This window comes from Thiofilum flexile DSM 14609 (assembly GCF_000380185.1).
Taxonomy (GTDB): domain Bacteria; phylum Pseudomonadota; class Gammaproteobacteria; order Thiotrichales; family Thiotrichaceae; genus Thiofilum; species Thiofilum flexile.
This window is the reverse complement of record NZ_KB904817.1, coordinates 1-57,671: the sequence shown is the minus strand read 5'-3', so window position 1 is coordinate 57,671 and position 57,671 is coordinate 1. Positions and strand designations below refer to the sequence as shown.

Genomic DNA, 57,671 nt, shown 5'->3' with positions numbered 1-57,671 from the left:
CGAGCCACCAAACCAAAAAATAAATAGGGGGAAAGGTATTAAAACTGCCAGAATATTACCGTAGTGAAATATTTTGGCACTACGCTTTGCTTGTTCAGCAGTGACTACATCCGCTTTAGAAGACATATTTTGTCCTTATACAAACACAAAAACCGGCTAGAAGCCGGTTTTTGAAAGTTGAAGACAAGCTTTAACTTATTCAGCTGCCGCTTTAGACTCAACTAATGATACATAAGCCATTGGTGCATTGTCACCAGGACGGAAACCGCATTTAATAATGCTTAAATAACCACCCGGACGAGTTTTAAAACGAGGCCCAATATCATTAAATAATTTTGCCACAATTTCCTCATCACGTAGACGTGCAAACGCGATACGACGATTGTGAACAGAATCTAGTTTAGCACGAGTGATTAAAGGCTCCGCTACTCGACGCAATTCTTTTGCTTTCGGTAGTGTCGTTTTAATCGCTTCGTGGCGCAGTAGGGCATTGGTCAAACTTTGCAATAAGGCCTTGCGGTGGCTGCTATTGCGGCTTAGTTGACGCCCAGTATTACGGTGACGCATTTATAACATCCTTCCAAACGAATGGGGGTTAGCCCATTTTGTTATCTCTATGATCTAGACCTGCGGGAGGCCAATTATCGAGCTTGGTTCCAAGAGTTAACCCATGAGAAGCAAGCACTTCCTTAATCTCAGTGAGTGATTTTTTACCTAGATTCGGAGTTTTTAATAACTCAGTCTCTGTACGTTGTACTAAATCACCAATGTAGAATAAATTCTCAGCTTTCAAACAGTTAGCCGAACGAACTGTTAACTCTAAATCATCCACTGGACGCAATAGAATCGGTTCGATTTCAGGTTGAGCTGCTTCTTTCTGAGTGGGTTCAACAATCCGTAGGTCAAAGAAAACGGATAATTGTTGTTGCAGAATTTGGGTTGCCATGCTCAAAGCATCTTCCGCACTGATTGAGCCATTGGTCTCAATCTCTAGAATCAACTTATCCATATCAGTGCGTTGCTCTACACGAGCACTATCAACATTGTAGGCAACGCGGATAATAGGACTATAACTGGCATCCAATACTAAAGTTCCCAGCGGTAACTCTGGTGAGTCTGGACCACGGCGAATAGAAGCTGGCTGATACCCGCGACCACTCGTGATCGTGAGACTCATCTCTAGCTCCACACCTTCTTTAGTAATATGTGCAATCACATGATTAGGATTAATAATTTCCACATCATGATCTAGCTCAATGTCTGAAGCGCGAACCGGACCGATTCCAGACTTTTTCAAAGTCAGAGTGGTTTCATCACGCTCATTCAAACGCACATATAATTTTTTCAGATTCAACAGGATTTCAACCACATCCTCTTGAATACCCTCGATGGTGCTATACTCATGTACAACACCAGCGATTTGGACTTCAGTCACTGCACTGCCGGGGATAGATGACAGCAGAATTCTACGCAGGGCATTACCCAACGTATGACCGAAACCCCGCTCCAATGGCTCAAGCGTAATCCGAGAGGTATTTAACCCTAACTCTTGCACTTGAACATTGCGCGGTTTCAGTAAATCAGTCGTTTTTGAGGTCATGCTCGTCTCGCGAATCAGGTTATTGACTACTTGGAGTACAATTCAACAATCAATGACTCATTGATTTCAGCAGGTAGATCCGAACGATCTGGAACTGATTTGAAGATACCCTCAAATTTTTCCTTATCCACATCAACCCATACTGCAAAACCTTGGGAAGCAGCTACAGCTAAAGCATCCTGAATACGAACTTGCTTTTTAGCACGATCACGTACAGAAATTTTGTCGCCGGGTTGTACTTGATAAGAAGGAATATTGATAATTTGTTCGTTTACGCGAATCGCTTTATGGCTCACTAACTGACGTGCTTCAGCACGAGTCGCCGCAAAGCCCATACGATAAACAACATTATCCAAACGCCCTTCTAATAGTTTTAGAAGGTTTTCACCGGTAGAACCTTTGCGACGTGCTGATTCTTTAAAGTAATTACGGAATTGACGCTCTAATACACCATAAATACGACGTACTTTTTGCTTTTCACGTAATTGTACACCATAGTCGGATAAACGATTTTTGTTCTCGCCATGCTGACCGGGTAACTTAGCTAATTTACACTTCTTCTCAAGTGAAGTACCACGGCTTTTGAGGTAGAGGTCAGTGCCTTCACGGCGACTTAACTTACAAGTAGGTCCAATATATCTTGCCATGACTTATCCCTCACACACGACGTTTCTTAGGAGGACGGCAGCCATTATGAGGAATGGGCGTTACATCCGTAATATTCGTAATCTTATAACCTGCGTTGTTTAAAGAGCGCACGGCTGATTCACGACCAGGACCTGGGCCTTTAACTTCAACATCTAGGTTTTTCAGGCCGTATTCTTTTGCTGCATTACCAGCACGTTCGGCTGCTACCTGAGCAGCAAAGGGCGTACTTTTACGCGAACCACGGAAACCTGAACCACCGGCTGTAGCCCAAGATAAAGTATTACCTTGACGATCTGTAATGGTCACAATGGTATTATTAAACGATGCAAAAATATGAGCTACACCGTCAGTAACCGTTTTTTTAACTTTTTTACGTGCGGTATTCGCACCTTTACGAGTTGGCTGTTTGGCCATAATTCATTACCCTATCACTGAATTACTTGCGAATCGGACGGCGTGGACCTTTACGGGTACGCGCATTAGTTTTAGTACGTTGACCGCGCACTGGCAGACCACGTCTATGACGAATACCACGATAGCAGCCCATATCCATTAAGCGTTTAATGCTCATGGAAAGCTCACGACGTAAGTCACCTTCTACGATATATTTGGCAACTTCAGCACGGACACGCTCGACTTCATCTTCAGTCAGATCGCGGATTTTAGTGCTAGGGGTAATATTGGCAGTTTTACAAATAGCAGCGGCACGAGTGGGGCCAATACCATAAATAGCCGTTAGGCCAATGATTACATGTTTTTGAACAGGAAGATTGATACCCGCTATACGAGCCATCCAAAATTCTCCAGATTTACGGAAAGCGTGCGATTGTGCCGCATTCTCGTTTATTTATCAACAAATGCCTGTGCAATAAAATGAACACAGGCATTCACGGTCTCTGCCCCTTAAGACAGAAACAATCTGTTTTGAAAGGCTATGAATTAACCTTGACGTTGCTTATGACGTGGATCAGAACAGATTACGCGCACAACGCGATTGCGACGAACAATACTGCAATTGCGGCATAGTTTTTTAACAGAAGCTCGAACTTTCATGAGCTTTAACCTCTTAAAATTTATTTCACCACACCCGGACGGGTGATGGATTTAAAATTAGCCTTTTTCATCAAGCCTTCGTATTGATGTGACATCATGTGGGACTGTAGCTGAGCTAAAAAGTCCATGACAACCACCACAATAATCAACAGCGATGTACCACCGAAATAGAAAGGCACATTCCAACCTAAAATCAAGAACCCCGGTAATAAACAGACTAAGGTAATATAGATAGCACCGACTGCGGTTAAGCGGGTCATTACACCATCAATATATTTAGTGGTCTGCTCACCCGGACGGATTCCCGGAATAAAAGCACCTGCTTTCTTGAGATTGTCGGCAGTCTCACGTGAATTAAACACTAAGGCTGTATAGAAAAAGCAGAAAAACACAATCGCTAGGGCATATAAAATGACATAAACCGGCTGACCAGGTTGTAGCATATTGAAGAAACTACGCAGCCATTCCATACCCTCAGAATTACCAAACCACTGCCCTATTGTGGCAGGGAATAAAATAATACTAGAGGCAAAAATAGGCGGAATAACCCCAGCCATATTTAACTTCAGCGGTAAATGGCTCGACTGTGCGCCCATCATGCGATGACCTTGTTGGCGATTGGCATAGTTCACCGTAATACGGCGCTGTCCACGTTCAACAAAGATCACAAAGGCAGTGACTAATAAAATAAGGGCTAATAATACAATAACAAGGAAAGGCGAAAGGGTTCCTTCATTCACAAGATTAAAGGTTTTACCCAAAGCTACTGGCAATCCTGCCACAATACCCGCGAAGATAATGAGCGATATACCATTACCAATACCACGTTCAGTGATCTGTTCACCTAGCCACATGAGGAACAGTGTTCCAGTAACTAGCGTTACTACGGTAGTAATAATAAAGCCTAAACCAGGTTGTAGGGCGATAGTTTGACCGGGTGACACTTCTTGTCCACCTAAAGCAACTGCCACCCCAACACTTTGGAATAGAGCCAATACCACTGTACCATAACGAGTATATTGGGTGATTTTGCGCCGCCCTGTCTCTCCCTCCTTCTTCATTTGCTCTAAAGAAGGTACTACCGTCGCCATTAGCTGCATAATAATCGATGCAGAAATATAAGGCATAATACCTAGAGCAAACACACTCAGACGTTCCAGTGCGCCACCTGAAAACATATTAAACACACCTAAAATCGTGCCACTGTTATCACTAAAAAACTGTGACATGGCCTGAGGGTTAACCCCAGGGATAGGTATATAAGTTCCAATGCGATAGACAATCAATGCTAAAAGTACAAACACCAAACGGTGTCTAATTTCAGCAATATTGCCTATTCCGCCCAATGCTGTCGAAGGAGTTGCAGCCATTTATTCTATTATTCCTCGATTTTGCCACCTGCCGCTAGAATTGCTTCACGAGCACCTTTAGTAACGCCTACACCTTGAATGGTATAAGCTTTATCTACAGTGCCTGACAAAATAATTTTAGCTTGCAGTGAGCGTGCATCAATAACATTAGCAGCAATCAATGCTTCTAATGTAACTATACTGTCTGATAGCTGCACTAATTCGTTTAGGCGTACTTCAGCAGTACGGAAACCGATGCGTGATTTAAAACCCACTTTAGGTAAGCGGCGTTGTAGGGGCATTTGACCGCCCTCGAACCCAACTTTATGAAAACCACCAGCACGCGAACGTTGACCTTTGTGTCCACGGCCTGCTGTTTTACCCAAGCCTGAACCAATACCACGTCCTACACGGGTACGTGCCTTACGGCTGCCCGCTGCTGGCTTTAATGTATTCAGTTTCATGTTTACACTTCCTCAACCTGTAATAGGTAAGAAATTTTGTTAATCATGCCACGATTTTCAGGAGTGTCTATGACAACCACAGGGTTATTAATACGACGAATACCTAAACCACGCGCACATTGAATGTGGCTTTTTAAGCGTCCATTCAAACTTTTTACTAAGACCAATTTGACTTGTTTAGTGGTGCTCATTGGTTACCCCTTGATCTGTTCAACAGTCTTACCACGTTTTGCAGCAATCATTTCTGGATGCTGCATATCGGTTAGACCTTTAATCGTTGCACGAATAACATTACCCGCATTACGAGAACCGATACATTTTGATAAAACGTTTTTCACCCCAGCAACCTCTAGTACCGCACGCATTGCACCACCGGCAATGACACCTGTACCATCAGAAGCAGGTTTCATAAATACAGTCGCTGCACCATGACTTGCTTTCACTGGATACTGCAAAGTGCCTTCATTTAGGTGAATGCTGACTAGGCTTTTACGCGCTTGTTCCATTGCTTTTTGAATTGCAGCAGGAACCTCGCGGGCTTTACCATAGCCAAAACCCACACGACCATTACCATCGCCTACGACTGTTAATGCAGTAAAACTAAAAATCCGTCCACCTTTTACCACCTTAGAAACGCGGTTAACGTGAACTAATTTTTCCTGCAAACCATCGGCTGAAGGGCTTGTATTTTCAACTTTTGCCATGACATTGAACCTTTAAAATTGCAAACCAGCTTCACGAGCAGCATCAGCTAGCGCCTGAACCCGACCATGGTATTTAAAACCAGAGCGGTCAAACGCAACAGACTCGATACCTTTTTCTTTCGCTCGTTGTGCCACTAATTTGCCCACAGCAGCAGCCGCTTCGACATTACCAGTATAAGACAGAGTTGTGCGCAACTCTTTATCAATCGTAGAAGCACTCGCTAATACCACATTGCCTTCTGGAGCAATAATTTGCGCATAGATATGGCGTGGTGTGCGATGTATACATAAGCGGGTAACACGTAATTCGCGCATTTTCGCACGAGCACGTTTGCTACGACGAATACGACTCAGTTTCTTATCCATCTAGATTACCTTACTTCTTCTTCGCTTCTTTACGGAGCACTTGTTCATCGGAGTACTTCACACCTTTGCCCTTGTAAGGCTCTGGTGGACGATACGCACGAACTTCAGCCGCTACTTGTCCGACTTTCTGTTTATCAACGCCACGGATGATAATTTCAGTTTGACTAGGCGTCTCAACGGTAATACCTGCTGGCATGTTATGCACAACCGGATGGGAGAAACCTAAACTTAAGGTCAGTTTGTCACCTTGCGCTTGAGCACGATAACCAACCCCACTCAGTAACAACTTTCTCTCAAAACCTTGAGACACGCCTTTGATCATATTATTGGCTAACGCACAAGCAGTACCTGCATGCGCCCAACCATTTTCGGCTTGCTCACTTTGTGGACGGAAAGACAGATGTGAACCGTCGATAACTACTTCTACAGAATCATGCACATCTAAGGTAAGAGCACCTTTAGCACCCTTCACCGTCATGACTCGCTTATCCATAGTGACCTGTATACCATTTGGTAAATCAAGGCCACGCTTTGCAATTCTTGACATACAGTTAGCCTATTACTCAACGATACAGATAACTTCGCCACCCTGACCTGCAGCACGTGCTGCACGATCACTCATCACACCCTGAGAGGTTGAAACGATAGCGATACCATAACCACCTAATACAGTTGGTAATTGAGTTTTACCACGGAAAATCCGTAAGCCCGGACGACTCACACGAGTCAAACGGCTAATAACCGGTTTACCTTGGAAATATTTCAATACCACAGTAGTAGTAGGTTTGCCGTCATTAGCTTCAGTACTGTGGCTAGCAACATAGCCCTCAGCTTCTAAAACATTTAAGACAGCCGTTTTCTGTTTCGATGCAGGAAACGATACTTTTAATTTACTCGCACGTTGACCGTTACGAATGCGCGTCAACATATCCGCGATAGGATCACTCATACTCATGATTTAGCCCTCTTACCAGCTAGCTTTCGTTAAGCCCGGAACATCACCACGCATAGCCGCTTCACGCAGTTTATTACGTGATAAGCCGAATTTGCGATAGACGCCATGTGGACGACCTGTCAAGTTGCAACGACGACGTTGACGTGCTGGACTAGAGTCACGAGGTAACTTTTGTAGAGCTGTTACAGCTTCTAACACTGCTTCATAACTAGAAGCAGGGCTAGCAATGATTTTCTTGAGAGCATCACGTTTTTCAGCATGCTTAGTAGCCGCTTCTTTACGTTTCACCTCACGAGCAATCATGGATTTCTTTGCCATGGTTTCGTGTCCTTATTGTCTGAATGGGAATTTGAAAGCAGCTAATAAAGCGCGGCCTTCTTCATCCGTTTTTGCAGTAGTAGTGATAGTGATATTCATACCACGCAATGCATCAATTTTATCGTAATCAATTTCGGGGAAAATGATTTGCTCTTTTACACCCATATTGAAATTACCACGACCATCGAATGCCCTTGGATTCAAACCACGGAAATCACGAATGCGAGGGATAGAAACATTCACCAAACGGTCAATGAATTCATACATGACGTCGCTACGCAGGGTCACCATACAACCTATAGGCCAGTTGTCACGAATTTTAAATCCCGCAATAGACTTGCGTGATAAAGTGACGACAGGCTTTTGACCGGATATTTTTGCCATATCCGCGACCGCGTGTTCAATTACTTTCTTGTCACCTACGGCTTCACCTAACCCCATATTCAGGGTTACTTTAGTGATCTTAGGGACTTCCATTACATTTTTATATCCGAACTTATTCGTTAACTCGCTAACGACAGTATTCCGATAATAGTCTTGCAACCTTGTCATGTTTTAAATTTCACCTAATATTAAGCGTCTACACGCTCACCGTTGGATTTGAATACACGGACTTTTTTGCCATCGTCCAGAATCTTAAATCCAACACGTTCACCCTTGTTAGTACTTGGGTTCAATACCATCAAATTAGAAATTTGAATGGGCATTTCTTTTTCAATCACCCCACCTTGAATCCCTAAGTTAGGATTAGGCTTTTGGTGTTTTTTTGCAATGTTCACGCCTTGCACTAAGGCTTTACCATTCGCGAACACTTGCAAAACGGTACTTTGACGACCTTTGTCTTTACCAGTAACAACGACTACTCGGTCATTTTTACGAATCTTGTTCATTGTCTTATCTCTCTTACAGTACTTCAGGAGCCAATGAAATAATTTTCATAAAACGCTCGCCACGTAACTCGCGTGTCACTGGTCCAAAGATACGAGTACCTAATGGCTCTAATTTGTTGTTTAAAATAACAGCTGCATTAGAGTCAAAGCGAATCACTGAACCATCAGGGCGACGTACACCTTTGGCGGTTCTCACAATAACAGCGTTATACACATCGCCCTTCTTAACACGACCACGTGGGTTAGCATCTTTAATGCTCACCTTAATAACGTCGCCGATATTAGCATAACGACGATGCGAACCACCTAATACTTTAATGCACATTACTTTGCGTGCACCACTATTGTCTGCCACTTGCAGAATTGATTGCATCTGGATCATGTTTTACTCTCCGTTCTGCGAGGATGATTAATCCGCAGCACGCTCAACAATTTTAACCAATGTCCAGTGCTTCGTTTTAGACAATGGACGGCATTCTGTGAACATCACTGTGTCGCCTACAGCGCACTCGTTATTCTCATCATGCACATGATATTTTTTGGAGCGCTTGATGAACTTCCCATACAGAGGATGCTTAACTTGACGTTCCAGCAGCACTACAATGGATTTATCCATTTTATCGCTGACTACACGACCGGTCAGACCGTGTTTAACTTGTTCTTCGCTCATACTTACTCACCCGCACTTGACTTTTGTGCCAGCACCGTTTTGATTCTGGCAATTTCACGACGCACACGCTTCACTTCTGAAGGACGCGATAATTGACCAGAAGCCTGTTGCATACGCAATTTGAATTGTTCTTTCAAATTTTCAGTCAACTCGGTTTGTAACTCAGCGACTGATTTATTACGAAGTTCTGCTGCTTTCATTACATCACCTGGCGAGAGACAAACGTAGTTTTCATTGGCAGTTTAGCAGCCGCTAAGCGGAATGCTTCACGAGCCACTTCTTCAGCCACACCTTCGATTTCGTAAAGGACTTTACCGGGTTGGATTTGGGCTACCCAATACTCCACATTACCCTTACCTTTACCCATACGAACTTCAAGGGGCTTTTTACTGATAGGCTTATCTGGGAATACACGAATCCAGATTTTACCACCACGACGTACATAACGGTTAATGGCACGGCGAGCAGACTCAATCTGACGCGCTGTCAAACGACCGCGCTCAAGAGTTTTTAAACCGAACTCACCAAAGCTTACTTTAGAACCCGCTAGCGCAAGACCGCGATTACGGCCTTTCATTTGCTTGCGGAATTTCGTTCTTTTTGGCTGTAACATCTTTGACCTCTATTACTTTTTCTTTCTGGTATTGTTGTTATTACCAGAATTGCCAGCGTTGGATTGCTTTTGCTCTAGATCAAAGACTTCGCCTTTATAGATCCAGACCTTGACGCCAATAATGCCGTAAGTTGTTAAAGCTTCTGCTGTTGCATAATCGATGTCAGCACGTAGCGTATGTAAAGGCACACGACCTTCGCGATACCACTCAGTACGAGCAATCTCAACACCGTTTAAACGGCCTGCAACGCTTACCTTAATCCCCAAAGCACCTAGCTTCATCGCATTACTCACCGCACGCTTCATAGCACGACGGAACATAATACGACGCTCAAGTTGACTGGCTATACTTTCAGCAACTAGCTGAGCATCTAACTCAGGTTTACGAATTTCTTCAATGTTTAACTTAACGTTATTCACATGAAGATCGAGCATCTTAGCCACATCAGCACGTAAACGCTCAATGTCCTCACCTTTCTTACCAATGACAACACCAGGGCGTGCTGTATGAATGGTAATAAAAGCAGACTTAGCAGGGCGTTCGATGCGAATCCGACTGACCGATGCTTCTTTTAATTTCGCTTTTAAGAAAGCACGAACTTCTAAATCTTTATGTAAGAAATTCGCGTAGTCTTTTCCTTCGGCATACCATTTAGAGCGCCAATCTGTCGCTATACCAAGGCGGATACCGGTTGGATGTACTTTTTGACCCATATTAAACCTCAGCCTTTCTTAGCAATTTTTTCGTCACTCACTTTAATAGTGATATGACTGGTACGCTTCAAGATACGATTCGCACGGCCTTTAGCACGTGGTTGAATACGTTTCATCGTAGGTCCTTGGTCGACGAAAATCGTTTTAACCGATAATTCATCTACATCAGCGCCTTCGTTATGCTCGGCATTAGCGATGGCTGATTCTAGTACTTTCTTAATAATAGCCGCGCCCTTTTTAGAGCTAAAAGCTAAAATTTGAAGTGCTTTACCAACAGGCTCACCACGAATTTGATCAGCAACTAAACGGCACTTTTGAGGTGATATACGCGCGGTGCGTAAATGAGCTGCAACTTCCATACTCGACCTCTTACTTAGACTTCTTATCAGCGACATGGCCGCGATAAGAACGGGTTAGCGCAAACTCACCTAGCTTGTGACCAACCATATTATCATTAATCAATACAGGTATATGTTGTTTGCCATTATGTACAGCAATCGTTAAACCTACCATATTGGGCAAAATCATTGAGCGGCGTGACCATGTTTTAATGGGCTTGCGGTCATTGTTTGCAACAGCAGTTTCAACTTTTTTCATCAAATGATGATCAACAAATGGGCCTTTCTTTAACGAACGTGGCATTCTTCAGTCCCCTTACTTCTTATTCCGACGACGAACGATCATGTTGTCGGTACGCTTGCTACTACGAGTTTTGTAACCCTTAGTCGGAACACCCCAAGGAGTGACCGGATGGCGACCACCTGAAGTACGACCTTCACCACCACCATGTGGATGGTCAACAGGGTTCATAGCAACACCACGAACAGTTGGACGAATACCACGCCAGCGTTTAGCACCCGCTTTACCTAATTTAATTAGGCCATACTCGGAATTGCCTACTTCGCCTACAGTAGCACGACACTCAGCCGGTACTTTACGCATTTCACCAGAGCGTAAACGCAAGGTTACATGGGCATTTTCACGAGCAACGATTTGAGCAGATGTTCCTGCACTACGCGCTAATTGAGCACCTTTACCCGGTTTCATTTCAACGCAATGCACAACACTACCCACAGGAATATTACGCATAGGTAATGCATTACCTACAGCGATAGGTGCATGTTGACCAGATACCACTGGATCACCTGCATTTAAGCCTTTAGGAGCGATAATGTAACGACGCTCACCATCAGCATACAGGACTAGCGCAATATTAGCATTACGATTAGGATCGTACTCTAAGCGCTCAACACGACCTTGAATATCGTCTTTACGGCGTTTGAAGTCAATCAAACGATAGTGTTGACGACTACCACCACCCACATGACGAGTAGTGATACGACCATTATTATTACGACCGCCAGTTTTATTTTTGCGCTCTAATAATGGCTTAAAGGGTTCACCTTTATGTAGGTCTTTATTAACCAAACGTACTTGAGCACGACGCCCAGCAGAGGTTGGTTTAGATTTAATAAGTGCCATATAATAATACCACCCTATTATTCAGCTGCTGCAAGAGAATGGCCTTCAGCCAAGCTAATATAAGCTTTCTTCCAATCACTACGCTTACCTGCGCGGCGACCGAAGTTTTTCCCTTTGCCTTGAACATTTAAAGTTTTTACGTCGGTAACAACGACTTCAAATAACTTTTCAACAGCAGCTTTGATTTCTGGTTTAGTGGCATCTTTAGCAACTTTGAAAACATATTGATTTGAGCCTTCTGTTAGCCCAACGGACTTTTCAGTCACACGTGGAGCTAACAGCACCTTGTATAGGCGCTCTTGATTGATCATGCCAACCACTCCTGAATTTTGGCAATAGCCGTTTCAGTCGTCACGACTTTCTCGTGACCTACTAAACTGACTGGATTAAGTTCGGCGAATGATAATACTTCGCAATGAGGGATATTGCGAGTCGCCAATAATAGATTGGCATCATCACCGTTAGTGACAAACAGTACATCATTAGTACCGTATTTTGCTAATTCTGTTACCGCTAACTTAGTTTTTGGCTCAGCCATATCTAGACTAGCAACAACGATCAGACGCTCTTGGCGAACCAATTCAGACAATATAGAGCGCATTGCTGCACGATACATTTTCTTATTGAGCTTCTGAGTATAATCACGTGGTTTAGCAGCAAAAATCTTACCACCTGTACGCCATAATGGGCTACGGATAGTACCTGCACGCGCACGACCAGTTCCTTTTTGACGGAACGGTTTTGCACCACCACCACTCACTTCAGAGCGGGTTTTTTGAGCTTTAGTACCTGCACGCGCTGCTGCCATATAAGCAACAACGGTTTGATGCACTAAGCCCTCATTAAATTCACGACCAAACACTTCATCGTTGACGCTGAGTGCATTGCCGTTTAAGACTTGTAATTCCATCGTAGCAACCTTATTAAGCTTTAACTGAAAGCTTTACAACGACATTGCCGTTCACTGCCCCTGGCACTGCACCTTTTACTAATAAAAGATTGCGCTCAGCATCGACTCTAACGACTGTTAAACACTCTACAGTAGTATTTACAGCACCTAAGTGACCTGACATTTTCTTACCGGGGAATACACGACCAGGCGTTTGATTTTGACCGATAGAACCGGGAACACGGTGAGAGCGGGAGTTACCGTGAGTCGCATCTTGACCACGGAAATTATGACGTTTAATAGTACCAGCAAAGCCTTTACCTTTACTAACACCAGCAACGTCTACTTTTTGACCTTCTTGGAAGTAGGTCACTGTCAATTCTGAACCAACAGAATACTCTGAAGCTTTCTCGACTCTAGACTCACGAACAAAAGTACCTACTGGAACGCTAGCTTTAGCAAAGTGACCTGCTTGAGCTTTAGTAACACGAGATGCTTTTTTCTCACCTAGAGATAATTGAATCGCTTCATAGCCATCAGATTCGGCAGTCTTGACTTGAGACACTTTATTAGGCGCAATCTCTAAAACGGTAACAGGAGTTGCTCCCCCATCTTCACCGTAGATTCGGGTCATGCCTATTTTGCGACCCAGCAGACCGATAGCCATTTGCTTACCTCTCAAATATACTCGCTTGGAGTGATTTCGATTCTTTCGACTAGAAAAACACGGCTCGACCTAGGTCGAGCCGTGGAAAGCCGCGTATTATACACGGAAAAAATCGAAAATTAAGTACTTATTACAGATCAGTTCAATTTAATCTGTACATCGACGCCTGCGGCTAGATCTAAACGCATTAAAGCATCTACCGTTTTATCGGTAGGATCAATAATATCCATCAAACGCTTATGAGTACGAATCTCATATTGATCACGCGCATCTTTATTCACGTGTGGAGAAATCAAAATCGTGTGACGCTCAATACGAGTAGGTAAAGGAATAGGGCCTTTAACACGAGCGCCAGTGCGTTTTGCAGTTTCAACAATCTCAGAAGCTGAACGATCAATTAAACGATGATCGAAAGCTTTAAGACGGATACGAATTCTTTGATCAGACATGCTTTACTTACTCAATAATTTTAGCGACGACGCCCGCACCNACAGTACGACCACCCTCACGAATCGCAAAACGCAAACCCTCTTCCATCGCAATCGGATTGATCAGGCTTACGACTAATTTCACATTATCACCCGGCATTACCATCTCTACGCCTTCTGGNAATTCACANGCNCCNGTGACNTCNGTGGTGCGGAAGTAGAACTGTGGACGATAACCTTTGAAGAATGGGGTATGACGACCACCCTCTTCCTTGGATAATACGTAAACTTCGGCTTCAAACTTAGAGTGTGGTTTAATAGAACCGGGCTTGCACAGTACTTGACCACGCTCNACGTCTTCACGTTTGGTACCACGGAGTAATAAACCTACGTTGTCGCCAGCTTGACCTTGGTCAAGTAACTTACGGAACATTTCAACGCCCGTTACAGTGGTCTTAGTAGTAGGGTTAATGCCTACGATTTCAACCTCTTCACCGACTTTAATAATGCCGCGTTCAATACGACCTGTGACTACCGTACCACGACCAGAGATAGAGAATACGTCTTCTACGGGTAGTAAGAAGGCACCATCTACTGCACGCTCAGGCTCTGGGATGTAGGTGTCTAGGGCTTCTACTAAGCTAGCAATCGCGCCTTCACCTAAATCACTGGCATCCCCTTGTAGTGCTTTTAAGGCAGAGCCTTTAATCACGGGGGTGTCATCACCAGGGAATTCGTAGTCTGATAACAGTTCACGAATTTCCATTTCAACGAGTTCGAGTAGCTCTTCATCGTCGACCATGTCGCATTTATTCATGAATACGACAATGTATGGAACGCCTACTTGACGTGATAACAGAATGTGTTCACGTGTTTGTGGCATAGGGCCATCAGCAGCAGATACCACTAGAATCGCACCGTCCATTTGTGCCGCACCCGTGATCATGTTCTTGACATAATCCGCGTGACCAGGGCAGTCTACGTGTGCGTAGTGACGTGCCGATGATTCATATTCTACGTGTGCCGTCGAAATGGTGATACCCCGTGCTTTTTCTTCCGGGGCTGCGTCGATTTGGTCATACGCCTTGGCATCACCACCAAATTTACGCGATTGTACAACCGTCAAGGCCGCTGTTAGGGTCGTTTTACCGTGGTCTACGTGACCGATTGTACCCACATTTACGTGCGGCTTTGTACGCTGGAATTTATCCTTAGCCATTAATAATCACCTTTTTTCACTACTGCTTGCACAACTTGGCTGGGTGCTTCAGCATATTTTTCAAATTCCATAGAATAGCTAGCCCGACCTTGAGTCGCTGAACGCAAGGCAGTCGCATAACCAAACATTGCACCAAGTGGTACTTCAGCACGAATGCTTTTACCATTAGGTAAATCATCCATGCCTAACACGGTACCTCGACGGCGATTAATATCGCCCATCACATCGCCCATATACTCTTCAGGGGCTACTACTTCAACCTTCATAATCGGCTCAAGTAGTACGGCTCCCGCATCCAATTGGCCTTGGCGCAATGCCATTGAAGCGGCAATCTTATAAGCTAACTCGCTAGAGTCAACTTCATGATAAGAACCATTAAATAGAGTGGCCTTAAAATCCACTAATGGATAGCCTGCTAACGCACCGCTAACCATCTGTTCACGAATACCTTTATCGATAGCGGGAATAAATTCCTTAGGAATAACGCCTCCCACAACCGCATTCTCAAACTGATAACCCAAACCTTGAGCTAAGGGCTCTAGGCGCAACCAGATATGACCATACTGACCTTTGCCACCCGTTTGACGAATAAATTTCCCTTCTACCTCAACCGTATTACGAATCGTCTCGCGATAGGCCACTTGTGGATTACCCACATTGCAACCCACATCATAATCACGTTTGAGTAGATCGATTTTAATATCGAGGTGTAACTCACCCATACCGGAGATAATCGTCTGCCCCGAATCGGGATCCGTTTTCACTCGGAAAGAGGGATCTTCTTGTGCTAAACGATTAAGAGCATTAATCAATTTATCTTGATCGGCTAGAGACTTAGGCTCAATCGCAACTGAAATAACGGGTTCAGGAAACTCCATACGCTCCAGAATAATCTTGTTATTCTGATCGCATAGCGTATCGCCGGTAGTAATATCTTTTAGTCCTACCGCTGCGGCTATATCGCCAGCTAGTACTTCCTCAACCTCTTCACGCGAATTCGCATGCATCTGTACTAAACGACCAATGCGCTCACGTTTACCTTTAATAGGATTAAAGACGATATCACCAGAGCGTAAATGACCTGAATACACCCGCATAAAGGTCAGGGTACCAAACGAATCGGTAGCAATTTTGAAAGCTAATGCTGCAAAAGGCTCTTGATCGTCAGGATGGCGCTCTAACTCCTTAGCATCCTCATCAAGACTCGCTAAGCCATGCACCGCAGGCATATCTAATGGAGAGGGTAAATAACGCACCACCCCATCTAAAACGGCTTGTACGCCTTTATTTTTAAAGGCAGAACCACAAAAAGTAGGGATAACTTTGCCTGCTAAAGCTAGCGTACGCAAAGCACCATAAATCTCATCTTCGGATAAAGTACCTTCTTCAAGATACTTATTCGTTAGCTCATCGCTCGCATCAGCAGCAACTTCTAATAAGTGCTCACGCCAATGCTCGGCTTCAGCTTGATACGCATCAGGTATAGTAGTGGCTTGATAGGTCATGCCCTTATCGGTTTCATTCCAATACAAGGCCTGCATCCGCACTAAATCAATCACGCCTTGAAAACTTTCCTCAGCCCCTATTGGCAACTGGACAGGGACTGCATTAGCAGCAAGACGCTCTTTGATTTGCTCGACTACGCGCAGAAAATCTGCACCTGAGCGATCCATTTTATTAATAAACGCTAGGCGTGGTACATGATACTTATTTGCTTGACGCCATACGGTTTCGGACTGGGGTTCAACTCCACCCACCGCACAAAACACCGCCACCGCTCCATCGAGAACACGCAGCGAACGCTCCACCTCAATAGTGAAATCAACGTGACCCGGTGTATCAATGATATTAATACGATGTTGCTCTAGCTGCTTATCCATCCCTTGCCAAAAGCAAGTGGTTGCAGCCGAGGTAATCGTAATACCACGCTCTTGTTCTTGTGGCATCCAATCCATCGTCGCATTACCATCATGTACCTCACCTAGTTTGTGAGACACACCGGTATAAAATAAAATACGCTCCGTCGTCGTCGTTTTACCCGCATCAATGTGAGCCATGATGCCGATATTGCGATAACGATCTATAGGAGTCTTGCGTACGATAGTATTAGCAGCCACAACCGTTTATCCCATTACCAACGGAAATGAGCAAAGGCACGGTTTGCTTCCGCCATACGATGCGTGTCTTCACGTTTTTTCACCGCAGTACCACGTTTTTCAGAGGCATCCATGAGTTCGCCTGCTAATTTACGTGCCATGGATTTTTCACCACGTTTACGAGCAGCATCAATTAACCAGCGCATTGCTAAAGCGTTTTGACGTACAGGACGTACTTCAACCGGTACTTGATAAGTAGCACCACCCACACGGCGAGCTTTAACTTCGACCGCAGGACGGACATTATCCAGTGCATCACTCAGGACATCCATACCATCGCCACCTTTTTTAGAGGCAATTTCATCTAAAGCACCATAAATAATGCTCTCGGCAACAGCTTTCTTACCATCTTGCATAACAGCATTCATGAATTTACTGAGCAATTGGCTACCAAACTTTGGATCCGGCAGGACTTCGCGTTTGGGGACTTCTCTTCTTCTAGGCATTTTCTACACTCTCGAATTATTTCTTAGGACGTTTAGTACCGTATTTAGAACGGCCTTGTTTACGATCTTTAACACCTTGGGTATCTAAGCTACCGCGCACAGTGTGATAGCGCACACCAGGTAGATCTTTAACACGACCACCACGAATCAGTACAACCGAGTGTTCCTGAAGGTTATGGCCCTCGCCACCGATATAACTTGTTACCTCAAAACCATTGGTTAAACGCACACGAGCGACTTTACGCATCGCTGAGTTTGGTTTTTTGGGAGTAGTAGTATAAACGCGAGTACAAACACCCCGACGTTGTGGGCATGCTTCTAGAGCGGGTACATTGCTTTTTTCAGCCTTGCTTTTACGCGGTTTGCGTACCAGCTGATTCACTGTTGCCATCTAATTAAATTCTCCTACGAGATACGTGTGAGTGAATACAATTAATCACTCTCATATAAAAACTTCGGTCGGAAATTCGACCCATTTAAGGTCGCAAGATTCTAGGGATGGCTATCCATTCTGTCAAGCTATGTTTAGCCATCCCTAGTCAAGCACTTACTTACTGAGACTAGGATTTTTCCACTTTCCTATTCGTCTATATCACCCTCAGAGTCCATACTGAAAGTCATGACAGGCTCCATGGAAGGCGAGCGCATATCACTAAAAGGTGTCGCATTTTGGAACTTAGCCCGACGACTTTCGTGATACGCCAAACCTGTCCCCGCAGGAATCAAACGTCCCACAATAACGTTCTCTTTCAAGCCACGTAAATCATCACGCGCTCCACGCACTGCAGCTTCTGTTAAGACACGGGTTGTCTCTTGGAAAGAAGCGGCGGATACGAACGAATCCGTGACTAAAGAGGCCTTAGTAATCCCCATTAATACACGCTCATATTTTACCGTGAGTTTACCTTCTGCATTCAGGCGGCGATTTTCCTCAACTACTCGCCAGTAGTCGGTTTGCTCACCACGAATGAAATGACTTTCACCCGGATCAATAATATCCACCTTACGCATCATCTGACGGATGATAACTTCAAGGTGCTTATCATTAATCTTTACCCCTTGCAGGCGGTAAACGTCTTGAATTTCTTGCACTAGATAAGCAGAAAGCTCGGTAGCTCCACGCAAGCGCAAGATATCGTGTGGATTAGGTTCACCATCGGCAATCACCTCACCACGTGTTACCTTTTCCCCCTCAAACACATCGAGAGTACGCCATTTAGGAATCAGCTCTTCGTATTGCTCACCGCTTTCATCGGTAATCACAATCCGTTGTTTACCTTTCGTTTCCTTACCAAATGAAATCGTACCGGTCTTCTCGGCTAAGATCGCACCATCTTTAGGACGACGTGCTTCGAATAAGTCCGCTACCCGTGGTAGACCCCCGGTGATATCACGTGTCTTAGAAGACGCTTGTGGTAGACGTGCAAGGATCTCCCCTACTTCTACAATCGCGCCATTGGTTAAGCTGACGATCGCATTAGCAGGCAATGGATACTGTACTGGAATCTTAGTGCCTTCAAAGTAAATGCTATTTCCACCCTCATCCATCAGTCTTAAGGTAGGACGCATATCCCGACCCGGCCCTGGACGATTGCGTGGATCCATCACCACGATAGAGGACAAACCAGTAGTATCGTCGATCTTAGTTTGTACCGTCATATTGTCGATGAAGTCACTAAAATCAACTCGACCCGATACCTCAGAGACAATCGGCTGGGTATGAGGATCCCATGTAGCAACCTGTTGACCCGCACCGACTGCCTCACCTTCTTTGACCGTTAAAATAGCACCGTAAGGGACTTTATAGCGCTCTTTATCACGACCGTTATCATCCACGACACCTAATTCACCAGAGCGCGATACCGCCACTAAATTACCCTGTTTATTCACTACCGTTTTCATATTAACTAAGTGAATTTTACCAGAGGACTTAATGGAGATATTGTTCTCAGCAGCGGACCGATTCGCCGCACCCCCGATATGGAAGGTACGCATGGTGAGCTGAGTACCGGGTTCACCGATAGATTGCGCCGCGACTACCCCTACTGACTCACCTTTATTGACAAAGTGACCACGGGATAAATCACGTCCATAGCATCTACGGCACACACCATAACGTGCCTCACACGTAATCGCCGAACGTACCACAACCTCATCGACACCTAAAGCATCAATCTTTTTAACCCAAGCTTCATCTAGCAAAGTACCGGCTGGCACTAAAATCTCATCACCACGAATGACATCCTGAGCCACCACACGACCTAATACACGCTCAGCGAGGGCTTCAATAACATCCCCACCCTCAATAATGGGGCGCATACGAATGCCTTGCTCAGTTGTACAGTCATCAATAACGACGACCATGTCTTGAGCAACGTCTACTAGACGGCGGGTTAGATAACCAGAGTTTGCCGTTTTCAATGCCGTATCAGCTAGACCTTTACGCGCACCGTGAGTCGAGATGAAGTACTGAAGAACGTTTAACCCTTCACGGAAGTTAGAGGTAATCGGTGTCTCAATGATCGAGCCATCCGGCTTTGCCATCAAACCCCGCATCCCGGCTAACTGACGAATCTGAGCGGCAGAACCCCGCGCTCCTGAGTCCGCCATCATGTAAATGGAGTTAAACGACTCTTGGTTAACTTCTTTACCTTCGGTATTAATAACGGTTTCTTTACCAATCTTTTCCATCATCGCTTTCGCGACTTTCTCATTGGTACTGGCCCAGATATCAACGACCTTGTTATAGCGTTCGCCTTGCGTCACGAGACCGCTGGCGAATTGCATCTCAATTTCTTTAACCGCATCTTCTGCTTCAGAGAGTAGTTCTACTTTCTTTTCAGGAATGATCATATCATCCGAGCAGAATGAGACCCCTGAGCGCGTCGCATAACGATAACCGGTATACATGAGTTGGTCAGCAAATACGACTGCCTCTTTCATCCCCACACGGCGATAAGACTCATTAATGAGCTTAGAAATGGCTTTCTTTTTCAGCGTGGTATTGAACAGCTCAAAAGGCAAACCTTCCGGCATAATGCTGGTTAAGATAGAGCGCCCTACCGTGGTATCCATTAAACGTGTGCGTTTAATGAGCTGTCCGTCTTCTTTAATGCTGTCAGTAATGCGTACTTTCACCTTAGCATGTAAAGACACAAACCCAGACTCATAGGCGCGTTGTGCTTCTTTAGGGTCGGCAAATACCATGCCCTCGCCTTTCGCGGCAACCGCTTCACGAGTCATGTAATACAGACCCAAAACGATGTCTTGTGATGGCACAATAATCGGATCACCATTCGCAGGCGATAACACATTATTGGTTGACATCATCAGCGCACGAGCTTCTAGCTGAGCCTCTAGAGACAGAGGTACGTGTACCGCCATTTGGTCACCGTCGAAGTCCGCATTGAACGCCGCACAAACCAAAGGATGTAATTGAATCGCTTTACCTTCGATCAATACCGGCTCAAACGCTTGAATACCTAAACGGTGTAGCGTAGGCGCACGGTTTAACATCACTGGATGTTCACGGATAACATCCGCGAGAATATCCCAAACCTCAGGCGTTTCACGCTCTACCAGCTTTTTAGCCGCTTTAATCGTGGTTGCTAAACCTTGACGTTGTAAGCGACCAAAAATGAAAGGCTTGAATAGCTCCAGCGCCATTTTCTTAGGCAAACCGCACTGATGTAGGCGTAAAGTAGGGCCTACTACAATGACCGAACGTCCGGAGTAGTCAACCCGCTTACCTAATAAGTTCTGACGGAAACGACCTTGTTTACCCTTAATCATATCGGATAAGGATTTCAAAGGACGTTTATTAGAACCCGTGATAGCACGACCACGGCGACCATTATCTAATAAAGCATCGACCGCTTCTTGCAGCATACGCTTTTCATTGCGCACGATAATGTCCGGCGCATTTAACTCTAATAAACGCTTCAATCGGTTATTACGGTTAATCACACGACGGTATAGATCGTTCAAATCCGAGGTTGCAAAACGACCACCGTCCAACGGTACTAATGGACGCAAATCAGGCGGCAATACAGGTAAGGCATCCATGATCATCCATGAAGGCTCGTTACCAGATTGTAAGAAGGACTCCATGACCTTTAGGCGCTTAGTTAAACGCTTGAGCTTGGTCTCAGAGTTAGTTTCAGCAATCTCTTCACGCATCTTATTGATCTCATGTTTCAGATCAATACTGCTCAATAATTCCTTAATCGCCTCCGCACCCATTTTTGCCGTAAATTCGTCGCCAAACTCTTCTACAGCCTCCAAATAGGCTTCATCAGACAGTAGTTGTCCTACTTCTAAATGAGTCATACCTGCATCGGTAATAACGAAGGTTTCAAAATACAGAATACGCTCAATATCACGCAGAGTCATATCCAGCATCAGACCGATACGGGAAGGGAGTGATTTTAAAAACCAAATATGCGCTACTGGGCTGGCCAGGTCGATATGCCCCATACGCTCACGGCGTACTTTAGTTTGAGTAACCTCAACCCCGCATTTTTCACAGATAACACCGCGATGTTTTAAACGCTTGTACTTGCCACATAAGCACTCAAAATCTTTTACTGGGCCAAAAATCTTGGCACAGAATAAACCGTCGCGCTCAGGCTTAAAGGTACGATAGTTAATAGTTTCTGGCTTTTTCACTTCACCAAAAGACCAAGTACGAATCGTTTCAGGAGAGGCCAAACTAATGCGGATCGCATCAAACTCCTGAATCTCTTGCTCTTTCTTGTAAATACTTAATAAATCTTTCATCACTTTGCCCGCTGCATTCAGTCAAAAGGGTAAACCGAGCACTTTCACAAAGTACTCGGTTGCTGCTTTTGTATTAATCGGTTTCAAGTTCGATATTTAAGCCTAAGGAACGAATTTCTTTCATCAATACGTTAAACGACTCTGGCATACCCGCGACCATAGAGTGATCACCATCCACGATGTTTTTATACATCTTGTTACGACCATTCACGTCATCTGATTTTACGGTCAACATTTCTTGTAGCGTATAGGCCGCACCATAAGCTTCCAGTGCCCAGACCTCCATCTCACCGAAACGTTGACCACCGAATTGGGCTTTACCACCTAGAGGCTGTTGCGTGACCAAGCTATAAGGCCCGGTAGAGCGACCATGCATTTTGTCATCAACCAAATGGTTGAGTTTTAGCATGTGCATATAGCCTACGGTGACTTTACGCTCGAACGAATCCCCAGTCCGACCATCATATAAAGTGGTTTGACCGCTATCAGGTAGTTCCGCCAGGCTCAACATTTCCTTAATTTCAGCCTCATGAGCACCATCAAATACGGGCGTTGCCATGGGGACTCCACCACGCAAATTAGTAGCCAGTTCAATGACTTCGGCATCACTCAAATCAGAGATATCGCCTTGACGGGGATTACCACCGGTGGAATAGACCTCGGTAATAAATTGACGCATTTCATCAATACGCGCTTTGGTATCAATCATGCGGGCAATTTTCGCACCCAAGCCTTTAGCCGCCCAACCTAGATGGGTTTCTAGTACCTGACCGACGTTCATCCGTGAAGGTACACCGAGAGGATTCAATACGATATCAACGGTTTGACCGTTTTCTAGGTAAGGCATATCCTCGACGGGAACAATCTTAGACACAACCCCTTTATTACCGTGGCGTCCCGCCATTTTGTCACCGGGTTGCATACGACGTTTAACCGCAATATACACCTTGACCATTTTCATGACGCCTGCGGGTAAATCATCACCGGCTGTGAGCTTTTCACGTTGCTTTTGTAGGCGTGTTTCGTAAGATTTCTTTTTATCCATCAGTTGGTTATTGAGTACTTCTAATTGAGCATTCAATAACTCATCGGCTAGACGAATTGAGAACCAATCTTTACGCGCCAAACCTTCTAGGTAATCTAAAGTAATCGTATCACCAGCACGTAACCGATTCGGGCCACCGTCTGCGACTTGATTGAGTACTAAACGTCCTACCCGCTCATAAACGTCCGTTTCGTAAATACGTAACTCATCGAGTAAGTCTTTACGAACTTGTTTTAACGACTCTTCTTGAATCGCTAACGCACGCGCATCACGCTCAACGCCATCACGAGTAAAGACCCGCACATCAATAACGGTTCCGGTCATACCGGTAGGCACACGTAAAGAGCTATCTTTAACGTCAGAAGCCTTTTCACCGAAGATCGCACGCAATAACTTCTCTTCTGGCGTTAATTGGCTTTCACCTTTAGGGGTCACTTTACCGACTAGAATATCGTTCGGTTTTACCTCAGCTCCCACATGAATAATGCCGCACTCGTCTAATTTAGAGAGTAAGCTTTCACTCACATTAGGAATATCAGCGGTAATTTCCTCAGGCCCTAGTTTAGTATCGCGTGCCAAGCAAATCAGTTCTTCAATATGAATCGAGGTATAACGATCTTCTTCGACCACACGCTCCGATAAAAGAATCGAGTCCTCGAAGTTATAACCATTCCAAGGCATAAAGGCGATAAACATATTTTGTCCTAAAGCCAATTCACCTAGGTCAGTAGAAGAACCATCTGCTAATACGTCACCACGTTCAACTACATCGCCTACCTTCACAATAGGGCGTTGGTTAATACTGGTATTTTGGTTAGAGCGGGTATATTTAATCAGGTTATAAATATCAACCCCACCCTTCTCGTCGGCCTCATGATCATGAACACGCACCACCACACGGCTCGCATCCACAGAATCAATCACCCCACCACGTTTAGCAGATACCGTAGACCCTGAGTCAACCGCAACCGCACGCTCCATACCTGTCCCTACTAAAGGCTTATCCGCCCGTAAGCAAGGTACAGCTTGACGTTGCATGTTAGAACCCATCAAGGCACGGTTCGCGTCATCGTGCTCTAAGAACGGAATCAAGGAAGCTGCGACCGATACAATTTGCTTAGGCGAGACGTCCATGTACTGCACACGGTCAGCCGTCATGAGCGTGAATTCATTTTTATAACGGCAGGTTACGAATTCACTGGCAAATGAACCATCTTTATTTAGCTCAGCATTGGCCTGTGCAATAACGTACTGTGATTCTTCAATTGCAGATAAATAATCCACATCAGAAGTCACTTTACCATCCACAATACGACGATACGGTGTTTCTAAGAAGCCATATTCATTGGTACGCGCATACACGGATAGAGAGTTAATCAGACCGATATTAGGTCCCTCAGGCGTCTCAATTGGGCACACACGACCATAGTGGGTAGGATGTACGTCACGTACCTCAAAGCCCGCACGTTCACGGGTCAAACCACCAGGGCCTAACGCAGAAATACGACGCTTATGAGTCACCTCAGATAATGGATTATTTTGATCCATGAACTGAGAGAGCTGGCTTGAACCAAAGAACTCCTTAATCGCTGCCGATACGGGCTTAGAGTTCACTAACTCTTGTGGCATTAAGCCTTCGCTTTCTGCCATAGTCAGACGTTCTTTAACCGCACGCTCAACCCGGACTAAACCGATACGGAAAGCATTTTCAGCCATTTCACCCACGCTACGAATGCGGCGATTACCTAAATGGTCAATATCATCCACATCATCGCGACCATCACAGATATCAATCAGCTTTTTCAGTACGGCTAAGATATCTTCTTGATTTAGGATGCCACTACCTGTTGACTCTTCACGTCCTAAGCGGCGGTTAAACTTCATACGCCCTACGGCAGATAAGTCATAACGCTCTTCGGTGAAGAACAAATTGTTAAATAGGTTTTCAGCCGACTCTTTGGTTGGTGGCTCACCGGGGCGCATCATGCGATAGATCTCTACCTGCGCCTCTAAAGGCGAATGAGTAGGGTCAATACGGAGCGTATTGGAGATAAAAGCACCACGGTCTAATTCATTCGTAAACAAAATACGGAAATCTTCAATACGATTGTCGCGGAACTTTTCTAATAGATCATTGGTTATTTCGGTATTAGCCTGCGCTAATAACTCACCCGTAAAAGTATCCACCACATTATGAGCGATCACTTTACCCACAATATAATCAGTAGGTACTTCTAGCTTATCAAGCTTAGCCTCATCTAATTTCCGAATGTGCTTAGCCGTAATGCGTCGACCCGCCTCAACTAGCACTTCGTTATTAATCTTAATATCAAAAGACGCCAACTCACCCCGTAGACGATCCGGTACTAGATCAATCGCGACCTTATCCAAACCTAAATGCACTTGGGTGGTATCAAAGTAATAATCTAAAATCTGCTCATTATCCATGCCTATAGCACGTAATAAGATAGTAGCAGGCAATTTCCGGCGACGGTCAATACGCACGAAAATAGAATCTTTTGGATCTAATTCAAAATCCAACCACGAACCACGATAAGGAATAACACGGGCACTATGCAGTAACTTACCTGCCGTATTCGACTTACCTTTATCGTGCTCAAAAAATACCCCAGGTGAGCGATGTAATTGGGACACAATCACGCGCTCAGTACCATTAATAATAAAGGTACCTTTATCCGTCATTAAAGGCAGTTCACCTAGATAAACATCTTGCTCTTTAATAGCCTTAACGACTTTTGCTCCAGCCGGTGCATCTTTGTCATTGATGACTAAGCGCAATTTAACACGCAATGAGGCCGCATAGGTTAAACCACGTAATTGGCATTCTTGCACATCAAATACAGGCTCAGCTAAACGATAATCGACATACTCAAGGGAGACATAACCGTTATAGCTTATAATCGGGAACACAGATGAGAATGCCGCATGTAAACCTTGTTGCGACCGCTTGTCGACTGGTTTGTCAAGCTGTAAAAAGCTGTCGTATGATTCTAACTGAATCGCTAAAAGCTCAGGTACCTCTAGCACTTGCTCACGTTTACCAAAATCTTTACGGATTCGTTTTTTCTCAGTATAACTCAGTCCCATCGTGTTTCCTCACTTGGAATCAGACTTTATCAATGACCCCAATGGTCATTCATGTAACATCATTATTTATTGCCTACTGTATAAGCGGCAAAAGGCCGACAGCACAAATGCACTGTCAGCCTCTTCAGTTGGGGGTAGGTTTAATGACTAATCAAAGGCACACCTACGCACAGAACTTACTTAACTTCAACTTTAGCGCCTGCTTCTTCAAGCTTCTTCTTAATGTCTTCAGCTTCAGCTTTAGGAGCGGCTTCTTTAACAGTAGAAGGTACACCCTCTACCATTGCTTTGGCTTCTTTTAAGCCTAAGCCAGTTAATTCACGTACTACTTTAATAACGCCGATTTTGTTATCACCGAAGCTGGTCATAACAACGTTAAATTCAGTTTGCTCTTCAACAGGAGCAGCGGTATCACCAACACCTGATACAGCTACTGTTTGAACAGCAGCAGTTACACCAAATTTTTCTTCAATTGCAGCAATTAATTCTACAACTTCAGTTACAGTCATGTTGGCAAATGCTTCCAACAAATCGGCTTGAGAAATCGCCATCGCCATGTTATTTATCTCCAAAAAACCTAAATCAGTATGAGTATCTTAAAATCAAGCTGCGTCAGCTTCAGTCGGTGCTGGAGCACCGCCGTCTTTCTGGTCACGCAATGCAGCAAGTGTACGAGCAAATTTATCCAACGGAGCACGCAATACAGCCGCCAAGGTAGACAAGGCTTGCTCACGGGTTGGTAACTTAGCTAAACGTTCTAATTCAGATCCCGGTAAAGTTTTGCCATCAATAGCTACAAACTTTACTTCTAACTTATCTGCATTAGCTTTATCTGCTTTTAAAAACTCACGTAATAAACGTGCAGCTGAGCCCGGATCTTCTTGAGAAAATGCCAGTACCATAGGGCCTGTCAAATTTTCACCTAAAGATTCAAAGCTAGTGTCTTTTACAGCAATACGTACTAAGTTATTTTTCACTACGCGTAAATACACACCTGAAGAGCGTGCTTTTTTACGTAGTGAGGTCAATTGCTCAGCATTCAGACCACGGTTTTCAGCAGCAACCGCAGAATGAGCACTCGCAGCGACTGCGGCCACTTCAGAGACAACTTGTTTTTTCTCTTCCAGTGTTAATGCCACGTTATCTACTCCTGGTTCGGCGGAAAAACCACCGTTAATCAATCAAATGTAATTAACCATTACCTTTGAAGGAAACAGCGCCCCAAACCAATACTGACTCGGGTACGCCATCTGCGCAGGCTTCATCTAACTAGAGATGTCATTAAGTTAACTACTTAACACCTGCGGTCTTTGACGACATACATCGTGTATATCTAATGCCTCACGGCAGCTCACATCCTTGTGAACGAAGGCATAAAGCCTTAAATTTTAAACTAATTAATAGCTTAAGCTAGAGCTATCTACACGCACACCTGCACCCATAGTAGTGGATACAGCTAATGCTTTTAGATAAACACCTTTAGCACTAGACGGTTTAGCTTTAACTAAGTCAGATACTAACGCGTTAATATTTTCAACGAGCTTAGTGGTATCAAAGTCAACATTACCCACAGCAGCGTGAATAATACCAGCTTTATCAGTACGGTAACGCACTTGACCCGCTTTGGCATTTCTTACTGCAGTAGCAACATCAGGCGTCACAGTACCGACTTTAGGGTTAGGCATTAAGCCACGTGGACCTAAAATTTGACCTAATTGACCCACAACGCGCATAGCATCTGGACTAGCGATGACCACATCGAAATCCATGCGACCGCCTTTAATTTCAGCCGCAAGATCATCAAAACCGACTACATCTGCACCAGCTGCACGAGCCGCTTCTGCATTAGCACCTTGGGTAAAGACGGCTACACGTACTGATTTACCATTACCATTAGGTAATACCGTTGCACCACGCACTACTTGATCAGATTTACGTGGATCAACCCCTAAATTAATCGCAATATCCACACTTTCAATGAATTTTGCGCGAGGTAATGATTTTAATAAATCTAATGCTTCTGGTAAGGCATAAGATTTATCACGTGATACTACTGCGCGAATCGCTTGTTGACGCTTTGAAAGTTTTGCCATGATTAAATCTCCACTTCCAAGCCCATACTACGCGCGCTACCGGCGATAGTACGTACTGCTGCATCGAGGCTAGCTGCTGTTAAATCAGGCTCTTTCGCTTTAGCAATTTCTTCTAATTGCGCGCGCGTTACCTTACCTACTTTTTGGGTATTAGGGCGGCTACTACCTGATTTAAGCCCTGCTGCTTTCTTTAATAGAATCGTGGCAGGTGGCGTTTTGGTAATAAAGGTAAAGCTTTTATCACTATAAACGGTAATAACAACCGGAATAGGTAGGCCTACTTCTAAACCTTGGGTAGCCGCATTGAATGCTTTACAGAACTCCATAATGTTCACGCCTTTTTGACCAAGGGCGGGACCTACAGGAGGACTAGGATTTGCTTTACCAGCAGGAACTTGTAGCTTGATATAGCCACTAACTTTCTTTGCCATATGAAAAATACCTATGTGGGTAATAACGCCTCACGGCTCCCCATGATTAAACAATCAAGCTTTTTCGACTTGATAAAACTCTAGCTCAACAGGCGTTGAGCGACCAAAAATCTGTACTGCCACTAATAAACGGCTTTTTTCGTAGTTAACTTCTTCCACGACACCATTGAAGTCTTTGAACGGGCCATCATTCACGCGAACAACCTCACCCGCATCAAAAATAACCTTGGGTTTCGGCTTTTCAGCCCCTTCTTCAATACGATTGAGAATGGCATCGACTTCACGCTTAGAAATGGGAGCAGGCTTATCGCTAGTACCGCCGATGAAACCTAACACTTTAGGCACCTCTTTAACCATGTGCCACGTTTCATCATTCATTTCCATTTCGACTAACACATAGCCCGGAAAGAATTTGCGTTCACTACGACGTTTATGTCCCTCGCGTACTTCCACCACTTCCTCAGTCGGTACCAGCACTTGACCAAATTGGTCATCCATCCCTAAACGACTAATGCGCTCCTGCAAAGAACGCTTTACTTGTGATTCAAAACCAGAATAGGCCTGCACTACATACCAACGCATGGACATACTTAATTTCCTATTAGCGATTTAATACCCCAACCTAGGAGCATATCAACCAGCCATAAAAAAATGGATAAAATTAAGACAATTATCATGACCATCATTGTAGTCTGTATAGTCTCAGCGCGAGTAGGCCATACCATTTTACGTACTTCTAAACGCGAGTCCTTAAGGAATCCTAAGAGACGTTTACCATTAGCTGTAGTAAAGGCTAGTGCTACACCTGCACCCGCAATTATTAATAGAGCTAAAACGCGAAAAAAGATTGATACAGGCTCACCTTGCCAAGTAGCAAAGTAATAAAAGACACCGATTGCAGCTACAATTAATGCCAAAGAGGCAATTAATTTAATAGTGTCTAGGCTGGAGGATTGTTGTTCTGTAGTGCTTGACATGCTGTTTAATACCTGAACAGTCAGAAATGACTTTGTTTAATATCCTTGAGAATACAAACAGATACTAGACAAAACCATCTTAAAGATGGCAGGCCAAGAGGGAATCGAACCCCCAACCTGCGGTTTTGGAGACCGCCGCTCTGCCAATTGAGCTATTGACCTGTATTAGAAAGAGAGCAATATTATAACCGCTCTCTTTAATTTAAGCGAGTAGAGAATTACTCAATAATTTTAGCGACGACGCCCGCACCAACAGTACGACCACCCTCACGAATCGCAAAACGCAAACCCTCTTCCATCGCAATCGGATTGATCAGGCTTACGACTAATTTCACATTATCACCCGGCATTACCATCTCTACGCCTTCTGGTAATTCACAAGCGCCAGTGACGTCTGTGGTACGGAAGTAGAACTGTGGACGATAACCTTTGAAGAATGGGGTATGACGACCACCCTCTTCCTTGGATAATACGTAAACTTCGGCTTCAAACTTAGAGTGTGGTTTAATAGAACCGGGCTTGCACAGTACTTGACCACGCTCTACGTCTTCACGTTTGGTACCACGGAGTAATAAACCTACGTTGTCGCCAGCTTGACCTTGGTCAAGTAACTTACGGAACATTTCAACGCCCGTTACAGTGGTCTTAGTAGTAGGGTTAATGCCTACGATTTCAACCTCTTCACCGACTTTAATAATGCCGCGCTCAATACGACCAGTTACTACTGTACCACGACCAGAGATAGAGAATACGTCTTCTACCGGTAGTAAGAAGGCACCGTCTACTGCACGCTCAGGTTCTGGGATGTAGGTGTCTAGGGCTTCTACTAAGCTAGCAATCGCGCCTTCACCTAAATCACTGGCATCCCCTTGTAGTGCTTTTAAGGCAGAGCCTTTAATCACGGGGGTGTCATCACCAGGGAATTCGTAGTCTGATAACAGTTCACGAATTTCCATTTCAACAAGTTCAAGTAATTCCTCATCGTCGACCATGTCACATTTGTTCATGAATACGACAATGTATGGAACACCTACTTGACGTGATAATAGAATGTGCTCACGTGTTTGTGGCATAGGGCCATCAGCGGCGGATACCACTAGAATCGCTCCGTCCATTTGTGCCGCACCCGTGATCATGTTCTTGACATAATCCGCGTGACCAGGGCAGTCTACGTGTGCGTAGTGACGTGCCGATGATTCATATTCTACGTGTGCCGTCGAAATGGTGATACCCCGTGCTTTTTCTTCCGGGGCTGCGTCGATTTGGTCATACGCCTTGGCATCACCACCAAATTTACGCGATTGTACAACCGTCAAGGCCGCTGTTAGGGTCGTTTTACCGTGGTCTACGTGACCGATTGTACCCACATTTACGTGCGGCTTTGTACGCTGGAATTTATCTTTTGCCATTTTGACAAGCACTCCGTCAAAAAACTAAATAACTGGTGCCCATAGGCAGAATCGAACTGCCGACCTCATCCTTACCAAGGATGCGCTCTACCGCCTGAGCTATATGGGCAAAAAACTTACAATCACTCAGCCATCAACATAATTGGAGCGGGTGATGGGAATCGAACCCACACCATCAGCTTGGAAGGCTGAGGTTCTACCATTGAACTACACCCGCCTAATGCTCTGATCAAACATCACCGCACACTTAATGATGTAGATCAAACAGAAGATGGTGGAGGGGGAAGGATTCGAACCTTCGAAGCACGTGGCAACAAATTTACAGTCTGTCCCCTTTGACCGCTCGGGAACCCCTCCGACTGGAAAGGCACGAATTATCTTGTTATCAAATTAGAAAGTCAACTTAATAACCATTAAAAATCAGCATTATTTTGATATAAGTTTCAGATGAAACTATTACTAATTTTTAAACAGATCGTACCTACTAAAACAGGAACAGGATTATATGCCCTATTCATCTTAAAAGCTAGTCTTTTTATCGTATTTTTTTGACATTAGCGTTTAGCGATTTGAACGCCTAAAAGGGCCTTTATCTGTATTTATTTTATAAATAAAATCAACACCTTGCTTCCTACCCGATTGAGCCTCAAGCTGTAGACGCTTATTAATCTGATAGGTAATAGCTACTCTTTGTAGGGAATCAAAGACTCCAACGATATATTTTACATAGAGACGTGGCCCTAATCGCTTGCCCAATAGCAACTCACTCTCACGATAGTCATCACCTTTAGTATTAATGCCTACCTCATCCAGCCCTAAAGCCACACCTAGCTGATTAGCAATACTTTCGCCACCCGTAATGCCTAAGTTCATGATTGCTTGACGCAACACATTAGTATCTGAACCAGACAGGGTACTCGCCGAATGTCCTGTTAATAAGTAACTCAAGGTATCGCTTTGGGTTTGTGTAGGTGAGGAAAACAAGGTTGACTCTGGGCGACGTACTGTCCCATTGAGCGTAATCCCAACCTTAATATCCGTATCATCCTCTATAGTGCGCACGGCTTGAACATCTAAGCCCGGATTTTCCAGATTGCCATTAAAAATGAGCCGCCCCCGCTCAATTCTAAGATTTTGCCCATAGGCCTTATACACCCCATCCACAATACTCAAAGTACCTAAACCAATAATATCTTGCCGGGTGCGGGCAATTCTTAAACGTCCGCGCATTTTGGCATCTAAACCAAACCCTGAAAACACGGCTCTATCCCCTAACTCAATGGTCACATCGGGATTAATATTCAAAGGTTCATCCTGCGTTTGCAGATTAGGCCGCCCAGCTCCGGGTAAATTACCACCTTGTGGTGCTTGGGCAACCCTACTAGTACGAGACTGCCCGCGCCTTCCAACAATCACCACATCACTATTAGCTTGCGCACGCCTGCCTACTATGACCACATCGTCTGAGCGCACACTGGCAGAACTAGGTAACTCGCGCAAGCTCACCACCATTTCAGGAATAAAAATACTCCCTTGAATATTCACCGTACCGGGAACAGCCGTAACGCGTAAATTAGGCGAAGCCCACGCCTGAATTTCGTGAGTATCCATTAAGAGTAAACGCTCGCCTTGTAGCTGCACATCGGCTGACCATTTCGGTAGATTGCCAAACTGCATCGTACCTTTAGCTTGTAATACCCCAGAGCCTGCCCTTAATGAGCCTGTAATAGTGGCATTACGCGCATCGACAGTTCTTACAGTTAAGTTAATATCTTGGAGTAAGGCACCCGTTTCAGATAGATAAGCTTGCCCATTTTGCAAACGCGCAATACCACGCAGAGTAGGCTTACTCAGTGTCCCCACCACCTCAACTTCTAATTGAACTTGTCCTTTGATCTCACCCAAATCGGGGGTCATTTTTTCTAGCCAAGCCACATTAGGCGACTCGGCACTAATCACCGCTTGAATGCGTGGATCGCCTTGCTCGACTAAGTCAATGCGCCCATTTAGTTTTACCGCACCATAGGGATCAACTTGAGTTTGACCTTGTAGACTGACTGTTTTGCCCACTAAAGTGATTACTACTTGAGCATTGTGATAGGTATATTGCTCAAACTGCCCATTCGTTTGGCGGATTTGTACTGTATTATCGGGGAAGCGTAACTTAGCTTGACCCGATCCTTGTCCTTTACGCCAAACCACCTGATAGGATCCATCGACCGAACCGGCTAATTTAATATTCTCAGGCAACCAAGGCTTTAACATCACCAAAGGCATATTTTGAATACGCCCGGTAGCTGCTACCCCTGAACTGGATATAGCAGGCTGAGCACAAATATTACCCTGACCATTAGAGAGGCAAATTTCACCACTTGCCAATTGCTTATTACTAACCTGCATGGTAACTGGGCGGATTAGACGCCAATTACCGGCGGCAGTATCTCTTAAATCAGCCGATTGTATGTTGCCCGCCCAGACATTATTTTGCCAACGCCCCACCGCACTGAGATCAATTTTGCCCTCTTTATGTATGGCACTGACACGTACGCGATGATTTTCTGGTGTACCTTGCGCCTCCAGTACGGCTTGGCTCACCACATTATCGCCTTGGCGAATACCTCTCAAAGTCGCATTAGCACGATATTGCCCCCCACTTTGCCCAATATCAGCCACCAGACTTTCAATACTTAAATCCTGATAACGTAATTGAGTGCCTTGAACCTGTCCTTGGACTTGTGGCAAAGACCATTTACCTTTTGCTGTCCCTTGGCCTTGGATACTACCAGCTAAACCAGGCAACACTTGTGAAAGTTGCTTAGCATCAATGCGCCATTGCACATCGATTGGCTCGGTTACCTTACCTGATAATTGCAAGGCATTACTGCCCGCACGAACCCGGCCTTGTTTTACGATCCAATCTTTGCCTTGTTGGGCGATCTGACCTGTAGCATCGAGAGGGTAGCCATTTAATTGCCCCGTCAATTGCTCAATATCGACGCTCAAATTTGAGCCATCCCGTCGACTCGTTAAACTACCCCGCCCTTTTAAATTACCTTTTAAGCTAGGATGTAATTGACTGAGATTACGCCCATCTAGCTGCCAACGTACTGACACACGATCAGACACTTGACCACTGAGTAACAGGCGATTTTGCCCCACATCAACACTAAATCCCTCCGTATTAAACACATTATTGCGTCGGGTAATAGAGCCACGAGCGGATAGAGGATACTCTCGTAACTGACCATTGAGCTGACTAATGCTCAGAGTAAGCGTTGAGCCATCCACGGCTCCCTCAATACGTCCATTACCCTGTAGATTGCCTTGCAACTCAGGATGGATTTGACTGAGATTTTTCGCCTCTAATGACCAATTAACACCCAAACGGTTGGAAGCCTGACCATTGAGCACTATACGATTTTGCCCTAAGTTAATGGCTAAATCTTTTGCGGATAATTGCTTATCACGTAAGCCTATTTGCCCAGTCGCCGTCAAAGGATATTGCAGTACCTGCCCCTCTAAGGCTTGAATACTAACATCCAATCGTGAGCCATCTAGTAAACCTTGTAGACGTCCGCGCCCTTGCACTCGTCCGGTTAGATTAGGTTTAATCTGTGAGAGATCTTTTAACTCGACTTGCCAACTTACCCCCGCGCTATCGGTAGCACTACCATTGAGTATCACCCGATTTTTACCCGACTCCACCACTAAATCACGTGCCGTAATCGCATCCCCCTGACGCTTTAAGCCGCCGGATACATTAAGAGGATAGCCCTGCACCTTACCAGTCAGGCGCTTAATCGTGACATCTAGGCGTGAACCATCTAAGGCTCCGGTTAAAGTGCCCGACCCTTCGGCATTACCTTGTAACTTGGGACTTAACTGCTCTAAGCGTGAGGCATTAATACGCCAATCTAAACCTAAAGCATCTCCAGCATTACCATTGAGTACTAATTGATTATCACCCACATTAACCACTAAATCCCGCGCCGAATACACCTGATCACGCCGTGCTAATTGGCCTTTGGCATTAATAGGGTATTGATTAATCTTACCCTCTAAGCGGCCGATACTAATATCAAGCTGGCTGCCATCCAAAGTGCCTTTTAACGTACCCTGCCCATTGAGCTTGCCAGTTAACTTAGGCGATAACTGCCCTAAATCATTAGCACTCACCTTCCAATCTAAGCCCAAGCTATCCCCAGCACTACCATCGAGGGTAATCTGGTTTTTACCGGTATCAATCACTAGGTTACGTGCTTCTAAGACTTTATTTTCAAAATGTAATAAGCCCTTAGCCTCTAATGGGATATCTTGCACATTGCCTTTTAGCCTTTGAATGGCAATATCTAACTGTGAACCGTCAATTAAACCCTTAAGATTACCCTCTGCACTCACCTGCCCTTTAAGCTTTAGGTGTAGTTGCTTTAAGGCTTTAGCTTCCAACTGCCAATCCAAACCTAAAGTTTCCGCCGCACTCCCATTCAAAATGAGCTTATTATCCCCTAGCGTTAAGATCACATCTTTAGCACTCAAGGCTTTGTTTTTTAAGCTAAGTTGTCCCGTACCTTGTATAGGATAATCCTGCAAAGTCCCGCGCATTTTGGCAATACTCAGGTCAAATTCTGAGCCATCCATTAAACCCTTTACATTACCCGATGCACTTAGATTACCTTTCAGTTTAGGATGAAGTGTAGATAATTTATCCGCCTCTAATTGCCAATTCAGCCCTAAGGTATTGGCAGCACTACTGCCATCAAAAGTTAGCCGATTCGTACCCACAAACACCTGCATATCTTGAGCACTCAAAATATCGTCTTGTAGCTTTAATTGGCCTTGGGCTTGAATAGGCAGCTGGTTGATTTGCCCTTTTAGACCATCAATATGCAGATCCAAATGCTTTTTATCGAGCTGCCCCTCTATGCGCCCACTGCCACTAATATTGCCTTTTAAGGTGGGCTTGAGTTGAGTAAGGTTTTTAGCATCTAAAGTCCACACTAAACCTAAATCATCACGGGCATCCCCATCTAGGGTCAGCACATTATCCCCCATATAAACCCGTACATTACGCGCTGATAGGGTATTATTATTCCGCGCCAATTGCCCTGTAGCTTTGAGTTTATACCCTTGTAAATGACCACTAAGATCTTGAATATCAACCGTTAACTGCGAACCATCTAAGCGCCCTTGTAAGGCTCCATTACCTTTTAAGGCACCGGATAATTGTGGTGAGATTTGTGCTAACTTGGGTGCATTCAATGACCAATCCATCGCCAAGTCTTGATCCGCTTTGCCCACAATCGTGAGCTTATTATCACCGAGTGCTGCATCTAAACTTCTAACCTCAAACACTCCAAACTCAGACAAAACTTCCCCAGTAGCGCGTACTGGATAATTCTGTACCTGCCCAGTCAGTGAGTGAATAGCCCAATGTGTAGAACGCTTAACCTGACTACGCTCACCACTCCAAACGATATGGCTATCTAAGCTAGTTGGTGTACTTACACCATAGTCGGCTAGATCAACCCCGTGCGTGGTCATATCTAACTGCCATAAGATAGGGTCATACCAATTGAGATAGCCCTTAGCTTGCCCCTCACTTCCTCCTTCTGGATCAGTAAGGGTAAGTTTATATATATTTAATTGCTCCATATTACCGGAGCCTAAGATCTTGACGGTATAGCGGGGTGAATTACGATAAGACCATTGCCCTTGTCCCGCAATCTTATAGGCATTATCAGGCCCTGTTATATTTAAATCGAGGGTACCAATCCCAAGATTCGGATCAACCGACGCTACTCGCCCGTTAAACTCACCTGTATGTAAAGCACCTAAGGCCATTTGCCCTTGAAGGTTCAGCATTAAACCTTGATTAGGATTGGCATGAGTACGAGCACTCAGCTCCTGTACATAGAGCATACCCGCTGCATTATTAGCTTTAATACTGACATCATAGAGCTTAAGGGCACTCGCTCCGACCCAAAACTCAAACTCCTTAACACGTACATCGGATAGTAAGGCCTCTAATGGATCGGATAACTCAGGAATCACGACCGGCCCTGGCCCTGCTGGCGGGGTTTTAATAATCAGACGATCCATATAGGTACGCTTTAATTCGGGACGTAAGCCTAGTTTAGTGTTCAGATCTAAGCCTTCTACGGTCACGCTAGCCTCTATCCCCTCTTCCTGCCAGTAAATCCGCTTAGCCTTTAAGTCGCCCCCTAATGCCCCCTCTACTCCCTCAAAGGTCAGTCCCGCCACCCGTTGCTCTAATTGTTGAGCAACCAAACGCGCCCCTGCTTGGCTAAATACTAAAAACCCTACCAACAATAATACCAATACAATCAGTACTATTACCGCTAATAAGGGCGTCCAAATCAGGGAGCGACTTAACTTCACAAATCAGGTCCTAAGCTAAAGTAAAAGTGGAAATCATTAAAATTATCCTTAGGCACAGCAACATCGACACGAATCGGGCCTATGGGGGATTGATAACGTGCTCCTAAGCCCACCCCCCATTTAATGTCATAATTCGACCAATCTTCAAACGCATTACCCGCATCCACAAATGCAGCCAAACTAAACTTGTCACGGACAGGCTTTTCAAATTCAACCCCTCCTGTTAATAAATGCTTACCCCCAATCACCACATCATTGGCATCCTTCGTACCTAAAGACTGGTAATCATAGCCCCGCACAGAGTTTTGCCCACCCGCAAAAAAGCGTAATGATTTAGGGGTGGTGGTCAAATCATCGGTATAGGTAGTGCCCAAAGCCCCTTGTAAAATGACCTTATTTTTGGACTCCAAGGTTTTTAAATACTTACCAGAAACCTTACCTTGTATTAAAGATTGATCGCTTAATAAGCCTTTTTTAGCCCCTTGTAACTCGGCGGCTAATTGCCAGCCTTGGGTGGCATACAATAAATCATCCGCCTCCGTTTTTTTCATCCTAGCGCCTAACAACGCTAATTGAGAAGTCGTTTTATCACTTCCCTCGGTCTGAGTCGTCTCATAAAGGGTTGAAACAAAGGCGGTTTGTTGCCAGTCACTATCATTACGGCGATTATAACTAAACTCACTTTTTAAAGCCGAACTTTTAATCTGATTAGTATCAGAACGTTCCCAGCCCCCACTTAAGGCCGCAAACTCAAATTCTGGCTCCCACAAAGGCACTTTATAATTAAATCCCAAAGACGCTTCTGGTTTAGAGGCGACTCCCTCTACCGTTAATTTATGCCCCTTGTCATTCACCCAGTTGGTATCCATTTTCGCTTCTAGACGTGCTTTGGTATCAGCGCCATAGCCTACTTTGCCTGTATAGGTATAACGCTTATTACGTTCGGCTTGGATACTCACTGGAATCTGTTTGTCTTTAGCCTCCATGTGCTTAGGGACAATTTGTACATCCTTATAATAGCCACTGGCTTCTAATAAACGTTGCTGCTTAAGGAGTTGTTCCGAATCATAATAGGCACCCGGACGCACCCTTAAATGGCGATTAAGCACTTTTTGGTTAAGCACATCTTGTTTTACATCCACTTGCCCATAACGATAACGCTCGCCTGTTTTATAATCCAAGACTACCTTACCCTCATGCTTATCCGGGTCAATTTGTAGCTGTTTGGTTTTATATTCGGCGTCGAAATAACCTAGTTGATTGGCTTTTTGATTTAGCTTGTCTTTGTAATCTTCATAGGGCTGATGCACCATCACATCCCCCATGCGATAGGGAGGATTTTGCTGAATAGTAGCAAAATCTTTAGTCTTAGCTCCCGCCCCCTCCAGCTTAATATCCATGCCTTTGACACGAATGGGCTGCCCGGGGTTCACCGCTACATTCAATACCCAACAACCATCACGCCGCGCTGAAACCATCTTAAATTGGGCATCAAAATAGCCCATAGCCTCGGCGGAGGCTTGTAGCTTGGGCTGTGCTGCGGTAATAAAACGCTCAATGCGCTCGGCGGAGGTGGCACAATTTAAGCGCCGTCTCGAAGGTAAAAAAGCAATAATATTATCGGAGAGGGCTTTATCTGCCCCACTAACTAATACTTTAACCGGAGACTCTTCCGTCTTCGCCTTCGTTTTTGAATTGGCTTTAGTGGTTTTGGCAGAATAGGCATTAGCCGGGTCTTCACCTAAACTCGGTGCTTCTTCGGGCAAACGCCTAAAATCATCCGTGCTATCGGCGGTGGGATCAGGAGCACTACTCACTTCGTCTGTTAACTCAGTAGATACCGCCTCCTCACCCCCTAACGGCGCTAGTGTCGGGGGCAAAGTAGTATCTACCTCGGTATCTAAAGAGCTTAGAGCCTCTTCCGCTGACAGGGTAGTATCTAGGGCGGGTAAAGTAGTATCTAACTCTAAGGGTGGCAGGGTTGCTGCGTTCACCCCTGTACTCATTAAACAGGTTAGTACTAAGTAGCGTACATCCCAATGTTTCATACGGCAAACCTATGTCATTGATTAAACGCCCACTCTAATAAAGCATCTTGCACAGCACGTCCGGCTGAGACATGGCGACCATGATGTTGAATCACTATAATAAGCTGCTTACCAGATTGAGTGAGCAAAAAGCCTGATAAGGCAGTGACGTCATTTAAAGTGCCGGTTTTCAGGTGCGCTTGACCGCGTAGGGCTTGGTGGCGGAAACGTTTCAGTAAGGTGCCATCCTCGCCTAATAATGGCAAGGACGAAATGAATTCAGGCATATAGGCATCATGCCAAATAAGGTTAAGCATTTGCCCCATTTGTCGTGCGGTAACACGTTCATCGCGTGATAGCCCTGCCCCATTTTCAATCACTAAACCCTGAGTATTAATCCCCACCGAGTTTAAATAAACCTTGACGACTTCACTCCCGTTAACCGTTGTACCCGGAACACCAATCCCCTTCGCCCCTAACGTTAGCAATAATTGACGTGTCATTACATTATTGCTCCACTTATTAATTGCGCGAATTTGATCGATAAGTGGTGGTGAATAATAGGTATAAAATAGTTGATCGCTAGCTTGCAAAGTACCGGATTGATCACCTCCAGAAAGGGTTCCACCGAGTTGTTGCCAAAACTGGCGGAAAGCTTGTGCGACATGGTTAGTGGGTGTGGTCATTAAACGCATAATAAATTGCTGCCCACATTCCGTCGCATACCCCCCCCGAATCAGCATAGTCCCGGTACTTTGGCGGACAAACACGGGATTATAGTTATCCTCACTACAACGCCCTTCATGTAGCGATAATTGATTATCAATTTTTAACACCGCCGCCTCAGGAAAGGTCGTGATATCCACTTTATTGGTCAGGGTATTGGGAGATAATAAGAAACGTGTGGCTTGGAAATTAAACATTAATGCCGAGGGTAATGCGTTATAAACCCGCTCTGGTGTTTTATCAAACTGTTGGCTCGCCTGCTCAGGTACATCAAAATAACTATTATCAATAATCAGATTACCCTGAATATCTTTTAAGCCTTTCGCCCGTAAATCAAACATTAATTGCCAAAAATTTTCATAAATTAGATACGGATCGCCATATCCCTTAAGCACAAGATCACCATACAAAACACCATTTGTGATAGTGCCACGGGTCCATACTTCGGTTTTCCAACGCCAAGAAGGCCCTAGTACTTTCAGCGCAGTCCATGTCGTGAGGAGTTTCATAGTAGAGGCGGGATTACGTGGTGTATCGATTTCATACTCTACTAAAGGCTTAGATGCACTCACCTCTTGAATCAAAATGCTAAGTTCGCTAGCCGGAATTTTATATTTTTGTAGTAATGCCACTACTTTTTCGGGTAACTGTTTTAAGGCAGTGGCTTCAGTCGACTTTGCTTCTGTTGTGTTATTTTTAGAATTGTCATGGGTTGATTTAGCATAAGCTAATGAATGGGCTAATATTAAACCTGTTATCAGACTTAATGAGCAGCGCCATAATGAATGAGTATTCAAGTGATATATTCCCTAATGCTTAGTGTGAGGCAGACTGCCCTCGCTTAAGTCTAAAACCTCAATACCATCGGCGTCATAGCGCCAATGAAGATCAAAATCATATAACCGCATCCCATACTCACGATGATCTTGTTGTGTTGTACGATAAGCAGGGCGCGGATCTTGTTGTAGAATCTGGCGAATCAACAGCTCCATATTCACCCCCCATTGTGTAGATTTTTGCTGACACTGCACTGAAGCTTGTAAAGCAAAACGTACCTTCACTTGGCTCAATGGAGCTTGTTGAGCATAGCCTGCTTGGGCGTGAGGCAGTGCGTCTACATAGGGAATATAGGGTTTAATATCGATAATTGGGGTGCCATTTAGTAAATCGGCTCCGCGCAATTCTAAGCTCACCTGCCCATTACACTCCACAATACCACTCAATGACACCACGGATAAGCCTAAGGCATTAGGTCGAAAGGTAGAGCGGGTCGCAAAGACACCTACCCGTTGATTCCCGCCTAAACGGGGTGGGCGTACCGTGGGATGCCAACCTTGCTCTGCAGTCAAATGAAAGCGAAAAATTACCCAAATATGAGAAAACTCCTGCAACCCTCTGACACTCTCTAAGGAAAAAGTCTCAAGCAGATTAATACGCGCTTTAGCCTCTGACACCAAATTAGGCTGGCGTGGAATCCCAAACTTCTCCTGATAACAGGATTGTATATACCCAATAGGTTGAATACTAAACACTCACTAGCCTCAATTTCCAATCATCCTGATTTAGTTGTATCCCTATCATCCTTCTATCATCATAGTGGATTGAACCTTATCGGTTATAGATCCCTCTCATAGAATAATAATAAAACTCCTGAGCATGCTATCGATGATTCTATTTATGCAACATAAGTACTGGCGGCTTGTTTTGGTGGGCTGCTTGCTATTAACGCTAAATGCTTGCAATACCAAAGCGAATCCTAGTTCTATTCATGACCCGCTCCTCAATCAGTCTCAGTGGGTCTTAGCTAAGAATGTACCTAATCTTTCACGCCCAATAACGGTTTTGTTTGAGCGGGGGCGTATGAGTGGCTTTAATGGTTGCAACAGCTACTCTGGCAATTATATCGCCAACGAAGATGGCACTTTAGCGCTGGGTCAGCCGAGTGTCAGTCGTATATTATGTTCAGGGGTACCGTCTCAGACGGAGCGAGACTATATGGATAAACTGGCTCGCGTCCGAATCTATGCTTTAGTTAGAGGTCAATTAGTATTACTGGATGCTCAACGCAAGCCACTGCTTACCTTTCAGACCTATAAACCAACTTAATATAAGCAATATAATCAGCCCAATACAATATGCCTGCATAAAGCAGGCATATAAAATATAATCTAAGGCTATTGGACTTACGCTTTACGATTGTGCCATGAGTGCTTCATATTTAAGCTGTAACTCAGCTTTAGACTCCACACGCTCAGGATCTTTGGGAATACAATCTACCGGACACACTGCCACACATTGTGGCTCATCATAGTGCCCCACACATTCGGTGCAACGATCAGGATCAATCACATAAATCTCGTCCCCGGGTGAAATCGCATCATTGGGGCACTCCGGCTCGCATACATCACAATTGATACATTCGTCAGTAATTATTAATGCCATAATTAAACTCATTCCTCTCTTAAAAGTAATACCTGATTCTACAAGGTCAGGATAAGACTGCCTATTAACCGAGGTTTATCTAGTAGTTCTTAATCCGATAACCCATTGCGCTCTTGAATTCTAGCTTTTAATGCTTTTAGTACACGGGGAGAGACAAAACGTTCCACATCACCATTTAAGCGTGCTACTTCTTTGACCAAAGTAGAGGAGATAAAGGAAAAACTCTCACCCGGCATTAAAAACACGGACTCCACATCAGGAGCAAGGCTTCTATTCATACTCGCAAGCTGAAACTCAAACTCAAAATCAGATACCGCACGCATACCACGAATCAGGACACTTGCTTGTTGAGCTTTCGCAAAATCAACCAATAATCCTTCAAAACCGATGACTTCTACATTGGATAAACCATGGTACTCAATCTCTGTTTGAATTAGATCGACCCGCTCTGCTAGCGTAAACCATGGTTTCTTCTTAGGATTAGAAGCCACCCCTACAATCACCCGTTCACATAAACGTCGTGAGCGCCGAATTAAATCCATATGCCCATTTGTCAAGGGATCAAACGTCCCTGGGTAAACCGCCGTTACCACCATCACGTCACCTCACCTGCTAGATTACGCTTACTCTAGCGTCATTAAATTTGGAGTCGGGACTGTTTTTAACATGGATTTGTGCAGCGCACAAACCGTATCTACTGATTGGCTCATTTTTAACGCTGGGGTATGAGCTGCACTAAGGCAAATTCTATGACTGCAACCACGACAATACTAGGACCTGTAGGGCTATCCCACCATAGCGAACTGGCTAAGCCCAGCATCAAAGCCACTAAGCCACTCACAATAGCTATAAAGACCATTTGCTCTGGAGTACGGGCTAAGCGTCTAGCGGTCGCAGCAGGAATAATTAATAACGCGGTTAGTAAAAAAATCCCTACCACTCGCATAGCAATAGCAATTACCAATGCAATCAGTAGCATATAGATTAATCCCAATCGCTCGGTATTAACACCCTCGGCTTGAGCTAGTTCTGGATGAGCGGTCATGAGTAATAACGATTGCCAATAATACCAGACCACTCCCACCACAACGGCACTGAGCCCTAACGCAAAATAAACATCGGTATCTTGCAATAGTAAGATATCACCAAATAAATAAGCCTCTAAACTTCGGCCACCTGCTTGAGTACTAAAGTGTAGCGCCATCAAGCCTAAAGCTAAGCCACCATGCCCTAAGATGCCTAAAATGGTATCATTACTCAGTTCTGGCCTACGTTGTATCCGTGTCATTAACAAAGCCACTACAATACACACGGCTAAGACAAACCAATATTCTTGTCCACCTAATAAAATGCCTAATGCCACCCCTAATAAGGCAGAGTGTGATAACGCATCCCCAAAATAGGCCATACGCCGCCACAATAGAAACACCCCTAAAACACCCGTCACAGTCACTACAGCACTACCTGCAAGCAGAGCACGAATAATAAAACCATCCATCATTACACCCTACTACCCATGCGTATGCCCCTCACAACTATCAATAATCACCGAACCATCTAGGCCATGATGATGATTATGATGATGGGTATAAACGGCTAGATTTTGCTCAATATTAGGCAAACCAAATAATTTCAAATATTCGGGGTGCGCGGTCACAGCATCAGGTCGCCCCGAACAACAGACATGGGTATTCAAGCACAAGACTTGATCGGTAGCCGCCATGACTAAATGTAAATCATGGGACACTAACACCACCCCATAGTCATAGTCATTTTTTAACTGGGTTAAGAGTTGATACAGCTCACTTAAACCTGCCACATCCACCCCCTGCCCCGGCTCATCCAGCACTAATAACTCAGGACGTTTTAAAATAGCACGGGCTAATAATACCCGCTGCATCTCTCCTCCTGATAAGCCTTGTAGGGAGGCCTGTTGTAACTGCTCAATCCCTACGGCCTGTAACACGGATTGCACCGACTGTTTAGGTTTACTCCCCAAACAAATAAAACGTTCCACCGTTAAAGGCATCAGCGGCTCTAATTGAAAGCGTTGCGGCACATACCCCACACTTAAACCCGGCTTACGCCATACCTTGCCGACAGTAGGTTGCTCTAACCCCAAGAGGATTTTTAATAAACTAGACTTACCCGCCCCATTAGGGCCAATCAGAGTGAGTACTTTAGCTGGGTGTACTTCAAGACTAATATCATGCAAAATGTCGCGCTGATTTAACCTCAAGCTGACATGCTCTAAAGCAGCCAGTACCTGTTCTGACATCTTTATAACTACCCATTGACTATAATGCGCCGTATTGTATCCCTTTTTATGTTCTGTGCTATGTTGCTTTTAAGTGCCTGTAACTCTGCCGATAAGGCCACAGAAGCGCCCCTGATTATTAGCACGATTAAACCGATTCAAAGCATGACATTGGCTATTACGGCAGGAACACCACTACAAACCCGCCAGTTATTACCTGATAATGTCTCGCCGCATCAATACAGTGTACGTCCCTCGGATGCGAGTGCCTTGGCTCAGGCTGAGGTTATTATTCGTATTGATGCTGAATTTGAGGCACAGCTAGATAAAGCATTGCAGCAACTCAAACCACAGCAACAGCTATTAACTTTATCAGCAGCTCCGCATATTACTTTGCTATCAACGCGCGATTTATCGGATTCCCACCATGAAGATGAGCATCATGAACATGGGATAAAAGATCTGCACTTATGGCTAGATGCGGATAATGGCATAGCCATGGCTCAAGCCATTACTCAAACATTGAGTCAGCGCTATCCCCAATATGCTAAAACCTTTAATACCAATGCCGAGCCATTAATAGCAGCCATTCAACAAGCCGATCAAAGCGCACGCCAACAACTATTACCATTCAAAGGGCAAGGCTATATTACTTTCCATGATGCATGGCAGTATTTTGATAGGCGTTATGGAATACAATTAAAGGCCACCGTAGGCACGGGATTAGGACATCAGGTGAGTGCTAAACACTTACAGTCTTTGTATCAAACGGTGCAACAGGATGGGGTAAAGTGTTTATTATATGAGCCACAATTTTCACCCACTGCTTTGGCGAGTTTAGTAGCAGAATTAAACTTACACACCGCTACTTTAGATGGATTAGGTAGTCAACTGCCCTTGACTACACGTACTTATCCTGAGTTATTAGTGCAGGCCGCAGACCAGCTAGCCCATTGCCTGCAACCCTAACTTAAAATGACATAAGCTAACTATTAGCCACCATAGCGGGCGCTCCTAAAGGTGGCTCATGGCGATGACTAGGGCGAATCGATCCGCCACTGTATTCAAAGCGTCTTACTTGCTCTAGCCCAAACTCCATACGATATAAGCTTACTCTAAACGTGCTGCCACCTCGCAGCATAACAATATTATTATCTGCCATCCGCAGTTGCAGATTAGCGCCTCTCACAGTAGAGACAATATCATCACTAAAAATGACATCTCCTCGCTTTAAAATACGGGTAACACCTTCCAAACTGGCGGTTACCTTGCCACGTTTGGACAATACCATCCCTACTTCAAATAGGGTATTTTGGTTCGTCATACTCAAACTCCATTTGCTATTCGACGCTTCCTCTGTACTAAGCATAGACCACTTCCTCACATTTGGAGGAAAAGCCCTAAGAACAAACCAGATCAAGAAACAGTTCCCCTGTCTTTTACCCTAGTTTAGCGCTTAATGTGATTAAATATCCATCACTAACGACTATACTTATAGCAACACCAGCAAAATACTGCTAAGCATGGCATACTGATTGATCACTTTTAATGAATACTGACCATTATGAAAACAATACCTAGTGCTATCCATTCATTTAACCATATTCCCCTATTTAAAAACCTGAAACCTGAGCAGTTAGAACATCTTAATGGCTTAGCTCATGCCTTTACCTACCCCAAAAATAGCATCATTATCAACCAAGGGGCGATGACTCAGTCCTTATACATTGTATTAAATGGACGTTTGAAAGTGCTGGCTAGCAATGAAGAAGGACGCCAAACTTTATTAGCCTTTTTAAATGAAGGTGATTTTTTTGGTGAGCTGAGTCTATTGGATGGTCAACCGCGCTCAGCGACCGTCATGACCGTAGAATCGACTAAACTACTATGCTTAACTACCGAAGGTTTTCAACAATTTATTGAGCAATTCCCAGAGTCGCTCTTGCCCATGCTCAGCGCTTTAGCCACCCGCCTACGTGTCTTAGACGATACGATTTGCTCACTCTCTACACTTGATGTCTATGGGCGCGTCGCTCGTGTCCTGCTCTCACAAGCCAAAGAAGAAAACGGTGTCTTAGTCACACCACGCATGACCCACCAAGAAATTGCTGAAATGGTTGGCTCATCGCGCGAAATGGTAAGTCGGATTATGAAAGATTTACGCCATGGGGATTACATCGGTAGTAATGACCTGAAGCAAATCGTGTTAAAGAAAAAGCTGCCGTCGCGTTGGTGATTTAAAACTAAATGGTAGTAAAAAATACCCTAGGCAAAAACACCCAACTTGTGCCACATTGTTAGCCTATGTGGCTCTTTTATCGCAATTACCAATTACAAATCATACTCAGCTTGCTACTTGGGCTAGTACTCATGGGTGCAACGTGCTGGCCTGTCGCGAGTATCACCCCCTTTTTGCAACGTATTGAGCGGCTTTATTATGATCTCGACCTCATCAATAGCAGTCGTCAAGCCCCGCTCGAACAGCCTACTATTGTATTGGTGGATATAGACGAAAATACCATGAGCCAAATTGGGGGTTGGCCTCGTCCACGTAAAGAGATTGCCGATTTTATTAATATCTTAGGCAGCTATAAGCCTAAATTAATTGGGCTAACTACGATTTTTGATCATCGTGAAATTAATCCTATTGATGAATTAGAAAATAAATTACGCGAACTCAAACGCCCTATACCTAATAACTTATTAGCTTTACGGGATCAAATGGATGCGGATGATATTCTGACTCGGACTCTACATCAAAATCAGGTCATATTAAGTTTTTCTTTCCACGATCAAGCGGCACAAAATAATCTACTTGCTAAAGGTAAACCCTTAATTGACCCTAATTTAGTATCGGGTTGGCAATCGACTGGATATTCAGCCAATTTATTACCCTATCAAGATGCAAGTGGTGGTGAGGGGCATATAGCCAGTCAAGTAGATTCTGATGGTGTATTGCGTAGTTTACCCTTAGTCATGCAATTTGATAAAGCACTATATCCTGCCTTTGCCTTAGTATTAGCCCAGCATTACTTAAATGTAGAAGATTACCAAATTGTTTTAGATCAACATTATGGTAAAACCATCTATCAAGGTCTGCAATTAGGTAATATTTTTATTCCCACAGATCCGCTCGGACAACTGCTAATTCCCTATCATGCTAATCTAAACCAGATTAAGCGGGTATCAGCGGCTGATATTGTTAATAAAACCCCCCTGCCTATTTTAAATAATGCCATTGCCATTATTGGCTCCTCTGCTAGCTCCGTAGGGAATTTAAAATCCACCCCTATACGAGCCGCGATGGCTGAGTTTGAAATTCAAGCGCTGGCTTTAAATGGCATACTACATCCTAGTATTTTATGGTATGCACCTGACTGGGGTTACATTGTTGTCATGGCGGAACTATTTATTTTATGTCTAATAATGCTCTTGTGGTATCCACGCTGTAGACCGCATCATTTACTGTTAACGGGGATGACACTATTAGGTATAATACTATTTAGCCATTATGCCTTACACCAATTTTCTCAAATTTATATTTCCCCTACTACTCCCCTATTACTTATTATTAGCATTACCCTAATCTTTTTAATTGCCAGTCTTTTCTTTGAGAGTCGTAGTCGTGCCCAATTACAGCAACTCTTTGGTCAATATGTGCCCTCAGAGCATATTCAACGTATTATGCATGACCCTAAAGCTATCAATCTTGAAGGTGAGCGGCGTGAAATGACAGTATTATTTGCTGATTTACATGATTTCACTCAAATTTCGGAGGAAATTAGCACTCAAGAGCTAAAGCAATTTCTAAACCGTTATTTAACCTATGCTACAGCTATTATTGATGACTATCGCGGTATTATTGATAAATATATTGGTGATATGATTATGGCTTTTTGGGGTGCTCCTTTACCAGAAGCGAATCATGCCGAGCAAAGTGTCTATACCGCACTGGCTCTACAAAACATGCTAAGAAAGCACCAGCATGAATTTAATGAATTAGGTGTACCCTCAGTTAAATTGGGGATTGGTATTAATACCGGAGAAATGAATGTTGGAGAAATGGGTTCACAACAACGCCGTGCTTATACGGTATTAGGTGATGCGGTGAATATAGCCTCTCGAATTGAACCTCTAACACGCTTTTATCAGGTTGATATTTTAGTGACTGAAACGACTAAAAAACAATGCCCTACTATTTTATTTCGTCACATTGATCAAGTGAGAGTAAAAGGCAAACAAAATGTCGTGAATCTTTATGAGCCAATCGGTTTAATCACTGAATTAAGCGCTGATCAGAAAGCGCTTTACGCCCTGTATGAGTTAGGTTTAGAGCATTGCTATGCTCATCGCTGGGAAGCAGCACTTACTACCTTAGAACAAGTTAATGCTCAACTTCCGAATGATTATGTCACTCAGCTTTATATTCAACGGGTAAAAGATTGTATCCATCAGCCTATCCCCTATTGGACAGGCGTACAGGATCATTTAAATAAAGGCTAGTGCTTTATTAAAGTGGCAGTATTTTTTCATTCTCATATAAAGATGCAATCGTTTCACGCTCACGAATGACATAGGCTTTATTACCATCCACCATAATTTCAGCCGCTAATGGACGAGTATTGTAATTAGAGGCCATGGTAAACCCATAAGCGCCCGCTGAGCGTACCGCGAGCAAATCTCCTGCTTGAATCGCTAACTCACGCTCTTTACCTAAAAAGTCACTCGTTTCACAGACCGGTCCTACCACATCATAAGTACGGGTTTCACGCGCTGGATTTTCTATAACAGGAATGATTTTCATCCATGCTTGATATAAAGCGGGTCGAATGAGATCATTCATTCCGGCATCAATAATGGCAAAGTTTTTATGCTCTGCTAATTTTAAATACTCAACCTCAGTAACTAAGACACCCGCATTTGCCGTAATAGCTCGCCCTGGCTCCATTAGAATTTCATATTGTTTTAAACGCTCATCTTGCATTAAACGCTTAGTATAATCAGAAGGTAATGGAGGGGTTTCCTCATTATAACGCACTCCTAATCCGCCACCTAAATCAATATGATGAATATGTACACCTTTTGTTTTCAAGCGCTCAGCCATTACTAATAAACGATCTAAGGCATCCATAAAAGGAGTTAGGCTTAAAAGCTGCGAACCAATATGGCAATCAATGCCCTCTACTCTTAAGTTAGGTAACTGACTAGCCTTGATATAAACCCGTTCGGCTTCATCAAAAGCAATACCAAATTTATTATCTTTAAGCCCAGTGGAAATATAAGGATGCGTTTTAGCATCCACATCAGGATTCACCCGCAATGAAATAGGAGCAATCTTACCCATTTCGCCCGCGACTTGATTTAGGCGCTCTAATTCTGCCTCAGATTCTACATTAAAGCAGCGAATCCCTACCTCTAGAGCACGGCGCATTTCACTCGCTTTTTTAGCGACCCCTGAAAATACTACCTTTTTAGGATCTGCACCCGCTGCTAATACCCGCTCTAACTCCCCTAGGGACACAATATCAAAGCCAGAGCCTAAACGAGCAAATAGATTGAGAATTGCTAAATTAGAGTTAGATTTTACGGCATAGCAAATTAAATGGGGTTGTGTACCAAATGCATCATTAAAGGCATGCCAATGTCGCTCTAATGTGGCTCTTGAATAGATATAGCACGGTGTGCCGTATTGTTTGGCAAGTTCAGCAACGGCAACATTCTCTGCAAATAACTGCCCATTACGGTATTCAAAATGATCCATGATTTAAAAATAATCCTATGACTCAGGGATGATACGTTTTATTTTTGGCGTATCGGTTTCGGTGGTTATTGTGGTATTAGCCGGTGTCGTGGCGGGTGCTACTTCTGTTTTTTTAGGCTCAGGTAAATATAAATCACCCTTATATCCACAACCTGTTAGACTATTGGCTATTAGTATGAGTACTAAATACGTTCTCATGATTGAAACCGCATGGATAAATCAATAGCGCGGATATGTTTGGTAATGCCGCCAATCGATACAAAATCTACCCCTGTTTCGGCAATCGCTACGATAGTATCGCGATTAACACCGCCGGAGGCTTCTAACGGAACACGATCATTAGTAAATACGACGGCTTCGCGCATATCCGCCAAATTAAAATCATCGACCATAATAATATCGGCTTTAGCCTCAATTGCTTCGGCGACTTCTTTTAAGTTTTCGGTTTCCACTTCTACCGGAATAGTAGGATGTAAACGTCGCGCTTGTTGAATAGCTGCGGTAATCGAACCAGCTGCAATAATATGATTTTCTTTAATTAAGACACGATCATATAAACCAATACGATGATTACTCCCGCCTCCACATAATACGGCGTATTTTTGGGCATTACGTAAATTAGGTAACGTTTTGCGTGTGTCTAGCACCTTGCAACGGGTATGGGCAATCATTTGCACATAGCTTTGGGTTTGGGTAGCAGTACCGGATAAGGTTTGCACAAAGTTTAAGCCCGAACGTTCCGCAGTCAGCATAGAACGCGCCTTGCCTTCAATACGGCATAGGGTGGCATTCGCGGGTACGTGATCGGCATCATTAAAGAACCAGGTAATTTTCATACTAGGGTCTACTTGACGAAACACTTCATTAAACCAGTCGACCCCACAAAGCACCATGTCTTCACGGGTAATGACGGTTGCGACCGAATAGGTACTTTCAGGAATGAGATCAGCGGTTACATCACCGGAGCCAATATCTTCGCGCAAGGCATCAGCAACGGTCTGTTCAATTTCGGCTTGAGTTACATAATATGGTAATGGCACTGGCGGCTCCCCAAATGAAAACGGAAGGTTTAGACCTTCCGTGTATCATACCTGAATTTATGCCAGCGGCTAGATACGGGTAATACCCATCATTTTTAAAATAGATTTTTCATAGAAGGGTTCTGAGGTGCCTTTTTTCATTTTACGAATAAAGTACTTCTCAAATGCAATCTTAGCCATATGTACCCATTTGCCTTTTTTGAACCATGCCACATTACGCGGTGGCAATTGAGGTAGAGCCACAAACGCCGCCCCCGTATCACCAAAATCAGCCAAACAAATAGTATTCCAAGTACCTTTGGTATGCGGTTCCTTACCGGCTAATTCATCCGCAATATTATGCACAGCGGAGGTCATCATGGTCTCAATCATATAGCCGGTCTTGGGCGCTCCGGTGGGGACAGGTGTGGCTTCAACGGGCGGGATAGCGATACAGACCCCTGCTGAATAAATATTTTTGTATTTTGTACTGCGATGTAGCTCATCAACAATCACGAAACCACGCGGATTACACAGTCCTTCCACCGCTGCCACGGCATCCACGCCTTTGAACGCGGGGAGCATCATGGCGAGATCAAATTTGATTTGATGCTGTTTATGCACCGCACCATCGGTATTATATTCATCGACATGGAGTAAGCCTTGCTCTACTTTGGTGGTTTTAGCATTGATAATCCAATCAATATGATGATTACGTAACTCATGCTCCATCATACCTTTAGAATCGCCCACCCCAGCTAAACCGAGATGCCCCACATAAGGCTCAGAGGACACATAAGTCATTTTGAATTTATGGCGAATCTTACGCTTACGCAGATCAGCATCGACAATAAAGGCAAACTCATAAGCCGGACCAAAGCAACTCGCAAACGGCATAGCTCCCACTACAATATGACCACTGCCTTTTTCAAGTAATTTTTGATACTCAACATACAGCGCTTCGGCATGATCGACGGTGCAAATAGAATGGGTATGCCCAATTTCTGGCCCCGCCCCCTCGACCTCTTGGAAAAATAATTTAGGCCCTGTGGTAATCATTAAATAGTCATATTGGAATTGCGTACCATTTTCCAGAGTAAGGGTATTCGTCGCTGGATCAATTTTGTCACAGCGCCCTGCTACAAATTTAATATTTTTACGATTAAGATAGGGTTCAATCGGAAAAGTAATATCATTACGATTACGCCAACCCACTGCCACCCAAGGATTAGAAGGGACAAACTGAAAGTAATCACGCTCATTGATTACGGTAATCTCATGATCATTACCTAGAGTTTCTCTAAGTTCATAAGCCGCTGGCATTCCACCAGTACCAGCACCCAACACAATAATATGAGCCATTGATTATCTCCTAACGGTTAGCGTAGCGTGACGATAAAGGGTAAATATTTTAGAATAGGTATAACCTATACGACAAAATACTTTAAATAGAGCAATTTGCATGTGAACATAATTCCCCAAAAGCGTCAATGTTACTAGTTGGATAGACTACGGCTAAATAATATTCTGGAATAAGCAATTGACCTTCTTAGCTAAAGCTAAGGGATTCCTAATTCAACGAGAACGGGACAACAACATCGAAATGCTATCGCCACTGACACTCTCTCCAAAGGCTAACACCGTGAGTCCCACGGCTAAGATATTTTGTGCTGCATTGATATCACGGTCGTGCTGAGTGCTACACTCAGGGCATGTCCACGATCTAATATCTAATGACATGGATTCACAGACAAATCCACAACAAGAGCAACGTTTAGAGCTAGGAAAGAAACGATCGATTTCGACATACGTTCTACCTGCCCAACTTGCCTTATACTCCAATTGTCGAGTGAATTCTCCCCAACTAGCATCTGCAATATGCTTAGCTAGCTTCGGGTTTTTAGTCATATTCTTCACAGCAAGATTTTCAGCACAGATCACTTGGTTCTCGTTTACTAATCTGCGGGATAATTGATGCAAATTATCCAAACGGCAATCGGAAATCTTAGCGTGAATACGAGCTACTTTGACTTTAGCTTTCAACCGATTCTTGCTACCGAGTTTCTTCTTAGCAAGACGACGTTGATACTTAGCTAATTTAATAGCGTATTTCGCTGTATGACGAGGATTGCCAGACTTAAACCCCTCACTGGTGACGAATAAATCTTTAATGCCTATATCTATTCCTACCTTTTTATCAGTAATGGGCAACAAGGTAGGTTCAAACTCACATAAGCAAGACACAAAATAGCGCCCTGCTGCGTCTTTAGAAACAGTAACGGTAGTAGGATCAGAGGGAAGTTGACGGCTCCACTTAATATCCAACGGCTTATCGCACTTTGCCAGTTTTAGTTCGCCGTTACGATAAGTAAAAGCACGATAAGTAAACTCTGCTGACTGCTGATGTCTCTTAGATTTAAATCTGGGGTATTTAGCTCTACCTTCAAAGAAGTTTTTAAACGCCGCCTGTTGACTTCTCAGACATTGCTGTAGAGGGACGCTAGAGACTTCGTTTAGAAAAGCAAATTCAGGCAACTGCTTCATTTCGGTCAGTTTGGCATTGGCACCGATATAGCTAACCTTTTCCTTTGCCTGATAATAAGCATCCGTACGGTAACGCAGCAGGTGATTATAGACAAAACGCACACAACCAAACGTCTGAGCCAACAACTTTTGTTGCTGTGGATCAGGATAGAAGCGGAATTGATAGGCACGTTTTACTTTCATGCTTCACATGATACTATATTATTGTGTGAATACTCCATTATCCAAGATAGCCTAACAAACAAGAGGAGCGAGAAGAGGGTCGACTATCGACGCGCTATCCCTCCCCAAGCCTCACGAGCGGGGTTTCTCGCACAAGACTGATGACAACTCAGCAAAAGCCCCAATTTTACTTAGTAGGGGGAGCCGTAAGGGATCAATTATTAGGGCGTGCGGTTAAAGACCGTGACTATGTGGTCGTAGGTGCTGATCCTGAGTCGATGCTCAAAGCAGGCTTTCGCCCGGTGGGGAAAGATTTTCCGGTTTTTTTACACCCTGAAACGCAAGACGAATATGCCCTCGCGCGTACCGAACGTAAAACGGCTAAGGGTTATCACGGCTTCCAATTTCATACCGATACCAGTGTTACCTTAGAGCAAGACCTAGCCCGTCGCGACTTAACCATTAATGCCATCGCACAAGCTGAAAATGGTGACATTATTGACCCCTATCACGGTCAAGATGATTTAGCCCATAAAGTACTGCGCCATGTTTCAGATGCTTTTGCTGAAGATCCGGTGCGGATTTTGCGGGTGGCACGGTTTGCGGCGCGTTATGCACCCTTAGGCTTTAATGTGGCACCTGAAACCCTGCAACTCATGCGAAGCATGGTAGATAATGGCGAAGTCGACGCACTCGTCCCGGAGCGGGTTTGGCAAGAAATGGAGGATGCACTAGGTGAAGCACAACCCGCGCGTTTTATTGAGGTGCTACGCGAGTGTGGGGCTTTAGCCATTATTTTCCCCGCGCTTGATCGACTCTTTGGTGTACCGCAAAATCCTGAGTTTCATCCCGAAGTTGATTGTGGTATTCACACCCTGATGGTACTGCAAGCCGCTTGTAGCCTAAGTTCTGATCCCAAAATTCGCTTTGCTGCCTTAGTCCATGATTTAGGCAAAGGTTTAACACCTGCTGATATTCTACCCGCTCATACTGGGCATGAACCCTTGAGTAAGCAACTGGTTACCGCCTGGTGTCAGCACTATCGTATTCCGAATCACTATCAACAACTTGCTGAACTAGTCGCTGAGTTTCATGGTCAAATTCATAAGAGCCGCTTATTAAATGCCGCAGAGCTGGTACAACTTCTAGTGAATACAGATGCACTACGCCGCCCAGAACGCTTTGAGGCACTGCTGCTGACCTGTGAAGCTGATAGTCGAGGACGTTTGGGATTTGAACAAGCTCCTTATCCACAACGTACCTTGCTGCAACAAGCACTTACGGTCTGCCAGCAAATTAACGTGCAAGATATTATTCGCCAAGGCTTTAAAGGTGAGGCGATTCGGCAACAATTATACCAGCACTATGAGCACGCATTAGCGGCATTAATAGTTGAGCAAAATAGCTAGGCACTTGAAATACTGCTACTACGCCACATACTATTGGCTTCGGAGCATCATCGCAGCTTGAAGAGGTATTACAACAGCATGACAACCCAGCAAAACGCTAATTTTGCCATTGGTCAACTCATTCACCATCGCCTATTTAATTATCGTGGCGTCGTGGTGGATGTGGATGCCCAATTTCAGGGGAGTGAAGAATGGTATGAGCGTAATACGAATGCTAGTAAAGAAGCACCTCCTAAGGATGAGCCTTGGTATCACGTCTTAATTGACGAAGATGGTCATGTGGCTTATGTCGCTCAGCGCAATTTAGAGCCGGATAATCTAAAGGCTCCCGTTGATCATCCCTTATTAAATAACTTCTTTAAAGGCTTTAAGGCGGGACATTATGAAACCCGTCATACCCTCAATTAATGTTTTTAGAGTAAACGCAGTATGGATTGGGCTTGGCTACAATACTCAGACTATAGCGCTGCGTTTTTAGTAGGCTTAATGGGTGGCGTGCACTGCTTGGGTATGTGTGGTGGTATTGTCAGCGCCCTGACCTTTAGCCTCCCTGCCACTCAGCGCCAACAGCTTAGCCAATCCCTGCCCCTATTGCTCAGTTATAATCTAGGACGTTTAAGCAGCTATACCCTTGCTGGTGTGATTGCCAGTAGCCTAGGGTTTGCTGCTTTACAATGGACTGAGCTGAATCATTTGCGTACTGTGCTCAGTATTCTGGCTGCTCTATTTATGATTGCCCTAGGTCTCTATCTTGCAGGTATCTGGGGTGGGATTACCAAAATCGAACACATGGGCAAGCCGATTTGGAAACGCTTAGAACCCTTAGGGCGGCGTTTTATTCCTATTAATACCCCGCTCAAAGCTTTCCCGCTGGGGGTTATCTGGGGCTGGCTCCCTTGTGGTTTAGTCTATAGTGTACTGCTGTGGACGGTATCAGCAGGCAGTATAACCAAGGGGGCGCTGATTATGCTCTCATTTGGTCTGGGAACCTTACCTAATTTATTACTCATGGGTACGTTTGCCGCCCAATTACAACGCTTTTTGCGTAAACCTGCTATCAAACTAACAGCAGGCTTGCTGGTGGTGGCTATGGGAATAGGTTTGCTTATTCAAGCTTTATCCCGTTATCCCTAAAATTAAACCACTAAGATACTTTGCTTCCGCAAAAAGTTAATACCCCTACCATACTCCCAATAAGAAACGAAATAACTGGGAGATCAATAATGAGTAATATTCCCTCTGCCATACCTGCTTGGCTTGGAACACCTGCCCCTACTCAAATAGAACCAATACGCCCGCTCCATTCTGGTACTGATGTAAATGCATTTGAAGAAAAACTAGTCCCTGATATAAATAACCCAGGGCAATCGCTTGAACCCTGCTATATAAATAGAGGATAAGTAAGGCTTTTACTCCGAGAGCCGTCAAGATGCCAAACACTCCTCCTATCCC

General features: G+C 44.4%; 64 protein-coding genes and 4 tRNA genes (1 of these 68 running past the window's edge). 7 read left to right on the top strand and 61 right to left on the bottom strand.

Annotation, left to right across the window (positions count from 1 at the left end; translation table 11 throughout):
* From A3IK_RS0117675 to tsaA, 50 genes are all read right to left on the bottom strand, one after another.
* Nucleotides 1-126, bottom strand: partial view of a hypothetical protein gene (locus A3IK_RS0117675; RefSeq protein ID WP_020561303.1) — the start only. The gene continues 252 nt to the left of window position 1, outside the view; only the first 126 of its 378 coding nucleotides appear in the window; the start codon lies at nt 124-126; its stop codon lies off the left edge, out of view.
* Nucleotides 127-195: 69 nt separating this feature from the next.
* Nucleotides 196-567 carry a 50S ribosomal protein L17 gene (rplQ, locus tag A3IK_RS0117670; protein WP_020561302.1) on the bottom strand — a complete coding sequence of 124 codons (372 nt, stop codon included), beginning with the start codon at nt 565-567 and terminating at the stop codon, nt 196-198.
* 28 nt (nt 568-595) lie between these two features.
* Nucleotides 596-1,600 (bottom strand): DNA-directed RNA polymerase subunit alpha, encoded by a 1,005-nt coding sequence (locus A3IK_RS0117665; RefSeq protein WP_020561301.1) that lies wholly within the window; start codon nt 1,598-1,600, stop codon nt 596-598.
* A 26-nt stretch (nt 1,601-1,626) separates the two neighbouring features.
* A complete protein-coding gene (rpsD, locus tag A3IK_RS0117660) occupies nt 1,627-2,247 on the bottom strand; it encodes a 30S ribosomal protein S4 (protein WP_020561300.1) in 621 nt (206 codons plus the stop codon).
* 10 nt (nt 2,248-2,257) lie between these two features.
* On the bottom strand, nt 2,258-2,662 hold the full coding sequence (gene rpsK / locus A3IK_RS0117655) for a 30S ribosomal protein S11 (protein WP_020561299.1): 405 nt from the start codon (nt 2,660-2,662) through the stop codon (nt 2,258-2,260).
* Between the two features lie 22 nt (nt 2,663-2,684).
* Nucleotides 2,685-3,041 (bottom strand): 30S ribosomal protein S13, encoded by a 357-nt coding sequence (gene rpsM, locus A3IK_RS0117650; protein WP_020561298.1) that lies wholly within the window; start codon nt 3,039-3,041, stop codon nt 2,685-2,687.
* Nucleotides 3,042-3,187: 146 nt separating this feature from the next.
* Nucleotides 3,188-3,301 (bottom strand): 50S ribosomal protein L36, encoded by a 114-nt coding sequence (gene rpmJ, locus A3IK_RS21000; RefSeq protein ID WP_083915775.1) that lies wholly within the window; start codon nt 3,299-3,301, stop codon nt 3,188-3,190.
* Between the two features lie 20 nt (nt 3,302-3,321).
* Complete coding sequence (secY, locus tag A3IK_RS0117645) at nt 3,322-4,671, bottom strand: preprotein translocase subunit SecY (RefSeq protein ID WP_020561297.1); 1,350 nt, start codon at nt 4,669-4,671, stop codon at nt 3,322-3,324.
* Nucleotides 4,672-4,679: 8 nt separating this feature from the next.
* Nucleotides 4,680-5,114, bottom strand: coding sequence for a 50S ribosomal protein L15 (gene rplO, locus A3IK_RS0117640; RefSeq protein WP_020561296.1), 435 nt, complete (start codon nt 5,112-5,114; stop codon nt 4,680-4,682).
* Between the two features lie 2 nt (nt 5,115-5,116).
* Complete coding sequence (gene rpmD, locus A3IK_RS0117635) at nt 5,117-5,305, bottom strand: 50S ribosomal protein L30 (RefSeq protein ID WP_020561295.1); 189 nt, start codon at nt 5,303-5,305, stop codon at nt 5,117-5,119.
* Between the two features lie 3 nt (nt 5,306-5,308).
* Complete coding sequence (rpsE, locus tag A3IK_RS0117630) at nt 5,309-5,818, bottom strand: 30S ribosomal protein S5 (RefSeq protein ID WP_020561294.1); 510 nt, start codon at nt 5,816-5,818, stop codon at nt 5,309-5,311.
* 12 nt (nt 5,819-5,830) lie between these two features.
* Entirely contained in the window at nt 5,831-6,184 is a 354-nt protein-coding gene (gene rplR, locus A3IK_RS0117625; RefSeq protein ID WP_020561293.1) for a 50S ribosomal protein L18, read from the bottom strand.
* Between the two features lie 10 nt (nt 6,185-6,194).
* Nucleotides 6,195-6,731, bottom strand: a complete 537-nt coding sequence (gene rplF / locus A3IK_RS0117620; protein ID WP_020561292.1) for a 50S ribosomal protein L6 — start codon at nt 6,729-6,731, stop codon at nt 6,195-6,197.
* 12 nt (nt 6,732-6,743) lie between these two features.
* Entirely contained in the window at nt 6,744-7,139 is a 396-nt protein-coding gene (rpsH, locus tag A3IK_RS0117615) for a 30S ribosomal protein S8 (RefSeq protein ID WP_020561291.1), read from the bottom strand.
* A 12-nt stretch (nt 7,140-7,151) separates the two neighbouring features.
* Nucleotides 7,152-7,457, bottom strand: a complete 306-nt coding sequence (rpsN, locus tag A3IK_RS0117610) for a 30S ribosomal protein S14 (protein ID WP_020561290.1) — start codon at nt 7,455-7,457, stop codon at nt 7,152-7,154.
* Nucleotides 7,458-7,469: 12 nt separating this feature from the next.
* Entirely contained in the window at nt 7,470-8,009 is a 540-nt protein-coding gene (rplE, locus tag A3IK_RS0117605; RefSeq protein WP_020561289.1) for a 50S ribosomal protein L5, read from the bottom strand.
* 20 nt (nt 8,010-8,029) lie between these two features.
* Nucleotides 8,030-8,347 (bottom strand): 50S ribosomal protein L24, encoded by a 318-nt coding sequence (gene rplX / locus A3IK_RS0117600; protein WP_020561288.1) that lies wholly within the window; start codon nt 8,345-8,347, stop codon nt 8,030-8,032.
* Nucleotides 8,348-8,360: 13 nt separating this feature from the next.
* Nucleotides 8,361-8,729, bottom strand: a complete 369-nt coding sequence (gene rplN / locus A3IK_RS0117595; protein WP_020561287.1) for a 50S ribosomal protein L14 — start codon at nt 8,727-8,729, stop codon at nt 8,361-8,363.
* A 27-nt stretch (nt 8,730-8,756) separates the two neighbouring features.
* Entirely contained in the window at nt 8,757-9,017 is a 261-nt protein-coding gene (rpsQ, locus tag A3IK_RS0117590) for a 30S ribosomal protein S17 (protein ID WP_020561286.1), read from the bottom strand.
* Nucleotides 9,018-9,019: 2 nt separating this feature from the next.
* Nucleotides 9,020-9,217, bottom strand: coding sequence for a 50S ribosomal protein L29 (gene rpmC / locus A3IK_RS0117585; RefSeq protein WP_020561285.1), 198 nt, complete (start codon nt 9,215-9,217; stop codon nt 9,020-9,022).
* Nucleotides 9,217-9,630 (bottom strand): 50S ribosomal protein L16, encoded by a 414-nt coding sequence (gene rplP, locus A3IK_RS0117580; protein WP_020561284.1) that lies wholly within the window; start codon nt 9,628-9,630, stop codon nt 9,217-9,219. Before rplP ends, rpmC begins: the two co-directional genes overlap by 1 nt.
* 12 nt (nt 9,631-9,642) lie before the next feature.
* Nucleotides 9,643-10,344 (bottom strand): 30S ribosomal protein S3, encoded by a 702-nt coding sequence (rpsC, locus tag A3IK_RS0117575; protein ID WP_020561283.1) that lies wholly within the window; start codon nt 10,342-10,344, stop codon nt 9,643-9,645.
* A gap of 8 nt (nt 10,345-10,352) precedes the next feature.
* Nucleotides 10,353-10,703, bottom strand: coding sequence for a 50S ribosomal protein L22 (gene rplV / locus A3IK_RS0117570; RefSeq protein WP_020561282.1), 351 nt, complete (start codon nt 10,701-10,703; stop codon nt 10,353-10,355).
* Between the two features lie 10 nt (nt 10,704-10,713).
* On the bottom strand, nt 10,714-10,986 hold the full coding sequence (gene rpsS / locus A3IK_RS0117565) for a 30S ribosomal protein S19 (protein ID WP_020561281.1): 273 nt from the start codon (nt 10,984-10,986) through the stop codon (nt 10,714-10,716).
* A 12-nt stretch (nt 10,987-10,998) separates the two neighbouring features.
* Nucleotides 10,999-11,826, bottom strand: a complete 828-nt coding sequence (rplB, locus tag A3IK_RS0117560) for a 50S ribosomal protein L2 (RefSeq protein WP_020561280.1) — start codon at nt 11,824-11,826, stop codon at nt 10,999-11,001.
* A 17-nt stretch (nt 11,827-11,843) separates the two neighbouring features.
* The gene (rplW, locus tag A3IK_RS0117555) at nt 11,844-12,137 is read right to left on the bottom strand and encodes a 50S ribosomal protein L23 (protein ID WP_020561279.1); all 294 of its coding nucleotides are present in this window, start codon (nt 12,135-12,137) and stop codon (nt 11,844-11,846) included.
* Nucleotides 12,134-12,736: a 50S ribosomal protein L4 gene (gene rplD, locus A3IK_RS0117550; protein ID WP_020561278.1), complete on the bottom strand. Its 603-nt coding sequence runs from the start codon at nt 12,734-12,736 to the stop codon at nt 12,134-12,136. Before rplD ends, rplW begins: the two co-directional genes overlap by 4 nt.
* Nucleotides 12,737-12,749: 13 nt before the next feature.
* Nucleotides 12,750-13,382 (bottom strand): 50S ribosomal protein L3, encoded by a 633-nt coding sequence (gene rplC, locus A3IK_RS0117545; protein ID WP_020561277.1) that lies wholly within the window; start codon nt 13,380-13,382, stop codon nt 12,750-12,752.
* Between the two features lie 137 nt (nt 13,383-13,519).
* Nucleotides 13,520-13,831, bottom strand: coding sequence for a 30S ribosomal protein S10 (gene rpsJ, locus A3IK_RS0117540; protein WP_020561276.1), 312 nt, complete (start codon nt 13,829-13,831; stop codon nt 13,520-13,522).
* Between the two features lie 7 nt (nt 13,832-13,838).
* Nucleotides 13,839-15,029: an elongation factor Tu gene (tuf, locus tag A3IK_RS0117535; protein WP_020561275.1), complete on the bottom strand. Its 1,191-nt coding sequence runs from the start codon at nt 15,027-15,029 to the stop codon at nt 13,839-13,841.
* On the bottom strand, nt 15,029-17,131 hold the full coding sequence (fusA, locus tag A3IK_RS0117530) for an elongation factor G (protein ID WP_026221049.1): 2,103 nt from the start codon (nt 17,129-17,131) through the stop codon (nt 15,029-15,031). Before fusA ends, tuf (A3IK_RS0117535) begins: the two co-directional genes overlap by 1 nt.
* A gap of 29 nt (nt 17,132-17,160) precedes the next feature.
* On the bottom strand, nt 17,161-17,631 hold the full coding sequence (gene rpsG / locus A3IK_RS0117525; RefSeq protein WP_020561273.1) for a 30S ribosomal protein S7: 471 nt from the start codon (nt 17,629-17,631) through the stop codon (nt 17,161-17,163).
* Nucleotides 17,632-17,647: 16 nt separating this feature from the next.
* Nucleotides 17,648-18,022 (bottom strand): 30S ribosomal protein S12, encoded by a 375-nt coding sequence (gene rpsL, locus A3IK_RS0117520; RefSeq protein WP_020561272.1) that lies wholly within the window; start codon nt 18,020-18,022, stop codon nt 17,648-17,650.
* A 188-nt stretch (nt 18,023-18,210) separates the two neighbouring features.
* Nucleotides 18,211-22,410, bottom strand: coding sequence for a DNA-directed RNA polymerase subunit beta' (gene rpoC / locus A3IK_RS0117515; RefSeq protein WP_020561271.1), 4,200 nt, complete (start codon nt 22,408-22,410; stop codon nt 18,211-18,213).
* A 73-nt stretch (nt 22,411-22,483) separates the two neighbouring features.
* The gene (rpoB, locus tag A3IK_RS0117510; RefSeq protein WP_020561270.1) at nt 22,484-26,563 is read right to left on the bottom strand and encodes a DNA-directed RNA polymerase subunit beta; all 4,080 of its coding nucleotides are present in this window, start codon (nt 26,561-26,563) and stop codon (nt 22,484-22,486) included.
* 176 nt (nt 26,564-26,739) lie between these two features.
* Complete coding sequence (gene rplL, locus A3IK_RS0117505) at nt 26,740-27,114, bottom strand: 50S ribosomal protein L7/L12 (RefSeq protein WP_026221048.1); 375 nt, start codon at nt 27,112-27,114, stop codon at nt 26,740-26,742.
* 51 nt (nt 27,115-27,165) lie between these two features.
* Nucleotides 27,166-27,702 carry a 50S ribosomal protein L10 gene (gene rplJ, locus A3IK_RS0117500; protein WP_020561268.1) on the bottom strand — a complete coding sequence of 179 codons (537 nt, stop codon included), beginning with the start codon at nt 27,700-27,702 and terminating at the stop codon, nt 27,166-27,168.
* 258 nt (nt 27,703-27,960) lie between these two features.
* Nucleotides 27,961-28,656 (bottom strand): 50S ribosomal protein L1, encoded by a 696-nt coding sequence (gene rplA, locus A3IK_RS0117495; protein ID WP_020561267.1) that lies wholly within the window; start codon nt 28,654-28,656, stop codon nt 27,961-27,963.
* Between the two features lie 2 nt (nt 28,657-28,658).
* A complete protein-coding gene (gene rplK / locus A3IK_RS0117490) occupies nt 28,659-29,087 on the bottom strand; it encodes a 50S ribosomal protein L11 (protein ID WP_020561266.1) in 429 nt (142 codons plus the stop codon).
* Nucleotides 29,088-29,141: 54 nt separating this feature from the next.
* Entirely contained in the window at nt 29,142-29,675 is a 534-nt protein-coding gene (gene nusG / locus A3IK_RS0117485) for a transcription termination/antitermination protein NusG (protein ID WP_020561265.1), read from the bottom strand.
* Between the two features lie 2 nt (nt 29,676-29,677).
* Complete coding sequence (secE, locus tag A3IK_RS0117480) at nt 29,678-30,064, bottom strand: preprotein translocase subunit SecE (RefSeq protein WP_020561264.1); 387 nt, start codon at nt 30,062-30,064, stop codon at nt 29,678-29,680.
* An 86-nt stretch (nt 30,065-30,150) separates the two neighbouring features.
* A tRNA-Trp gene (locus tag A3IK_RS0117475) sits at nt 30,151-30,226 on the bottom strand.
* Nucleotides 30,227-30,282: 56 nt separating this feature from the next.
* Nucleotides 30,283-31,473 (bottom strand): elongation factor Tu, encoded by a 1,191-nt coding sequence (gene tuf / locus A3IK_RS0117470; RefSeq protein WP_020561263.1) that lies wholly within the window; start codon nt 31,471-31,473, stop codon nt 30,283-30,285.
* Between the two features lie 33 nt (nt 31,474-31,506).
* Nucleotides 31,507-31,582: transfer RNA gene (locus tag A3IK_RS0117465), tRNA-Thr, on the bottom strand.
* A gap of 34 nt (nt 31,583-31,616) precedes the next feature.
* A tRNA-Gly gene (locus A3IK_RS0117460) sits at nt 31,617-31,690 on the bottom strand.
* A 55-nt stretch (nt 31,691-31,745) separates the two neighbouring features.
* A tRNA-Tyr gene (locus A3IK_RS0117455) sits at nt 31,746-31,830 on the bottom strand.
* Between the two features lie 204 nt (nt 31,831-32,034).
* On the bottom strand, nt 32,035-37,872 hold the full coding sequence (locus tag A3IK_RS0117450) for a translocation/assembly module TamB domain-containing protein (RefSeq protein ID WP_020561262.1): 5,838 nt from the start codon (nt 37,870-37,872) through the stop codon (nt 32,035-32,037).
* On the bottom strand, nt 37,869-39,920 hold the full coding sequence (locus tag A3IK_RS0117445; protein WP_020561261.1) for an autotransporter assembly complex protein TamA: 2,052 nt from the start codon (nt 39,918-39,920) through the stop codon (nt 37,869-37,871). Before A3IK_RS0117445 ends, A3IK_RS0117450 begins: the two co-directional genes overlap by 4 nt.
* Nucleotides 39,921-39,934: 14 nt before the next feature.
* Nucleotides 39,935-41,422, bottom strand: coding sequence for a D-alanyl-D-alanine carboxypeptidase/D-alanyl-D-alanine endopeptidase (gene dacB / locus A3IK_RS0117440; RefSeq protein WP_020561260.1), 1,488 nt, complete (start codon nt 41,420-41,422; stop codon nt 39,935-39,937).
* A gap of 12 nt (nt 41,423-41,434) precedes the next feature.
* The gene (gene tsaA / locus A3IK_RS0117435; RefSeq protein WP_020561259.1) at nt 41,435-42,157 is read right to left on the bottom strand and encodes a tRNA (N6-threonylcarbamoyladenosine(37)-N6)-methyltransferase TrmO; all 723 of its coding nucleotides are present in this window, start codon (nt 42,155-42,157) and stop codon (nt 41,435-41,437) included.
* A 145-nt stretch (nt 42,158-42,302) separates the two neighbouring features.
* Between tsaA and A3IK_RS0117430 the strand changes: the two genes are divergently transcribed.
* A complete protein-coding gene (locus A3IK_RS0117430) occupies nt 42,303-42,731 on the top strand; it encodes an META domain-containing protein (RefSeq protein ID WP_162596688.1) in 429 nt (142 codons plus the stop codon).
* A gap of 84 nt (nt 42,732-42,815) precedes the next feature.
* On the opposite strand, the gene A3IK_RS0117425 is transcribed toward A3IK_RS0117430, so the two are convergent.
* The 4 genes from A3IK_RS0117425 to znuC form a co-directional block, all read right to left on the bottom strand.
* Nucleotides 42,816-43,067: a YfhL family 4Fe-4S dicluster ferredoxin gene (locus tag A3IK_RS0117425; protein WP_026221047.1), complete on the bottom strand. Its 252-nt coding sequence runs from the start codon at nt 43,065-43,067 to the stop codon at nt 42,816-42,818.
* Between the two features lie 89 nt (nt 43,068-43,156).
* Entirely contained in the window at nt 43,157-43,663 is a 507-nt protein-coding gene (coaD, locus tag A3IK_RS0117420) for a pantetheine-phosphate adenylyltransferase (RefSeq protein ID WP_020561256.1), read from the bottom strand.
* Nucleotides 43,664-43,779: 116 nt separating this feature from the next.
* Entirely contained in the window at nt 43,780-44,568 is a 789-nt protein-coding gene (locus A3IK_RS0117415; protein ID WP_245539502.1) for a metal ABC transporter permease, read from the bottom strand.
* A 9-nt stretch (nt 44,569-44,577) separates the two neighbouring features.
* Nucleotides 44,578-45,345 carry a zinc ABC transporter ATP-binding protein ZnuC gene (znuC, locus tag A3IK_RS0117410; RefSeq protein WP_020561254.1) on the bottom strand — a complete coding sequence of 256 codons (768 nt, stop codon included), beginning with the start codon at nt 45,343-45,345 and terminating at the stop codon, nt 44,578-44,580.
* A gap of 60 nt (nt 45,346-45,405) precedes the next feature.
* Between znuC and A3IK_RS0117405 the strand changes: the two genes are divergently transcribed.
* Nucleotides 45,406-46,293 carry a metal ABC transporter solute-binding protein, Zn/Mn family gene (locus A3IK_RS0117405; RefSeq protein ID WP_020561253.1) on the top strand — a complete coding sequence of 296 codons (888 nt, stop codon included), beginning with the start codon at nt 45,406-45,408 and terminating at the stop codon, nt 46,291-46,293.
* A 16-nt stretch (nt 46,294-46,309) separates the two neighbouring features.
* On the opposite strand, the gene A3IK_RS0117400 is transcribed toward A3IK_RS0117405, so the two are convergent.
* The gene (locus A3IK_RS0117400) at nt 46,310-46,648 is read right to left on the bottom strand and encodes a FecR family protein (protein WP_020561252.1); all 339 of its coding nucleotides are present in this window, start codon (nt 46,646-46,648) and stop codon (nt 46,310-46,312) included.
* A gap of 240 nt (nt 46,649-46,888) precedes the next feature.
* Between A3IK_RS0117400 and A3IK_RS0117395 the strand changes: the two genes are divergently transcribed.
* Both A3IK_RS0117395 and A3IK_RS0117390 read left to right on the top strand, forming a co-directional pair.
* The gene (locus A3IK_RS0117395; RefSeq protein WP_020561251.1) at nt 46,889-47,560 is read left to right on the top strand and encodes a Crp/Fnr family transcriptional regulator; all 672 of its coding nucleotides are present in this window, start codon (nt 46,889-46,891) and stop codon (nt 47,558-47,560) included.
* A gap of 134 nt (nt 47,561-47,694) precedes the next feature.
* Entirely contained in the window at nt 47,695-49,827 is a 2,133-nt protein-coding gene (locus tag A3IK_RS0117390) for a CHASE2 domain-containing protein (RefSeq protein ID WP_162596687.1), read from the top strand.
* Nucleotides 49,828-49,834: 7 nt separating this feature from the next.
* Here the strand turns inward: A3IK_RS0117390 and lysA are convergent, their stop codons facing one another.
* From lysA to A3IK_RS0117365, 5 genes are all read right to left on the bottom strand, one after another.
* Nucleotides 49,835-51,085 carry a diaminopimelate decarboxylase gene (lysA, locus tag A3IK_RS0117385; RefSeq protein WP_020561249.1) on the bottom strand — a complete coding sequence of 417 codons (1,251 nt, stop codon included), beginning with the start codon at nt 51,083-51,085 and terminating at the stop codon, nt 49,835-49,837.
* 15 nt (nt 51,086-51,100) lie between these two features.
* A complete protein-coding gene (gene lptM, locus A3IK_RS20995; RefSeq protein WP_083915772.1) occupies nt 51,101-51,283 on the bottom strand; it encodes an LPS translocon maturation chaperone LptM in 183 nt (60 codons plus the stop codon).
* Entirely contained in the window at nt 51,280-52,125 is an 846-nt protein-coding gene (nadC, locus tag A3IK_RS0117375) for a carboxylating nicotinate-nucleotide diphosphorylase (protein ID WP_020561247.1), read from the bottom strand. The genes lptM and nadC overlap by 4 nt, the downstream gene beginning before the upstream one ends.
* A gap of 69 nt (nt 52,126-52,194) precedes the next feature.
* The gene (locus A3IK_RS0117370) at nt 52,195-53,466 is read right to left on the bottom strand and encodes an NAD(P)/FAD-dependent oxidoreductase (protein WP_020561246.1); all 1,272 of its coding nucleotides are present in this window, start codon (nt 53,464-53,466) and stop codon (nt 52,195-52,197) included.
* A gap of 213 nt (nt 53,467-53,679) precedes the next feature.
* Nucleotides 53,680-54,831: an RNA-guided endonuclease InsQ/TnpB family protein gene (locus A3IK_RS0117365; RefSeq protein ID WP_020561245.1), complete on the bottom strand. Its 1,152-nt coding sequence runs from the start codon at nt 54,829-54,831 to the stop codon at nt 53,680-53,682.
* A gap of 140 nt (nt 54,832-54,971) precedes the next feature.
* On the opposite strand from A3IK_RS0117365, the gene A3IK_RS0117360 reads away from it, so the two are divergent.
* The 3 genes from A3IK_RS0117360 (at nt 54,972) to A3IK_RS0117350 (ending at nt 57,353) form a co-directional block, all read left to right on the top strand.
* Nucleotides 54,972-56,219 carry a multifunctional CCA addition/repair protein gene (locus tag A3IK_RS0117360; RefSeq protein ID WP_020561244.1) on the top strand — a complete coding sequence of 416 codons (1,248 nt, stop codon included), beginning with the start codon at nt 54,972-54,974 and terminating at the stop codon, nt 56,217-56,219.
* Nucleotides 56,220-56,297: 78 nt separating this feature from the next.
* Entirely contained in the window at nt 56,298-56,627 is a 330-nt protein-coding gene (gene hspQ, locus A3IK_RS0117355; RefSeq protein WP_020561243.1) for a heat shock protein HspQ, read from the top strand.
* Between the two features lie 21 nt (nt 56,628-56,648).
* Nucleotides 56,649-57,353 carry a sulfite exporter TauE/SafE family protein gene (locus A3IK_RS0117350; RefSeq protein WP_020561242.1) on the top strand — a complete coding sequence of 235 codons (705 nt, stop codon included), beginning with the start codon at nt 56,649-56,651 and terminating at the stop codon, nt 57,351-57,353.
* 138 nt (nt 57,354-57,491) lie between these two features.
* Here A3IK_RS0117350 and A3IK_RS21620 read toward each other — a convergent pair.
* Nucleotides 57,492-57,671: hypothetical protein (locus tag A3IK_RS21620; RefSeq protein WP_040849552.1), on the bottom strand; the 180-nt coding region annotated here is incomplete at its 5' end.

Excerpts from the sequence above, each read along its gene's own strand:
- A3IK_RS0117365 (WP_020561245.1), bottom strand. The coding sequence starts at position 54,831 with ATGAAAGTAAAACGTGCCTATCAATTCCGCTTCTATCCTGATCCACAG.
- rpsM (WP_020561298.1), bottom strand. The coding sequence starts at position 3,041 with ATGGCTCGTATAGCGGGTATCAATCTTCCTGTTCAAAAACATGTAATC.
- secY (WP_020561297.1), bottom strand. The coding sequence starts at position 4,671 with ATGGCTGCAACTCCTTCGACAGCATTGGGCGGAATAGGCAATATTGCT.
- secE (WP_020561264.1), bottom strand. The coding sequence starts at position 30,064 with ATGTCAAGCACTACAGAACAACAATCCTCCAGCCTAGACACTATTAAA.
- rpsC (WP_020561283.1), bottom strand. The coding sequence starts at position 10,344 with ATGGGTCAAAAAGTACATCCAACCGGTATCCGCCTTGGTATAGCGACA.
- rpsQ (WP_020561286.1), bottom strand. The coding sequence starts at position 9,017 with ATGAGCGAAGAACAAGTTAAACACGGTCTGACCGGTCGTGTAGTCAGC.
- rpmC (WP_020561285.1), bottom strand. The coding sequence starts at position 9,217 with ATGAAAGCAGCAGAACTTCGTAATAAATCAGTCGCTGAGTTACAAACC.
- A3IK_RS0117405 (WP_020561253.1), top strand. The coding sequence starts at position 45,406 with ATGTTGCTTTTAAGTGCCTGTAACTCTGCCGATAAGGCCACAGAAGCG.
- lysA (WP_020561249.1), bottom strand. The coding sequence starts at position 51,085 with ATGGATCATTTTGAATACCGTAATGGGCAGTTATTTGCAGAGAATGTT.
- lptM (WP_083915772.1), bottom strand. The coding sequence starts at position 51,283 with ATGAGAACGTATTTAGTACTCATACTAATAGCCAATAGTCTAACAGGT.
- rpsL (WP_020561272.1), bottom strand. The coding sequence starts at position 18,022 with ATGGCAACAGTGAATCAGCTGGTACGCAAACCGCGTAAAAGCAAGGCT.
- rplL (WP_026221048.1), bottom strand. The coding sequence starts at position 27,114 with ATGGCGATTTCTCAAGCCGATTTGTTGGAAGCATTTGCCAACATGACT.
- rplK (WP_020561266.1), bottom strand. The coding sequence starts at position 29,087 with ATGGCAAAGAAAGTTAGTGGCTATATCAAGCTACAAGTTCCTGCTGGT.
- A3IK_RS0117430 (WP_162596688.1), top strand. The coding sequence starts at position 42,303 with ATGCAACATAAGTACTGGCGGCTTGTTTTGGTGGGCTGCTTGCTATTA.
- rplA (WP_020561267.1), bottom strand. The coding sequence starts at position 28,656 with ATGGCAAAACTTTCAAAGCGTCAACAAGCGATTCGCGCAGTAGTATCA.
- A3IK_RS0117390 (WP_162596687.1), top strand. The coding sequence starts at position 47,695 with ATGGGTGCAACGTGCTGGCCTGTCGCGAGTATCACCCCCTTTTTGCAA.
- A3IK_RS0117400 (WP_020561252.1), bottom strand. The coding sequence starts at position 46,648 with ATGACGAACCAAAATACCCTATTTGAAGTAGGGATGGTATTGTCCAAA.
- rplQ (WP_020561302.1), bottom strand. The coding sequence starts at position 567 with ATGCGTCACCGTAATACTGGGCGTCAACTAAGCCGCAATAGCAGCCAC.
- rplN (WP_020561287.1), bottom strand. The coding sequence starts at position 8,729 with ATGATCCAGATGCAATCAATTCTGCAAGTGGCAGACAATAGTGGTGCA.
- rplE (WP_020561289.1), bottom strand. The coding sequence starts at position 8,009 with ATGACAAGGTTGCAAGACTATTATCGGAATACTGTCGTTAGCGAGTTA.
- A3IK_RS0117370 (WP_020561246.1), bottom strand. The coding sequence starts at position 53,466 with ATGGCTCATATTATTGTGTTGGGTGCTGGTACTGGTGGAATGCCAGCG.
- rplC (WP_020561277.1), bottom strand. The coding sequence starts at position 13,382 with ATGGCTATCGGTCTGCTGGGTCGCAAAATAGGCATGACCCGAATCTAC.
- rpsJ (WP_020561276.1), bottom strand. The coding sequence starts at position 13,831 with ATGTCTGATCAAAGAATTCGTATCCGTCTTAAAGCTTTCGATCATCGT.
- rplP (WP_020561284.1), bottom strand. The coding sequence starts at position 9,630 with ATGTTACAGCCAAAAAGAACGAAATTCCGCAAGCAAATGAAAGGCCGT.
- znuC (WP_020561254.1), bottom strand. The coding sequence starts at position 45,345 with ATGTCAGAACAGGTACTGGCTGCTTTAGAGCATGTCAGCTTGAGGTTA.
- rpoC (WP_020561271.1), bottom strand. The coding sequence starts at position 22,410 with ATGAAAGATTTATTAAGTATTTACAAGAAAGAGCAAGAGATTCAGGAG.
- rpsD (WP_020561300.1), bottom strand. The coding sequence starts at position 2,247 with ATGGCAAGATATATTGGACCTACTTGTAAGTTAAGTCGCCGTGAAGGC.
- rplW (WP_020561279.1), bottom strand. The coding sequence starts at position 12,137 with ATGATCAATCAAGAGCGCCTATACAAGGTGCTGTTAGCTCCACGTGTG.
- rplX (WP_020561288.1), bottom strand. The coding sequence starts at position 8,347 with ATGAACAAGATTCGTAAAAATGACCGAGTAGTCGTTGTTACTGGTAAA.
- nusG (WP_020561265.1), bottom strand. The coding sequence starts at position 29,675 with ATGTCCATGCGTTGGTATGTAGTGCAGGCCTATTCTGGTTTTGAATCA.
- A3IK_RS0117425 (WP_026221047.1), bottom strand. The coding sequence starts at position 43,067 with ATGGCATTAATAATTACTGACGAATGTATCAATTGTGATGTATGCGAG.
- rpsN (WP_020561290.1), bottom strand. The coding sequence starts at position 7,457 with ATGGCAAAGAAATCCATGATTGCTCGTGAGGTGAAACGTAAAGAAGCG.
- A3IK_RS0117395 (WP_020561251.1), top strand. The coding sequence starts at position 46,889 with ATGAAAACAATACCTAGTGCTATCCATTCATTTAACCATATTCCCCTA.
- rpoB (WP_020561270.1), bottom strand. The coding sequence starts at position 26,563 with ATGGGACTGAGTTATACTGAGAAAAAACGAATCCGTAAAGATTTTGGT.
- rplF (WP_020561292.1), bottom strand. The coding sequence starts at position 6,731 with ATGTCAAGAATTGCAAAGCGTGGCCTTGATTTACCAAATGGTATACAG.
- A3IK_RS0117360 (WP_020561244.1), top strand. The coding sequence starts at position 54,972 with ATGACAACTCAGCAAAAGCCCCAATTTTACTTAGTAGGGGGAGCCGTA.
- rplD (WP_020561278.1), bottom strand. The coding sequence starts at position 12,736 with ATGGAATTACAAGTCTTAAACGGCAATGCACTCAGCGTCAACGATGAA.
- rpmD (WP_020561295.1), bottom strand. The coding sequence starts at position 5,305 with ATGAGCACCACTAAACAAGTCAAATTGGTCTTAGTAAAAAGTTTGAAT.
- rpsS (WP_020561281.1), bottom strand. The coding sequence starts at position 10,986 with ATGCCACGTTCGTTAAAGAAAGGCCCATTTGTTGATCATCATTTGATG.
- A3IK_RS0117665 (WP_020561301.1), bottom strand. The coding sequence starts at position 1,600 with ATGACCTCAAAAACGACTGATTTACTGAAACCGCGCAATGTTCAAGTG.
- rpsK (WP_020561299.1), bottom strand. The coding sequence starts at position 2,662 with ATGGCCAAACAGCCAACTCGTAAAGGTGCGAATACCGCACGTAAAAAA.
- rplO (WP_020561296.1), bottom strand. The coding sequence starts at position 5,114 with ATGAAACTGAATACATTAAAGCCAGCAGCGGGCAGCCGTAAGGCACGT.
- rplR (WP_020561293.1), bottom strand. The coding sequence starts at position 6,184 with ATGGATAAGAAACTGAGTCGTATTCGTCGTAGCAAACGTGCTCGTGCG.
- rpmJ (WP_083915775.1), bottom strand. The coding sequence starts at position 3,301 with ATGAAAGTTCGAGCTTCTGTTAAAAAACTATGCCGCAATTGCAGTATT.
- hspQ (WP_020561243.1), top strand. The coding sequence starts at position 56,298 with ATGACAACCCAGCAAAACGCTAATTTTGCCATTGGTCAACTCATTCAC.
- rpsH (WP_020561291.1), bottom strand. The coding sequence starts at position 7,139 with ATGAGTATGAGTGATCCTATCGCGGATATGTTGACGCGCATTCGTAAC.
- rpsE (WP_020561294.1), bottom strand. The coding sequence starts at position 5,818 with ATGGCAAAAGTTGAAAATACAAGCCCTTCAGCCGATGGTTTGCAGGAA.
- A3IK_RS0117415 (WP_245539502.1), bottom strand. The coding sequence starts at position 44,568 with ATGATGGATGGTTTTATTATTCGTGCTCTGCTTGCAGGTAGTGCTGTA.
- rplB (WP_020561280.1), bottom strand. The coding sequence starts at position 11,826 with ATGGCACTTATTAAATCTAAACCAACCTCTGCTGGGCGTCGTGCTCAA.
- A3IK_RS0117445 (WP_020561261.1), bottom strand. The coding sequence starts at position 39,920 with ATGAAACATTGGGATGTACGCTACTTAGTACTAACCTGTTTAATGAGT.
- coaD (WP_020561256.1), bottom strand. The coding sequence starts at position 43,663 with ATGGTGGTAACGGCGGTTTACCCAGGGACGTTTGATCCCTTGACAAAT.
- A3IK_RS0117350 (WP_020561242.1), top strand. The coding sequence starts at position 56,649 with ATGGATTGGGCTTGGCTACAATACTCAGACTATAGCGCTGCGTTTTTA.
- rpsG (WP_020561273.1), bottom strand. The coding sequence starts at position 17,631 with ATGCCTAGAAGAAGAGAAGTCCCCAAACGCGAAGTCCTGCCGGATCCA.
- tuf (WP_020561263.1), bottom strand. The coding sequence starts at position 31,473 with ATGGCAAAAGATAAATTCCAGCGTACAAAGCCGCACGTAAATGTGGGT.
- rplV (WP_020561282.1), bottom strand. The coding sequence starts at position 10,703 with ATGGAAGTTGCAGCTCATTTACGCACCGCGCGTATATCACCTCAAAAG.